The organism is Tautonia sp. JC769 (assembly GCF_040717455.1).
GTDB lineage: Bacteria > Planctomycetota > Planctomycetia > Isosphaerales > Isosphaeraceae > Tautonia.
The window spans coordinates 115,045-172,259 of record NZ_JBFEFH010000010.1; the positions used below are offsets into that span (position 1 = coordinate 115,045).

At 70.5% G+C, this 57,215-nt stretch carries 46 protein-coding genes (2 of these 46 only partly in view); 28 read left to right on the plus strand and 18 right to left on the minus strand.

The genetic code is table 11. The features are described from left to right. A protein-coding gene (locus tag AB1L88_RS12400) for an ATP-dependent helicase (RefSeq protein WP_367096977.1) crosses the window boundary here: on the minus strand, window positions 1–412 show its beginning. Its footprint begins 1,616 nt before the window's first position; only the first 412 of its 2,028 coding nucleotides appear in the window; the start codon lies at window positions 410–412; its stop codon lies off the left edge, out of view. Between the two features lie 308 nt (window positions 413–720). On the opposite strand from AB1L88_RS12400, the gene AB1L88_RS12405 reads away from it, so the two are divergent. The 4 genes from AB1L88_RS12405 to AB1L88_RS12420 all read left to right on the plus strand — a co-directional run bounded on the left by AB1L88_RS12405 (window position 721) and on the right by AB1L88_RS12420 (window position 5,383). Continuing rightward, window positions 721–1,488 carry a creatininase family protein gene (locus tag AB1L88_RS12405; RefSeq protein WP_367096978.1) on the plus strand — a complete coding sequence of 256 codons (768 nt, stop codon included), beginning with the start codon at window positions 721–723 and terminating at the stop codon, window positions 1,486–1,488. Between the two features lie 289 nt (window positions 1,489–1,777). Further along, a complete protein-coding gene (locus AB1L88_RS12410; RefSeq protein ID WP_367096979.1) occupies window positions 1,778–2,719 on the plus strand; it encodes a copper-binding protein in 942 nt (313 codons plus the stop codon). A 657-nt stretch (window positions 2,720–3,376) separates the two neighbouring features. Beyond that, entirely contained in the window at window positions 3,377–3,727 is a 351-nt protein-coding gene (locus AB1L88_RS12415; RefSeq protein ID WP_152053928.1) for a metalloregulator ArsR/SmtB family transcription factor, read from the plus strand. 324 nt (window positions 3,728–4,051) lie between these two features. Continuing rightward, window positions 4,052–5,383 carry an FHA domain-containing protein gene (locus AB1L88_RS12420; RefSeq protein ID WP_367096980.1) on the plus strand — a complete coding sequence of 444 codons (1,332 nt, stop codon included), beginning with the start codon at window positions 4,052–4,054 and terminating at the stop codon, window positions 5,381–5,383. 148 nt (window positions 5,384–5,531) lie between these two features. Here the strand turns inward: AB1L88_RS12420 and AB1L88_RS12425 are convergent, their stop codons facing one another. Then, the gene (locus tag AB1L88_RS12425; protein ID WP_367097057.1) at window positions 5,532–7,049 is read right to left on the minus strand and encodes a c-type cytochrome domain-containing protein; all 1,518 of its coding nucleotides are present in this window, start codon (window positions 7,047–7,049) and stop codon (window positions 5,532–5,534) included. A gap of 2 nt (window positions 7,050–7,051) precedes the next feature. Continuing rightward, entirely contained in the window at window positions 7,052–9,412 is a 2,361-nt protein-coding gene (locus AB1L88_RS12430) for a hypothetical protein (RefSeq protein WP_367096981.1), read from the minus strand. A gap of 450 nt (window positions 9,413–9,862) precedes the next feature. On the opposite strand from AB1L88_RS12430, the gene AB1L88_RS12435 reads away from it, so the two are divergent. The 6 genes from AB1L88_RS12435 (at window position 9,863) to AB1L88_RS12460 (ending at window position 16,999) form a co-directional block, all read left to right on the plus strand. Continuing rightward, window positions 9,863–11,143 (plus strand): hypothetical protein, encoded by a 1,281-nt coding sequence (locus AB1L88_RS12435; RefSeq protein WP_367096982.1) that lies wholly within the window; start codon window positions 9,863–9,865, stop codon window positions 11,141–11,143. Between the two features lie 70 nt (window positions 11,144–11,213). Beyond that, on the plus strand, window positions 11,214–12,302 hold the full coding sequence (locus AB1L88_RS12440; protein ID WP_367096983.1) for an ABC transporter ATP-binding protein: 1,089 nt from the start codon (window positions 11,214–11,216) through the stop codon (window positions 12,300–12,302). After that, window positions 12,299–13,687: an ABC transporter permease gene (locus tag AB1L88_RS12445; RefSeq protein ID WP_367096984.1), complete on the plus strand. Its 1,389-nt coding sequence runs from the start codon at window positions 12,299–12,301 to the stop codon at window positions 13,685–13,687. The genes AB1L88_RS12440 and AB1L88_RS12445 overlap by 4 nt, the downstream gene beginning before the upstream one ends. A 456-nt stretch (window positions 13,688–14,143) precedes the next feature. After that, window positions 14,144–14,878, plus strand: coding sequence for a hypothetical protein (locus AB1L88_RS12450; protein ID WP_367096985.1), 735 nt, complete (start codon window positions 14,144–14,146; stop codon window positions 14,876–14,878). 171 nt (window positions 14,879–15,049) lie between these two features. Continuing rightward, window positions 15,050–15,397: a hypothetical protein gene (locus AB1L88_RS12455; RefSeq protein WP_367096986.1), complete on the plus strand. Its 348-nt coding sequence runs from the start codon at window positions 15,050–15,052 to the stop codon at window positions 15,395–15,397. Between the two features lie 237 nt (window positions 15,398–15,634). After that, window positions 15,635–16,999: an acyltransferase gene (locus tag AB1L88_RS12460; RefSeq protein WP_367096987.1), complete on the plus strand. Its 1,365-nt coding sequence runs from the start codon at window positions 15,635–15,637 to the stop codon at window positions 16,997–16,999. 38 nt (window positions 17,000–17,037) lie between these two features. Here the strand turns inward: AB1L88_RS12460 and AB1L88_RS12465 are convergent, their stop codons facing one another. The 5 genes from AB1L88_RS12465 to AB1L88_RS12485 all read right to left on the minus strand — a co-directional run bounded on the left by AB1L88_RS12465 (window position 17,038) and on the right by AB1L88_RS12485 (window position 24,117). Continuing rightward, on the minus strand, window positions 17,038–19,425 hold the full coding sequence (locus tag AB1L88_RS12465) for an FdhF/YdeP family oxidoreductase (protein ID WP_367096988.1): 2,388 nt from the start codon (window positions 19,423–19,425) through the stop codon (window positions 17,038–17,040). 43 nt (window positions 19,426–19,468) lie between these two features. Next, window positions 19,469–20,386, minus strand: coding sequence for a formate dehydrogenase accessory sulfurtransferase FdhD (locus tag AB1L88_RS12470; protein ID WP_367096989.1), 918 nt, complete (start codon window positions 20,384–20,386; stop codon window positions 19,469–19,471). A gap of 212 nt (window positions 20,387–20,598) precedes the next feature. Then, on the minus strand, window positions 20,599–21,768 hold the full coding sequence (locus AB1L88_RS12475; protein ID WP_367096990.1) for a zinc-dependent alcohol dehydrogenase: 1,170 nt from the start codon (window positions 21,766–21,768) through the stop codon (window positions 20,599–20,601). Window positions 21,769–21,999: 231 nt separating this feature from the next. Continuing rightward, window positions 22,000–22,782, minus strand: a complete 783-nt coding sequence (locus AB1L88_RS12480; protein ID WP_367096991.1) for an SRPBCC family protein — start codon at window positions 22,780–22,782, stop codon at window positions 22,000–22,002. A gap of 213 nt (window positions 22,783–22,995) precedes the next feature. Beyond that, the gene (locus tag AB1L88_RS12485; protein ID WP_367096992.1) at window positions 22,996–24,117 is read right to left on the minus strand and encodes a hypothetical protein; all 1,122 of its coding nucleotides are present in this window, start codon (window positions 24,115–24,117) and stop codon (window positions 22,996–22,998) included. Window positions 24,118–24,372: 255 nt separating this feature from the next. Between AB1L88_RS12485 and AB1L88_RS12490 the strand changes: the two genes are divergently transcribed. The 8 genes from AB1L88_RS12490 to AB1L88_RS12525 all read left to right on the plus strand — a co-directional run bounded on the left by AB1L88_RS12490 (window position 24,373) and on the right by AB1L88_RS12525 (window position 34,370). After that, complete coding sequence (locus AB1L88_RS12490) at window positions 24,373–24,936, plus strand: hypothetical protein (protein ID WP_367096993.1); 564 nt, start codon at window positions 24,373–24,375, stop codon at window positions 24,934–24,936. 344 nt (window positions 24,937–25,280) lie between these two features. Beyond that, the gene (locus tag AB1L88_RS12495; RefSeq protein WP_367096994.1) at window positions 25,281–27,164 is read left to right on the plus strand and encodes a TIGR00341 family protein; all 1,884 of its coding nucleotides are present in this window, start codon (window positions 25,281–25,283) and stop codon (window positions 27,162–27,164) included. Window positions 27,165–27,250: 86 nt separating this feature from the next. Beyond that, the gene (locus tag AB1L88_RS12500) at window positions 27,251–27,901 is read left to right on the plus strand and encodes a hypothetical protein (RefSeq protein WP_367096995.1); all 651 of its coding nucleotides are present in this window, start codon (window positions 27,251–27,253) and stop codon (window positions 27,899–27,901) included. A 191-nt stretch (window positions 27,902–28,092) separates the two neighbouring features. Next, entirely contained in the window at window positions 28,093–29,034 is a 942-nt protein-coding gene (locus AB1L88_RS12505) for a metallophosphoesterase (RefSeq protein WP_367096996.1), read from the plus strand. A gap of 297 nt (window positions 29,035–29,331) precedes the next feature. Beyond that, entirely contained in the window at window positions 29,332–30,693 is a 1,362-nt protein-coding gene (locus AB1L88_RS12510; protein ID WP_367096997.1) for a Gfo/Idh/MocA family oxidoreductase, read from the plus strand. Between the two features lie 209 nt (window positions 30,694–30,902). Beyond that, entirely contained in the window at window positions 30,903–31,325 is a 423-nt protein-coding gene (locus AB1L88_RS12515; RefSeq protein ID WP_367096998.1) for an endonuclease domain-containing protein, read from the plus strand. A 167-nt stretch (window positions 31,326–31,492) separates the two neighbouring features. Beyond that, window positions 31,493–32,860 (plus strand): Gfo/Idh/MocA family oxidoreductase, encoded by a 1,368-nt coding sequence (locus tag AB1L88_RS12520; protein WP_367096999.1) that lies wholly within the window; start codon window positions 31,493–31,495, stop codon window positions 32,858–32,860. Between the two features lie 235 nt (window positions 32,861–33,095). Beyond that, a complete protein-coding gene (locus AB1L88_RS12525; RefSeq protein WP_367097000.1) occupies window positions 33,096–34,370 on the plus strand; it encodes a PQQ-dependent sugar dehydrogenase in 1,275 nt (424 codons plus the stop codon). Here the strand turns inward: AB1L88_RS12525 and AB1L88_RS12530 are convergent. Both AB1L88_RS12530 and AB1L88_RS12535 read right to left on the minus strand, forming a co-directional pair. Continuing rightward, window positions 34,319–36,115 (minus strand): potassium/proton antiporter, encoded by a 1,797-nt coding sequence (locus AB1L88_RS12530; RefSeq protein ID WP_367097001.1) that lies wholly within the window; start codon window positions 36,113–36,115, stop codon window positions 34,319–34,321. The genes AB1L88_RS12525 and AB1L88_RS12530 overlap by 52 nt on opposite strands. 363 nt (window positions 36,116–36,478) lie before the next feature. Next, entirely contained in the window at window positions 36,479–37,579 is a 1,101-nt protein-coding gene (locus AB1L88_RS12535; RefSeq protein WP_367097002.1) for a M48 family metallopeptidase, read from the minus strand. A gap of 248 nt (window positions 37,580–37,827) precedes the next feature. On the opposite strand from AB1L88_RS12535, the gene AB1L88_RS12540 reads away from it, so the two are divergent. From AB1L88_RS12540 to AB1L88_RS12555, 4 genes are all read left to right on the plus strand, one after another. Beyond that, the gene (locus AB1L88_RS12540) at window positions 37,828–38,232 is read left to right on the plus strand and encodes a BlaI/MecI/CopY family transcriptional regulator (protein ID WP_367097003.1); all 405 of its coding nucleotides are present in this window, start codon (window positions 37,828–37,830) and stop codon (window positions 38,230–38,232) included. A 143-nt stretch (window positions 38,233–38,375) separates the two neighbouring features. After that, the gene (locus tag AB1L88_RS12545) at window positions 38,376–38,606 is read left to right on the plus strand and encodes a hypothetical protein (RefSeq protein ID WP_367097004.1); all 231 of its coding nucleotides are present in this window, start codon (window positions 38,376–38,378) and stop codon (window positions 38,604–38,606) included. Between the two features lie 358 nt (window positions 38,607–38,964). Beyond that, on the plus strand, window positions 38,965–39,993 hold the full coding sequence (locus tag AB1L88_RS12550) for a hypothetical protein (RefSeq protein ID WP_367097005.1): 1,029 nt from the start codon (window positions 38,965–38,967) through the stop codon (window positions 39,991–39,993). A 103-nt stretch (window positions 39,994–40,096) separates the two neighbouring features. Further along, window positions 40,097–40,687 (plus strand): hypothetical protein, encoded by a 591-nt coding sequence (locus tag AB1L88_RS12555; RefSeq protein ID WP_367097006.1) that lies wholly within the window; start codon window positions 40,097–40,099, stop codon window positions 40,685–40,687. 13 nt (window positions 40,688–40,700) lie between these two features. Here AB1L88_RS12555 and AB1L88_RS12560 read toward each other — a convergent pair whose 3' ends face one another. The 7 genes from AB1L88_RS12560 to AB1L88_RS12590 all read right to left on the minus strand — a co-directional run bounded on the left by AB1L88_RS12560 (window position 40,701) and on the right by AB1L88_RS12590 (window position 50,298). Then, window positions 40,701–41,693: a M28 family peptidase gene (locus AB1L88_RS12560; RefSeq protein WP_367097007.1), complete on the minus strand. Its 993-nt coding sequence runs from the start codon at window positions 41,691–41,693 to the stop codon at window positions 40,701–40,703. Further along, window positions 41,693–42,433 (minus strand): hypothetical protein, encoded by a 741-nt coding sequence (locus tag AB1L88_RS12565; protein WP_367097008.1) that lies wholly within the window; start codon window positions 42,431–42,433, stop codon window positions 41,693–41,695. Before AB1L88_RS12565 ends, AB1L88_RS12560 begins: the two co-directional genes overlap by 1 nt. A gap of 305 nt (window positions 42,434–42,738) precedes the next feature. Continuing rightward, on the minus strand, window positions 42,739–45,687 hold the full coding sequence (locus AB1L88_RS12570) for an FAD-linked oxidase C-terminal domain-containing protein (RefSeq protein ID WP_367097009.1): 2,949 nt from the start codon (window positions 45,685–45,687) through the stop codon (window positions 42,739–42,741). 287 nt (window positions 45,688–45,974) lie between these two features. Continuing rightward, entirely contained in the window at window positions 45,975–46,286 is a 312-nt protein-coding gene (locus AB1L88_RS12575; protein ID WP_367097010.1) for a hypothetical protein, read from the minus strand. Window positions 46,287–46,289: 3 nt separating this feature from the next. After that, complete coding sequence (locus AB1L88_RS12580) at window positions 46,290–47,366, minus strand: FAD binding domain-containing protein (RefSeq protein WP_367097011.1); 1,077 nt, start codon at window positions 47,364–47,366, stop codon at window positions 46,290–46,292. Between the two features lie 109 nt (window positions 47,367–47,475). Further along, a complete protein-coding gene (locus tag AB1L88_RS12585; RefSeq protein ID WP_367097012.1) occupies window positions 47,476–49,635 on the minus strand; it encodes a xanthine dehydrogenase family protein molybdopterin-binding subunit in 2,160 nt (719 codons plus the stop codon). 3 nt (window positions 49,636–49,638) lie between these two features. Then, window positions 49,639–50,298 (minus strand): (2Fe-2S)-binding protein, encoded by a 660-nt coding sequence (locus tag AB1L88_RS12590; RefSeq protein ID WP_367097013.1) that lies wholly within the window; start codon window positions 50,296–50,298, stop codon window positions 49,639–49,641. 311 nt (window positions 50,299–50,609) lie between these two features. On the opposite strand from AB1L88_RS12590, the gene thiO reads away from it, so the two are divergent. The 6 genes from thiO to AB1L88_RS12620 all read left to right on the plus strand — a co-directional run bounded on the left by thiO (window position 50,610) and on the right by AB1L88_RS12620 (window position 56,973). After that, window positions 50,610–51,764, plus strand: a complete 1,155-nt coding sequence (gene thiO, locus AB1L88_RS12595) for a glycine oxidase ThiO (protein WP_367097014.1) — start codon at window positions 50,610–50,612, stop codon at window positions 51,762–51,764. A 92-nt stretch (window positions 51,765–51,856) separates the two neighbouring features. After that, window positions 51,857–52,189 (plus strand): hypothetical protein, encoded by a 333-nt coding sequence (locus AB1L88_RS12600; RefSeq protein WP_367097015.1) that lies wholly within the window; start codon window positions 51,857–51,859, stop codon window positions 52,187–52,189. A gap of 347 nt (window positions 52,190–52,536) precedes the next feature. After that, complete coding sequence (locus tag AB1L88_RS12605; RefSeq protein ID WP_367097016.1) at window positions 52,537–52,980, plus strand: hypothetical protein; 444 nt, start codon at window positions 52,537–52,539, stop codon at window positions 52,978–52,980. A gap of 82 nt (window positions 52,981–53,062) precedes the next feature. Further along, window positions 53,063–54,004 carry a DUF1559 domain-containing protein gene (locus AB1L88_RS12610; RefSeq protein WP_367097017.1) on the plus strand — a complete coding sequence of 314 codons (942 nt, stop codon included), beginning with the start codon at window positions 53,063–53,065 and terminating at the stop codon, window positions 54,002–54,004. Window positions 54,005–54,064: 60 nt separating this feature from the next. Next, window positions 54,065–55,147: a tetratricopeptide repeat protein gene (locus AB1L88_RS12615; protein WP_367097018.1), complete on the plus strand. Its 1,083-nt coding sequence runs from the start codon at window positions 54,065–54,067 to the stop codon at window positions 55,145–55,147. 35 nt (window positions 55,148–55,182) lie between these two features. Beyond that, on the plus strand, window positions 55,183–56,973 hold the full coding sequence (locus tag AB1L88_RS12620) for a CRTAC1 family protein (protein WP_367097019.1): 1,791 nt from the start codon (window positions 55,183–55,185) through the stop codon (window positions 56,971–56,973). A gap of 15 nt (window positions 56,974–56,988) precedes the next feature. Here AB1L88_RS12620 and AB1L88_RS12625 read toward each other — a convergent pair whose 3' ends face one another. Further along, on the minus strand, window positions 56,989–57,215 hold the 3' portion of the coding sequence (locus tag AB1L88_RS12625; RefSeq protein WP_367097020.1) for an FKBP-type peptidyl-prolyl cis-trans isomerase. 445 nt of this gene lie beyond the right edge of the window; 227 of the gene's 672 nt are visible here — the last part of the coding sequence; its start codon lies beyond the right edge, outside the window — the gene reads right to left on this strand; the stop codon is at window positions 56,989–56,991.

The following is a 57,215-nucleotide window of genomic DNA, read 5'->3' on the forward strand; positions in this document are numbered from 1 at the left end:
CCAGCTTGATCAGGTCGCGCTGGTCCTCGCCGTCGAGGATCGTGAAGTTCGGGTCGTAACCGACCACCCGCGCCGCTTTCCTTAAAATGCGGTTGCCGATGTGATGAAACGTCCCCGCCCAGACCTTCACCGCCTTCGGCCCGATCAGCCCTTCGAGCCGGGCCACCATCTCCCGGGCCGCCCTCCGGGTGAACGTCACCAGCAGGATCGACTCCGCGGGCACCCCCCGGGCGATCAGGTACGCCACCCGGTAGGTGATCACCCGCGTCTTGCCCGACCCCGGCCCGGCCAGGATCAGGTTGTAGCCGTCCGGGGCCATCGCCGCGGCCCGCTGCTGCTCGTTCAGTTCCCGTTCGAGGCTCGCCCGGAGTCGATCGCTGCCCGGCTTTTGTAAGCGGATTTTTCGGGTCATGAAGATACCTCGATCGGTGCCGACTCCGGCGGCGTCCCGGCCCCCCACTCGCCCCTGGCATCGCCTCGTGCGACCCGTTTCGAGGGCCGGGCACCGGTCGTCGCACGATCGATTGTAGGGACTCGACGCGCAAAATGGGACAGGCGCGCCTGGCGATCCCCGGGCTCCCCGCCCGGCCGACCCCCGCCATCCTGCATCGCGGCCCGATCCACCTTACAATGGACCGCCGGTCCCACCAGGCCCGACGGCCGATCCCTCCGCCGCGATCGGCCCCCCGCCCTCTCCCCCAACCGGAGATCAATGCCCCCATGACCCGCTGGAACCTGGCCGAACTGAATTACCAGGACATCAAGGACGGGCCCCCGTTCGAGGTCGCCGTCCTGCCGCTCGGCGCGACCGAGCCGCACAACCTGCACCTGCCCTACGGCACCGACACGTTCCAGGTCGAGGTCATCGGCCGCCTCGCCTGCCGCCGCGCCGCCGATCAAGGCGCGCGGGTCGCCCTGCTCCCGGCCCTGCCCTACGGGACCGAGACCAACCAGATGCACTTCCCGATGGCCATGAACCTCAACCCGTCCACCCTGGCCCGGGTCGTCGGCGACCTGGTCGACTCGCTGGCGACGCACGGCGTGCGCAAGTGCGTCCTGCTCAACGGCCACGGCGGCAACGATTTGAAGTGGTATTTGCGCGAATCGTTCGGGAAGTCGCCGGTCCACCTGTTCCTCTGCAACTGGTATCAGGTCGCCGCCGATCGCTACGGCGAGATCTTCGAAGACGCCGGCGATCATGCCGGGGAACTCGAGACCAGCATGGGGCTGGCCCACTTCCCCGACCTCGTCCACCTGGACCAGGCCGACGACGGCGCGATGGCCGCCACCCGGTTCGAGGCCGTCAACCGCGGCTGGGTCGGCATCACCCGCCCGTGGCACCTGCTGACCACCAACACCGGCGCCGGCAACCCCCATCCCGCCACCGCCGAGAAGGGCAAGGCCGTCACCGAGATCGTCGTCGATCGCCTCGCCGGATTCCTCGCCGAACTCTCGGCAGCCCCGATCGATGGGCAATTCCCCTACTGAAGCGCCCCGGAACCCCCCCTCCTTTTCCCCGAGCGTCCCGCGGGATCGCGAGGGGCGGCAGAGGGGGGATCGCTCGCCCGGCCGGATCCCCTCGCCATTGCCCACAACCAGCCATGCACCGAACCCCTCGCGCGGCCGGGGCGCCGCGATCGCCGTCGCGTGGGCGACATCGCATCATCACAGATGAACACAGCTCGGAGTCCCCTCGAACCTGGATTCTCGGCCCCCGGATCGATTACGCTGAATCCGTGTCTGTGTGGAATCCACGCCTCGACGAGCCTCGCCCGACATGCCCCGCCCCCTGCTTGCCCCGATCGCGTCGCGCCTCCTGGCCCTCGCCTGCCTGCCCGCCGCCGTCGGCTGCGGGAAACCGGCCCCCGAAGCGGCCCCTCGGACCCAGACCACGGCCCCTCGGACGAAAACGTTCGAGTTTGAGGGCGTGGTTCGGGCCGTCGATGCCGACCAGGGGGTCGTGGGCATCGCGCACGAGGATATCCCCGGTCTGATGCCGCCGATGCTCATGGACTTCCGCCTGGAAGACCGGACGCTCCTGGACGACGTGATCGCCGACGACGAGGTCCGCGGCCTGCTCGAAGTCGATTACGACGCGCAGGGCGAGATCACCCGGCTCGAACTCGTCGACCTGGTCGTCACCCGCCCCGCCCCCCCGCGCCCCCCCGGCGGCGAACCGCTCGCCCCCGCGTCGCCGCCCCCCACGCTCGAGCCCGGCCAGGTCGTGCCCGACCTGGTCGTGACGACCCAGCGGGGAGAGCGCCTCAGCCTCTCCGACCTGGAGGGGAATGTGGTCGTCTTGACGTTTATTTTTACCCGATGCCCTCAGCCCGAGTTCTGCCCGCTGCTCGATCGGAAGTTCGGCGAGCTGGCGAGGCGGATCGCCCGGTCCCCCGACCGGGCCGATCGGGTGCGGCTGCTCTCCGTCAGCTTCGACCCGGAATACGACACGCCCGAGGTCCTGGCCGGGCACGCCCGAAGGGTCGGGGCCGAGCCCCCCCTCTGGACCTTCGCCGTGGCCGAGCACGAGGCGCTCCGGGCGGTCGCCGCCCCGCTGGGCCTGACCTACGCCCCCATGACCGACCAGATCGTGCACAGCCTGAGCACCGCGATCATCGCCCCCGACGGCACCCTCGCCCGCCTCGAACTCGGCAACGCCTGGACCCCCGAGGAGCTGTATGGCCACGTCCGTCAGGTGCTCGACGCCGAGCACCCGTGAGCCTCCCGCCCCTCCCCTCCCCTGCCCGCCAGCCCGGCCATCCCGCCATCCTTGCGCCCGCGACGGGCCCCGCGGCACGCATGCGCCAATGACCCGCCATGCGCTTATTCTGGCTTGCCCCCACGCCATCGCGGGCGTCCGGCCGTCGCGACCCTCGTGAACATTTCGGCACGCGACGGGCCCCCTCTGACGCGCAAACGAACAGGATGCGCCGGGGATCGATGATTCCATCTTACATAACATATGAAACGTTTCATCGACGCCGCGGTCACGGGGCCCGCCCCCCGCGAGTATGGCTAAAAATCCTCGCAAACCCGCAATTCTCAAATCGTTTCGGGTAACGCCTTGCAAAACAAGCACGAGTCGATATACTCCTGCCAACAGCGCGTGGCGATGGCCGCCGAGAACGCGCCGCCCTCACACCTTCGACCCTGACCCGACACGCCGGCCCCGTCGAGGGCACCACCCTCGGCGACTCCCAGCCTCACCGAGAGGTTGTTCGAAGTGTGATCTGATGTTGTTTCTTGACGAACGGGTGATATAATCGTCAATGTACGTACCTCGTTTGTGAGAATCGCCTCGTTCGTTCACCACCACTCGGCTCTGCATGCGTTTTCCGGCGACGGCAGAGTCCATCTCCCCTGGAGGATCCTCACCATGGCCGCGACCAAGACGGCGACCCGGCCCGCAACCCGGTCCGCAACGGCTTCGAAGAAGAGCCAGAAGGAAGCCGATCTGCGGGCGCAGCAGGCCCGCCGCGCATCGGTGCTGCTCAAGCACGTCAGCGACCCGACCCGGCTCCAGGTCATCCTGATCCTGTCCGAAGGGGAGCGCCACGTCGGCGCCCTCTGCGAGCAGCTCAGCCAGAGCCAGCCGGCCGTGAGCCACCACCTCGCCCTGCTCCGCCACGGCGGCATCATCGCCCCGCGCCGCCAGGGCAAGAACAACTTCTACAGCCTCACCGAGACGGGCGAATCCCTCGCCACGGTCGTCAAAGGCCTGATCTGAGCTGACCTAAACCGGCCTGCCCCGGGCGGATCCGACCCGCCCGCCCGCGATCCCGGCCCGCCCGGCTCGGAGTGGCTGATCCCCTCCGAGCCGGCCCCCGATCTCCGACTCCCCGCGAGCAGTCGTCCCCTCTGCCCGCCCTGCCCCATCCCCCCGCCATCTCCCCCCGTCTTCCGGGCGATCGCGCCGCCGAAGCCTCGCCCGCGGCCTTACAATTCGGAAATTCCGCCGGTTCTCGGCCTATTGCCCAAGACGCAAGCCAGGCCGATGTGAGAGAATGGCGCGGGTTTCCTCCGGTCGTCTGTGGATCCGAGGCGCGACACCGTGACGCAACGAGGTCTTGATCGCTTCTGGGAGGCCATCGGGTCGGCCCCCCCCTTCCGTCTCCTGGTCTGGCATCGGAGCCGGCACGGACCGATCGAGCATTGCCTGCCCCGCCCCTTCGCGCTCATCGGCCGGACCTCGCCGGCCGACCTGGTCCTCGACCATCCCCAGATCAGCCGCCGACACGCCTTCGTGCAGGTCATCGGCCGTCGAGCCTACTGCCTCGACCTGGGGAGCCGCTCCGCGCTCGCCTGGAACGGGCGGCCCCGGCGGTCGGGATGGATCGAGCCGGGACAGTTCGTCGAGATCGGCCCCTTCCGCATCGGCCTGCCCGTCCCCGCGACCGCCAGCCCGCGTCCGGGCCCGACAGACGCCCCCCTTCCCTCCCCCTCGCCCGACCTCCGCGTCCTGCTCGAGCCGAGCGGGCAGGGAAGCCCCGCGCATCGCCCCGTCGTCATCGACCGCGTCTTCACCCTCATCGGCCGGGCCCCCGAGTGCGACCTCAGGCTCAGCGACCTGAGCATCTCTCGCTATCATTGCCTGCTGATCCGACTCGGCCGCGAGCTCTGGGTCGTCGACCTGCTCGGCCGAGGCGGGGTGGAGGTCGACTCCCGCCCCGTCCCCTGGGCGATCCTGGACGACGCCTCCTCGCTCCGCCTCGGCCGCGACCTCTTCACCGTCCGGCTGGTCCCCTCCTCCCCCCGTTCCCCCGCCGACCGGCTGGGCCTGCCCTACACTCCCCCCAATCCCTCCGATCGCCCCGGCCTCGCCGGGAATCCCGCGGCGGGGCCCGTCGATCTCCCGGCCCTGATCGAGCGGCCGTCCCTCCCCGCGCCGATGAACTTCTCCCCTCCCGTGGCCCTCGAAGACCCCCAGCAGGCCGAGCTGAGCCGCCTGGCCGAGTCGATGATCGCCCCCGTGATCGACCAGTTCACCGCGATGCAGCAGCATCTGTTCGATCAATATCATCAGTCGATGATGGAGATGATGGCCGTCTTCGCGCGGCTCCATCACGAGCAACAGGGGCTGGTCGATCGCGAGTTGCGGAAGATTCGCCGCCTGACGCGAGAGGTCCGCGCCCTGCGCCGAGAGCTGGACCAGCATCGCGAAACCGCCGCCGCCGCCCCGCAACACACGCCCCCCCAATCCCCCGGCAGCCACGAACCGATCACCCCTGCCCGGCGAGGCGAGCCCTCAGGGACCCCCGAAGACTACCGAGCGGCCCAGGCCCGGATCATCGCCCGCATGACCGAGCTGCAGCAGGAGCGCCAGGGGCGCTGGCAGCGCCTGCTCGGGCGCCTGGGATCGGGCAGCGTGGAGCAGGACCGCTGACCCCCCTCCTGGTCGCGGTCCATCCCGACACGGCACACGCCCGTCCCCAGAATCGAATCACGCCCCGCCCCGGATCGCGCGGCCATTGCCGGCTCCGGGGCGGGGCGTCTTGAAACTGCTCAGGGCCGCGCGGGCGGGATCGTGGCGCTCAGTCGGCGTCGGCCTGCGCGGCGACGGCCTCACCCTGGTGGCCGGGGACGGCGACGATCGTGGTCCGAAGGGTCCCATCCTCGGTATTCCAGACCTTCACGTCTCCATCCCAGCTCCCCGAGGCCAGCGACGAGCCATCGGGCGAAACCGCCAGGCGATAGACCCAGTCATCGTGCCCTTGCAAGGTCTGCAAGACCGCGCCGTCGGCCGGGTTGTACACGCGGACGGTCGCATCGGAGCCTGCCGCGGCCAGCTTCTGCCCGTCGGCATACAGGACCAGGTCGAAGACCGGGCCGCCGAACCCGCCGAAGTCGCGGACCTGCTTGGCGTCCTCGTCCGGGTTCCAGAGGCGGACCCGCTTGTCGCCTCCGCCGCTCATCACCATCGTGCCGTCGGCCGCGAAGGCGACGGTATAGACCGGCTCGCCGTGGCCGGGGAAGGTGACGAGCGACTCGTACGCCTCGGCGTCGAACAGCTTGCTCGTCTTGTCCCGGCTGGCGGTGGCCAGGCGCTTGCCGTCGGGGCTGAAGGCGATGTCGAGCACCCAGTCGGCGTGATCCTCGACCTCGGCCAGGCGCTCGCCCGACGCGACGTCGAAGACCCGGATCGCCCGGTCGGCCCCGCCGAAGGCCACCCGAGCCCCGTCGGGGCTGAAGTCGACGCAGAAGACCGCGTCGTCCGACTCGACCAGGAGCCTCGGATCGCTCAGCGTGCCGTCCTCGCCGACGGCCCAGAGCGTCGCCTCGCCCGACTGCCCGGGGCTCCCCGAGGCGGCGGCCAGGTGCTTCCCGTCGGGGCTGAAGGCCACGTCGTACACCCGCTCGGCCACCCCCCGGCTCCGGTTGGCCAGCGAGGCATCGGCAAGGGCATAGGTGTTCAGTTCGTGATAGCCGGAGGTCATCACGGCATCACCCGCCGGGGTGAACGTCAGGGCCGTGATCGGCATCGGGTACGGGTAGGCGTCGGGGATGACGACTTCCCGGGCCTTGCTGACCAGGGCGACCCAGTCGGCCTCCGGATCCTCGCCGTCGTACTCGGCCCCCTCGGCGACCCATCGCTCGATGATCATCCGCTTTTCTTCGGCGATCGGCTCCCCGTCCCAGGGCATCAGGGGGACGCCGTCGGGGCGGATCAGCTCGACGAAGTAACTCAGGTCCGGGTCGCCCGGTTCCAGCATGATCCCCTCGCCCATCGCCCCGCCCTTGGCCAGGGAGGCGAAGGTCGTCAGGTCGTACCGGCTCTCGGCCTTCTTCGGGTTGTGGCAGCCGACGCAGCTTTCGACCAGGATCGGGGCCACGTCCTTCAGGAAGCTGACGCGAGGCGTCTCGGCGGCCTCGCCCTCGGCCGGAACTGGCGCCTCCGGTTGTACGGGCTCGTCCTGGGCTCGGGCCGAGGGAGGCGCGACCATCGCCGAGGCGAGGGCCATCGCGCCGATCAGGTGCAGTCGGATCAACAAGGCGTCGTCCTCCGGGCGATTGGTCCAACGATTCGCATGGAAACGGCTCAAAATGTTCATGCTCACGACCCCTCTCCCGCCGCCACCACGGTCACGGCCAGGGGGCTGGTCAAGGGCGGAGCGTCCGCGTCTCCCACCTTGAAGGCGGCCGAGGCCCGGGCGTTCCCCATCCCGGCCGCCGCGTCGGCCGCGGCCGACAGCTTCAGGGTAAATGTGGTCGCGTCGCCGGCCACCGTCACCGGATCGGCGGTGACTCCGGCGGGCAGGTCGGCCAGCGAGATGGTCACCTCCTGGGTGAACGGGGCCTTGCGGGTCAACGTGCCCGCCACCTCGACCGACTCCCCCGCCTTGATCTCGACGGCGGGCACCGCCAGGCCCAGTTCACCCGGCGGCACCACGTTGACCGTCACGGCCGGGACGGCGAACACCCGGTCCACGTCGGCCACCTTCCCCTTGGCGTTGAAGGCGATCATCGCCGGGCCGATCGGGGCGTCGGGAGCGGCATTGACGGTAATCGCCCCCGAGGTCGCCCCCTCGGCCAGCGTCGCGTTCGGCGCGGTGATCCCGGTCGGGCCGGGCAGGGCCTCGACCTCCAGGGCCGCGTTCACCCCCTCGTCGCGGGCGACGGTCAAGGGGACCTCGGCCCCGAACCCCCGGGCGACCTCGATCGGCTCGGCCGGCGACCCCACCGTGATCGGCGTCGGCAAGGCGTGGGCGACGGCCAGCCCCTGCTGCGGCCGGACGTTGGTCGGGAACCCGCCGAGCGAGGCGAACGTCACCATCGTGTCGGCCGGGACCTCGACCGGGCCGCCCGGCCCCTCGGCCGTCCCGACCACGCGGAGCATGACCGACGGGATCTCGACCTCGGCACCGGCGAGCAACGTGATCACCCCGTTCGCCTGCCCGGCCGGCACGACCCCCGATCGCACCGTCACCCCTTCGGGCACGTTCGAGATCGCCAGCGTCACCGGGCCGTCGAACCCCCGCCGCACGACATTCACGAGCACGTTCGCCGCCCCCCCCCGGGGGACGCTCACCTGCGCCGCCCGCAGCTCGACCTCGAATTTCGGCTCGACCGGCTCGACGATCAGGCGATACGGGTGGCCGACCCCTCCCCGGCTGCTCAGATCCCGCACCACCAGGGTCACCTCGGTCACCCCTTCCGGCGCGTCGAACTCGGCCGAGGGGTCGGGGGCGTTCATCGACGGGGCGTTCGGCTGCCCCTTGCCGGTCAGCTCGATGGTCGTGTCGTCCCCCTGGGCGATCTGATTCCCGTCCGGCCCGAGCACCCGCAAGACGCCGTCGATGGCCGACCCCAGCAGGGCCGCCTCGACCCGGGCCCGGTACTTCGTCCCCGGCCGGACGACGACCACGTAGCGGTCCTCGTCCCCTTCCAGCTCCAACCGGCCGTTGACCACGACCGGGGGAGCCACCCGCATGGGGGCGGCGTCCGGGTCGCTCGGCTCGCGCAATTCGGGCAAGCGGCCGACGACCAGGGGGGCCGGGATCTCCACGTCGAACGGCCCGTCCAGCCCGACCATCGCGGCCGGGATCCGGGGGCGGACGCTCATGTCTCCTTCGGGCAGATCGAGCGACACCGCGGCAATCGCCGGCTCGGCCAGGGTCCCCCCGCGAAGCTCCAGGCCGACCGTCTCGCCCCGCCTCCCGCCGAGCGGGAACAGCTCGTCCGCCACCGGCACGGCGCCGATCAGCAGGCGATACGACGCCCGGTTCGACCCCCGGAACTGCGAGTCGGACAGCTCGACCAGGTAATCCCCGTCCTCGGGCAGCTCGACGACCAGCCTCGCATCGGTCAGGAGGCCGGGCGAGTCGTCGTCGGAGGCCACATAACTGCCCGAGGCCGTCGTCAGCCGGACGGTCGGATCAAGACCCGAGCCGATCCGGGCGGCCCGGGCGTCGATGACGATCCGGTCCCCCTTGCGGCCGGGGAACCGGATGATATCCACATCATTCCCATCGGCCTTGCCGTCGACCACCGTCGGCACGGCGACGGCCTGCGCCTGCTCGATCGTGTTGTTCGGCTCCTGCTCGGCCACCTGCGGCAACTGGCCGACCGAGATCAGGAACGGGTTCGAGATGCCGTCGTCCGTCCGGACCCGGACCGGATAGGCCCCCACCGGCGTGTCGGCCGGCACGGTCAGGCGGAGCCGCCAGTTGGCCGCGTCGGACGCCTGCCCCTCGGGGGCGGCCACCACCTCGGCCTCGAACGGCGCGACCAGCCGGGGATTCCCTTGCAGGTTCCCCCCCGCGATCGTCACCAGGCCGGCGACCCCGCGCTGCAATCCCGCGGGGACGATGTCGGTGATCGACGGCGCATCGGCCGAGGCCGGGGTCGTCGCCATCCCGATTGCAAGGGCCGCCGCCAGCATCGGCGGGGCGAGGGCCATCGAGGGGCGGATCATGGCGGGCCTCCTTGGGAGATCGTCGCGGGGCGTGAGTCGGGCGAGGCAGGTCGAAATCGCATCGGCGGGAGCGTCCCGATCGCCGCCTCCTTCGGCCGTCCGCGATCGATCCGCTGGGACTGACCACCGTCTCACGGTGTTCAATCCTTGTCAAGCGTGCAGACGACCCTCGCCCCGAGGGATCTCCTCCCGATGGGCCGATGCCCCTCGACACGCCCCGTCCCCTGCGAACTCCACCGCGTCCGCCCCCTGCGTCCTGCCGGAGAACTCGTGTTGTGGCTTTTTCCCAACAAGACTAAAGTGCCCTGCCTCCCGCCCCCGGGTCGCCCGGCCTCGATTCCGAGGCCGTCCGCGGCCCGACCGGTTCGAGCTTTGAGGAACCGGGCCACGGTCGCCCCCTTTGTTTTTCCCTGTGGCGGCATGCGTCGTTCGAAGGTCTGGAGCGAACTCATGCGTGTTTGGCCCTTGATCGCCGCGCTCTCTCTGGCTGCAACCGGGTGCGCGGGACTCGATCTGTCCGGGTTCGACGACGAACACCTGGCCCGCCTCGCCGAGAACTCCGCGGGGCGTGCCCCCGCCTCTCATCCCATCGGGCAAGCCGCCCCGGACCCGACACCCCAGCCCGCCGGATCCGCCGACCCGGTCGAGCCCTCCCCCCGGCTCTTCTCCCCGCTGCCGCCCCCCGAGCCGGTCGCGCCGCTGCCGCCCCCCGAGCCCCCTCGCCCCATCGAGCCGGCGACGCCCGCCGGGCCTTCTCCCCTCATCGAAGTGCCCAGGCCCGCCGCCAATCCCCGGCCGATCGCTCCCCCCAGGCCGACCGAACCTGCCGAGCCGATCCCGTCTCCCGAACCGGCCGAGCCGATCCCGTCTCCCGGGCCGGCCGAGCCGATCCCGTCTCCCGAACCGGCCGAGCCGATCCCGTCTCCCGAGCCGGCCGCACCGATCGCGCCTCCCGGGCCGGCCGACACCGACCAGGCCGCGACCCCGGCCGGACCGCTCGAACCCCGTCCGGCCGAGGAACCGCCGGCCGATCCCGAGCCGGCCGATCCCGAGCCGGCCGATCCCGCTCCCCAGCCCCCGGCCACAATCCTCGCCTCACAGGCGACCCCCATCGCCCCCGCCGAGCCGCGCGAGCTGGCCCTCTTCGATCAGGTCGCCGGCGAGGTGGAAGCCATCGCCCGGGCCGACGCCCCCACGCCCCTCGCCCCCCCCGAGCCGGCCGAGCCGCAAGGGACGGTCATCGCCACCGTCGGCCCGCACGCGATCACCCTCCCCGAGCTGACCGAGGCCATCAAGGACCGGATCGCCCGCCTCCCCGGCCGCAAGCGGCCGACCCGCCGCCTGGTCATCAGCATGGTCCAGGCGGAGATGGAGGCGCGCATCCTCGAATCACTCGTCCTGCAGCAGGCCCGCGTCCTCCTCGACGCGCCGGGCGAGCTGGACGACCTCCGCGACGCGATCGCCCGCCAGTGGTCGACCGCCGAGCTGCCCCGCATCCTCGACCGCGAAGGCTTCCCCAGTGCCGAGGCCTTCGACGCCCGCCTGCGGGGCGAGGGCCAGTGCCTCGACGACCTCCGGTCCGCCTACACCACCCGCACCCTCGCCCGCGAACTGATGCGCCGCGAGGGCCGGACCGACCCGAACATCGACGCCTACCTCAACGACCTGCGCTCGCGGTTCCCGATCCAGTCCGACCTGGCCCAGGCCCGCCGGGCGCTGGCCCGCAACTGACGCCCTCCCCTGGTATTCTCCCCAGGCTCGACTCTCTCCGATCGCCCTTGCCCGAGGAACGGATTCCACGATGGCAGGATCGACCGCCGGCCCCGCCCCCGACCTGAGCGACATCCTCCGCCGACGGCCCAGCGGCCCGTCGCGGCGGCCGGCCCCGGCCCCCTCCCCGTCGGCCCTCGCCGACCCCCGCCCGCCCTCCCCGCCGCCGCGCCGAGCCGCCCGGCCGGTCCTCGAAGCCTGCGACCTCATCAAGCGCTTCGGCCCGATCACGGCCGTCGACGGCGTCTCCTTCCACGTCGATCGGGGCGAGGCCGTCGCCCTGCTCGGCCCCAACGGCGCGGGCAAGACGACCACCATCTCCATGATCTCCGGCCTGCTCCGCCCCGACGAGGGCTGCGTCCGCTTCAACGGCCAGCCGATCCGGGGCGAGACCGACCCGATCAAGCGCACCCTCGGCCTCGTCCCCCAGGAACTGGCCCTGGTCGAGGAACTCTCGGCCCGCGAGAACCTCCGCTTCTTCGGGGCGCTCCAGGGGCTCGGCGGCACGCGGCTCCGGCAGGCGATGGCCGACGGCCTCGAACTGGTCGGCCTGGCCGATCGGGCCGGCTCCCTCGTGCGGACCTACAGCGGCGGCATGAAGCGGCGGCTCAACCTGGCCGTCGCCCTCCTGCACGACCCCCAGGTCATCCTCCTCGACGAGCCGACCGTCGGCGTCGACCCCCAGAGCCGCAACGCCATCTTCGAGGGGCTGGAACGGCTCAAGGCCCGGGGGAAGGCCCTCATCTATACAACGCACTACATGGAGGAGGCCGAGCGGCTCTGCGACCGCATCGTCATCGTCGACCGCGGCCGGGTGATCGCCGACGGCCGGGTCAAGGACCTCTCCGCCCTGCTCGACCGCCACGCCCGGCTCCGCATCGAGCTGAGCAACCCCGGCCCGGGCGACTGGCTCGACCGCCTCGCCGACCTCCCCGGCGTCGTCCAGGCCCGGCTGGAAGACCACGAGCTGATCCTTGATGTGAACGACCTGAAGATCTCCGCCGCGATCCTGCAAACCCTCGACGCCCTCGGCCTGGTCGTGACCCACCTCGAAAGCGACCGGGCCGACCTCTCGACCATCTTCCTCAGCCTGACCGGGAGGGCGCTGCGCGACTCATGAACGCCCGACCGCTCCTGGCCCTGGTCGTGAAGGATCTCCGCGTCTTCGCGGCCGACCGCTACGCCCTGACCCTCTCGTTCGTCGCCCCGATCGCCCTGGCCAGCTTCATGGCCCTCATCTTCGGCGGCGCCGGCTCCTCGCCGCAGAGCAAGATCGCCATCCGGGTGACCGACGAGGACGACTCCCCCATCTCCCGCCGGATCGTCCTCGGCGCCCAGGACGACCCGGCCCTCGACGCCATCGAGAGCCCCCTCGACGCCTCCCGCGAGGCCGTCCGCAAGGGGGACGCGGCCCTCTCGGTCGTCATCCCCAGGGGCTTCGGCGAGGCCTCGGCCGACGCCCTCTACGGCGACGCCGCCCCCCCGGCGCTCGTCTTCCTGCACGACCCGATGAGCCAGTCCGAGATCAACCTCGCCCGCGGCCTCCTCACGCGCGTCGTCCTCGAAGCCGTCACCGCCGAGGCCATGCCCGACGGCGGCAATGACGACCTGCTCGATCTCCTCGACGACGAACTGATCGCATCGGACGCCCCCGCGACCGACGAGGCCCTCGAACGCGCCGAGTTCCTCTCCCTCTTCCCCGGCCAGGACGATTGGTGGCAATCCCCCGACCCCGAGGCCGAGGCCGCCCGCCTCGAACTGGTCGACGCCTTCCCCGCGCTGGCCGATTGGTTCGAATCCGAGCCGGTCGCGTTCGAGCCGGTCGAGGAGTCTCGCCAGGGATTGACCCTCCCCTTCAAGACCGAGGAGACGTCGATCGCCCCCCGAGGCGCCGCCGGCGAGCAGGCGGCCCTGGCCGCCCATGCGTTCGCGGGCATGGTCGTGCAGTTCGTCCTCTTCTCGGCCGTCGAGTGGGGCGTCGTCCTGCTCCAGGAACGCCGGCGTGGCATGTGGAAACGCCTGCGGGCGGCCCCGATCTCCCGATCGACCTTGATGCTGAGCAAGGTGCTCAGTTGTGCCATCGTCTCGCTCGTCATCACCCTGGTCGTCTTCACCGCCGGGGCCTTGCTGTTCGGCTACCGCCTGGAAGGGGACGTGCTCGGCTTCGTCGCCCTGGCGGTGGCCTTCGCGGTCATGGCCTCGGCCTTCGGCCTGACGGTCGCCACGCTCGGCCGGTCGCCCCAGGGGGCACGCTCGGTCGCCTTGCTCGGCGTCCTGGTGATGGTCATGCTCGGCGGCTGCTGGATCCCGAGCTTCCTCTTCCCGGAGTGGATCCAGGCGTTCACCCCCGCCATCCCGACCCGATGGGCCATCGACGGCTTCGACGGCGTCTTCACCCGCGGCTTCTCCTTCGGCGAGACCCTCCCGATGATCTCCGCGCTCGGCTTCTTCGGCCTCGGCTTCGCCGGCTGGGCCCTGCTCGCCTTCCGCTGGAACGAGCCGTGACCGCGTTCCCTCCCCCTCCGCCCGTCACCATCCGACCGAGGTCGATTCCCGGCCGCATGTCGAGGTCGTCGTCCCCCCGAACGGCCTCCTTCCACCCTCGCCCGGTCGAGGGCCGACCTTCCGTCCCCCTCGCCCCGCTCGCGGGGAGAGGGCCGGGGTGAGGGGTCCCCGGCCGGATCACAATGCCTGGCCGACGCGGGAAACCGCTCTATCCGAACCGGATCAACTGTGGTAGAGATGCCCCTTCATCTCGCGGGTGGCGCCCGTCGGCCGCCTTCCGGCCGACACTGTGAACTGACGAACACATCTCGATCCGCCCCGGACTCGCCCCCGTTCCCCATCCTTTGGGACGCGGCAGAGCCGGCCGCGATCGTTCCCCGAATCGACCGGCCCGAACCGACCGCCCCCGGTCGCCCCGGGCCGACGCCTCGCACCCCCTCAAAGGAGGCCCGAGCGATGGACCGCCGCCGACGCCGCTTCGTCCCCGGTTCCGAGGGCCTGGAACGCCGCCAGTTGCTCAGCACGGTCGAGGTGGTCAACGCCGCCGCGCCGGTCGTCTCGACCGCCGAGGCCGGCCAGGCCGCCAACCGCCCCCAGGGCCCCCGCGCCCGGGCCGAGGCGCAGGCCCTCGCCCAGGAGCAGGCGATGCAGGAATCGCGCGAGGAGGTGATCCAGATGCGCCTGCAACGCATCGAACGCCTGCCGAACTTCCTGCAATTGCTCGACCCGAACCGCGAGCTGCCCACCGAGGCCATCGCCGCGATCCAGGTCGAGCTGGTCGGCCTCGTCGGGCAGCTCCGCCCCCCCGCCGAGCCGATCGCCGAGGGGTTCATCGACCAGCTCCGCAACGCGATCGCGCAAAGCTCGGTCAAGCCGGAGACGGTCGCGTCGATGAACTACGCCACCAACCGCCTGCTCGCCTCGGCCGGCGCGTCGGAGCGGACGATCACCGTCATCACCGACGGCCTGACCGCCCTGGCCCGGTCGGCCTCCGGCTCGAACCGCCCGGTCCCGGTCATGACCAACGACTATGCCCTGGTCGTCCAGACGGCCATGGGGGTCGGCCGGCCGATCTCGCGGGCCGAGCTGCTCGGGCTGCAATCGCCGCTCGCGCCGGGTGTCCCACAGTCGGCCGCGCTCCGGCCGTCCGGCCCCCCCATCGGCGGGGCCGCCGGCAACAGCCTGATCTGACCGGGCCGGGACGCCCCCCCGGGGGGCGTGCCCCTCGCCTTCGGCACAGCGATTGCTCACTTGCTCTCTCCAGTGGTTCACAGTCGGATTAGAGAGAGAGAGAGAGAGACAGGACCGGCGATCGGGCCGCTCGCCCCGAGCGGCCCGAGGCCATCCTCAAAGGAGAGCAGCATGTTCATTCGATCGAAATTCGCGCCCCTGGCCGCCTTCTCCGCCCTCATCCCCCTGGTGATCGCCGGTTGCGAGGGCTCCGACGCCGAACGCGCCGTCGAGAACGTCGCCGGCGTCGAGGAAGGGTCCGCCACCCGCACGGCCGACATCGACGAGAAGACCTACAAGGTCGAGGAAGTCAAGCGCATCCGAGATGCCGAGACCGGCGAGCTCGTGGGCGAGGAAGTCAGCACCACCGACGTCACCGTCCAGGAAGAGGTCACGGTGCGTCGCGAGGTCGAGGTCGACGAAGGGGCGACCAGCACCGAGACCGAGGGCTACGTGCCCGACGCCCTGAGCGACCAGTAATCACTCACCCCCGAAGGGGCATGGCGGGCCGCCCTCGCTCCGCGTGTTCGGGCCCGCCCCCCCTTTCCCGCCTTCAATCGGTCCCCGGGCAAGACCTCCCGCCCCGATCGACGCGCCGAGGCCTCGCGCCCCCGCTCGCCGCCTCGACCGCGACGACACCCGGTTCCCCGGCCTCCGAAAATCCGATAGGCTCGCAATCGGTCCCGCACCGCCCACGACCGGCCGGAAGGAGACGCGATGGCGATGCCGAGCAGCCCCGACCGCCAGGGGCCTCGCCCCCGGGAGGCGACCCCTCCCGGCTCCGAGGCCGGCTGGGCCGCCCGACGCGTCTACTTCCCCGAGTTGGATGGCCTCCGGGCGCTGGCCATCGCCCTCGTCTACGTCTTCCACGACCGCAGCCTCGACCTGCTCGGGCTGATCGCGCGGACCGTCGGCCTGATCGTCTCGATCACGCTGGATCTCCCGCTGCAATGGCTCGGCCTGGGCTCGGTCGGCTTCCGCGTCCCGTCGCTCGTCGGCACCCTGCGCGACAACGGCTGGATCGGCGTCCAGCTCTTCTTCGTGCTCAGCGGATACCTCATCGCCACCCTCCTGCTCCGCGAGCAAGAGCGCCACGGCCGGGTCGATCTCCGCGCCTTCTGGATCCGCCGCATCCTCCGGATCTGGCCCCTGTATTACCTGCTCGTCCTCATCTGCTGGGGCCTGATGCCCCTGGTCCGGACCTGGGTCGGGCTCGGCCCCCGCATGTGGAGCCCCGAGGCCCTGGCGCAGCTCCCCTCCTTCCTGCTCTTCCTGGGCAACTGGTCGATGGGGTTCCAGGGTCCGGTGCCGGCGGATTCGGCCGGGGTCCTCTGGAGCATCTGCGTCGAGGAGCAATTCTACCTGGTCGTCCCCCTGCTGATCGCCTGGCTCGGGCCGAGGAGCCGCGGGCTGACGGTGCTCGGGCTGATGCTCGCGGCCATCGTCGCCCGATACGCCCTGGCCACGTCGGAGGCCAATCCCCTCCTGCTCCGCTTCAACACCATTGTTCATCTCGATACGCTGCTCGCCGGGGTCGCGCTCGCCCTCGTCTCGCACCGCCTCCCGCACCTCGGCCGGGCCGGGCCCTGGATCGGACGCGCCGTGGTGGTGCTCGGCGTCGTCGTCCTGCTGACGGTCCCCCTGGCCCGGGGAGGCCCCCGGAGCCAGGCGTTGGATTACATTTTGATCTGGGCCTGGGCCGTCGCGCTGGTCGCCTGGGCCGCCTCGGCCCGCGACCCCTGGACGGCCATCCTGCGCCGGCCGACGCTCGTCCGGCTCGGCAGGATCAGCTTCGGACTCTACCTGTTCCACGAGATCGCGCTGGGGATCGCCGGATGGCTCGGGTTCGCCCTGAGATCGGTCCCCGACGTCGGCGCCCTGATGGCCCTGGCCGCCCCGGCCCTGACCGTCGGCCTTGCCACCCTCTCCTATTACGCCCTCGAACGCCCCTTCCTCCGCCTGAAAGACCGCTGGACCCGCGTCCCCTCCCGGCCGATCGACCCGCCGAAACCGCCACACCCGACACGCACCCCGGGAGACGACACGGAAACGGGAGAAACCCCGCGTCTCCCGGACAACTGAATCTTCACCGGGTTTTCAAAGAGCGACCTTTTGATCCGTCAATCGGCTGACGGCGCCACGGTGATGACGATCGATTTCGAGGTCGGCGTGTTGCTGATCTCGGCCGTGCTGTCAATCGGCACCAGGACGTTGGCCTCGGGGAAGTAGGCCGCCGCGCAGCCCCGGGGGATGTCGTACGGGATGGCCCGGAAATGCCGGGCGACCCGCGTGCGGCCCTGCGCATCGATGCCGGTCAGGTCGACGCTCTGCTGGGGTTCAAGGCCACGATCGTGCATGTCTTCCCGATTCAGGAAGACGACCCGGCGCTCGTTGCGGATCCCCCGGTAGCGATCGTCTCGGCTGTAGACGGTCGTGTTGAACTGATCATGACTGCGAATGGTCATCAGGAGCAACTGCCCCGGCTCGGGCTCGATGCCGGTCACGGGGGATGGTGTGAAGTGGGCCTTGCCGTCCCGGGTCGGGAACCGGCGATCGCGGACCGGGTGCTCCAGGGCGAAGCCGCCGGGGTGGCGGACCCGCTCGTTGTAATTGTCGAAGCCGGGGACGACGCGCTCGATGGCGTCCCGGATGCGGTCGTAGTCCTCGACCAGCCACTCCCAGGGGACCGTCGATCGCTCCCTGAGCGTCGCGCGGGCCAGGCGGGCGATCATGACCGGCTCGCTCAGCAGGTGCGGCGAGGCCGGGGAGAATCCGCCGTGCGACGGGTGGACGATCCCCATCGAGTTCTCGACGGTCACGAACTGCTCGGCCCCGCCCTGCGCGTCGCGCTCGCTCCGGCCGAGGCACGGCAGGATCAACGCGGTGTGGCCGGTGACGAGGTGCGAGCGGTTCAGCTTGGTCGAGACCTGCGCCGTCAGGCGGCAGCGGCGCAGGGCCTCGGCCGTGAAGTGGGTGTCGGGGCTGGCCGAGAGGAAGTTGCCGCCGAGGCCGAAGAAGACCCGGGCCTTCCCCTCGTGCATGGCCCGGATCGACTGCACCACGTCGAAGCCGTGGTGCCGGGGCGGGTCGAAGTTGAAGGCCGCGCCGAGGCGGTCGAGCCAGCGGTCGGGCATCCGTTCCCAGATGCCCATGGTCCGGTCCCCCTGCACATTGCTGTGCCCGCGGACCGGACAGACCCCCGCGCCGGGCTTGCCGAGCGCCCCGCGCAGGAGCAGGACGTTGACGATCTCCTGGATCGTCGCCACCGAGTTCTTGTGCTGGGTCAGGCCCATCGCCCAGCAGCAGATGATCCGGTCCGTCTCGGCCAGGCGGCGGGCGAGGGCCTCGATCGCCTCGCGGTCGATCCCGCTCAGGCGGACGATCTCGGCCCAGGTCGTCTGCCCGACGACCTCGCGGTAGGCGTCGAACCCGGAGGTATGCTCGTCGATGAACACGCGGTCGATGGCGTCGCCGCGCTCGTGGAGCATCTCGTCGAAGAGGGCCTTGGCCAGGCCTCGGAACAATGCCTGGTCGCCATTGATCTTGACTTGCAGATAGGTGTCGGCCAGCGTCGTGGCGAAGCCGAGCATCCCGCGGACCTGCTGCGGGTGGGCGAAGGCGAGCAGCCCGGCCTCCTTCAGGGGGTTGATGGCCACGAGCTTCGCCCCGTGCTCGACCGCGTTCTGCAGGGTCGTGAGCATCCTCGGGTGGTTCGTGCCGGGATTCTGGCCGACGAGGAGGATGATGTCGGCCTTGGCGAAGTCATCAAGATGAACCGACCCCTTGCCCACGCCGAGGGTCATGCCGAGGGCCGCGCCGCTCGACTCGTGGCAGAGGTTCGAGCAATCGGGGAGGTTGTTCGTGCCGAACTGGCGGACGAACAACTGATAGAGGAATGCCGCCTCGTTGCTGGTCCGGCCCGAGGTGTAGAAGACGGCCTCGTCGGGCGAGGCCAGGGCGTTCAGTTCGTCGGCGACGAGGCGGAAGGCGTCGTCCCAGGCGATCGGCTCGTAGTGGGTCGCCCCGGGGCGGAGGACCATCGGCTCGGCAAGGCGTCCCTGGGCGTCGAGCCAGTCGTCGCCGTGCGCGGCCAGGTCGGCCACGGAGTGCCGGGCGAAGAAGGCGCGGTCGACGCGCTTCGTGGTGGTCTCGGCGGCGACGGCCTTGGCGCCGTTCTCGCAGAACTCGAAGCTGGTCCGCTCGCCCGGCTCGGGGTCGGGCCAGGCGCAGCTCGGGCAGTCGAAGCCGCCGTCCTGGTTGACGTGGGTGAGGATGTTCAGGCCGCGGACGAGCCCCGCCTCGCGCGTGACCTTCTTCATGGCGTGGTAGACGGCCTCGGGGCCGGCGGCCTTGTGCTCGGCCTTCTTCAGGTGCAGCCCGGAGAAGGCGGTCGGCGGCTCGTCGCTCGGGTGGCCGTGCCCGTCGTCGAACGGGTCGGCCGGGCGCGGCGTCGGCTCGGAGGTCGTCGGGGGCAGCTTCGGCGAGGTGTCGCGCGAGTCGGGCGCCATGGGGAGGGCCTCCGCGGGGTCGCAGGCACAACAAGGAGCGGGGTCAAGGGGCCGGGTCGGCGGCCGGGGCCGGGGCGTCGGCCTCGACCGGGACCCGGACCCGCCACGGGGCGCTGTAGACGTTGAACCGACGGGGGCCGACGAAGCCGCAGAGGGTCAGGCCGAACGCCTCGGCCACCTCGACCGCCAGGCTCGACGGGGCGCCGACGGCGGCGACGATCGGCAAGGCGGCGGTGACGGCCTTCTGGACAATCTCGAATCCGGCCCGGCCGCTCACGAGCAGGATGGCCGGCTCGGCGTCGGGATGGGGGCCGTCGAGGGTCCCCAACGCCCGGGCGCCGATGAGCTTGTCCACCGTGTTGTGGCGGCCGATGTCCTCACGGGCGGCGATCAGGGAGCCATCGGGGTCGAACAGGGCGGCGGCGTGCAGGCCGCCGGTCTCGACGAAGCCGCGCTGGTGGTCGCGGAGCAAGGCGGGCAGGCCGTGGATCGTCTCGGCCTCGATGACCGGGCCGTGGCCCGGGTTCGGCCGGCAGCCGTCGAGGTTCAGGGCGCGGAGGGTGGCGGTCCCGCAGACGCCGCAACTGGAGTTGGTCAGGACGTTCCGGGCGAAGCGGTCGAGGTCGACCTCGATGCCCGGCTTCAGGTCGACCCGGATGATCCGGTCGAGCGACCGGCCGGCGTCCTCGGGCTCCTCGCGGGCGACCTCGTCGATGGCGTCGGCCGAGGGGATGACCCGCTCATTGAGCAGGAAGCCGACGGCCAGCTCGGGGTCGTGGCCGGGGGTCCGCATGGTGATCCCGATCGTCCGCACCGCGCGGCGGCCGCTCGGTCCGAAGCCGAGCCGGATCTCCATCGGCTCCTCGGCGGCGAGGCGATCCCAGACGATCTCCGCCCCGCGGCCATCGCCATCGGCCCGGACTCGCTGCACTCGGGATCGCACGGACTCGGGACCGGGCATGGACACCGGCCCTCCCAGCGGGCAGGGGGATCGAAGGCAGAGTGAGGCGATCTCAGCATCTGCTTGCTGCTCTATCATACCCGCCGGAGGGCCGGGCTCAACGGGCCGATCCTCGGAAGCAACGCCCGGAGATGAAGTCGGGTACGGCTCGGGATGCCCGGGGACCCCTCTCCCGGCTCGCTCGCGGGGAGAGGGGGCCGGGGCGGCTCGGGTCAGGGGGTCATGACCACCTTGACGCACTCGTCCGGCTGGTAGCGGAAGGTGGCGTAGGCGTCGGGGGCCTGGGAGAGGGGGACGCGGTGGGTGATGAGGAAGGTGGTGTCGATCTCACCCTTCTCGACCCGGTCGAGCAGGGGCTTGAGGTAGCGGTGGACGTGGGTCTGGCCCATCTTCAGGGTCAGCCCTTTGTTGAAGGCGGCGCCGAAGGGGACCTTGTCGAGCAGGCCGCCGTAGACGCCGGGGATCGAGACGGTCCCCCCCTTGCGGCAGGCGACGATCGCCTGGCGGAGCACCCGGGCGCGGTCGGTGGCCAGATACAGGGAGGTCTTGGCGTAGTCGAGCAGGGCGTCGACGCTGTGGCCGTGGGCCTCGAGGCCGACGGCGTCGATGCAGACATCCGGCCCCCGGCCGCCGGTGGTGTCCTTGAGGTACCAGAAGAGGTCGACGTCCTCGTAGTTGACGGCCTCGGCGCCGCAGTGGTCGCGGGCCATCTGGAGGCGGCGGTCGTAGTGGTCGATGGCGATGACGCGCTCGGCCCCGAGCAAGAAGGCGCTCTTGATGGCGAAGAGGCCGACCGGGCCGCATCCCCAGACGGCGACGGTGTCGCCGGGCTTGATGCCGGCCTGCTCGGCGGCCATGTAGCCGGTCGGGAAGATGTCGGTCAGGAACAGGACCTGTTCGTCGGTGAGGGACTCGGGGACCTTCATCGGGCCGACGTCGGCATAGGGGACGCGGACGTACTCGGCCTGGCCGCCGGCGTAGCCGCCCATCATGTGCGAGTAGCCGAAGATGCCGGCCGGGGCGTGACCGTAGGCCATTTCGGTCAGCTCGGCGTTCGGGTTCGAGTTGTCGCAGAGGGCGAACAGGTCGCTCTTGCAGAAGTAGCAGTTGCCGCAGGCGATCGGGAAGGGGACGACGGCCCGGTCGCCGACCTTCAGGTTCTTGACCTTCGGGCCGACGGCGACGACCTCTCCCATGAACTCGTGGCCGAGGATGTCGCCGGGGGCCATCGTCGGGATGTAGCCGTCGTACAGGTGCAGATCGGACCCGCAGATGGCGGTGGAGGTGACCCGGAGGATCGCGTCGCTTGGGTTGAGGATGGTCGGATCGGGCACGTTGACCACCCGGACGTCCTGCTTGCCGTACCAGCACAGTGCCTTCATCGGGGAGAGCCTCGTGGGGGATGGGGGGAATCGTTCGGGTCGGGTCGGGTCGGGTCGGCCATCAACACGGGCGGCCCTGATGGCTTGCCGATCGGGGGGGCGGGGCGTCGGGCGATTCGGAGGGGCAGGCTGCGGCCTCGTGCGGCTGCGCCGCCCCGGTCGGCGAAGCGACCGGGGCCACCCGGGCGAGGATCGGGGGAGGGGCGTCGGGGCGGCCCCTCCCCCGGTCGATCAGCCGGGGGTCGGCCGGCCCGAGGGCTGGCCGCGGACGGTGGAAATCTCGCCGACCTCCATCAGCTGCTTCAGGCGTCGGAGGTTCTCCCGGGTGACGGTCGAGGGGTCGTAGCCGATCAGTTTGGCGGCGTGGGCGGCGAGCTTGCCGCCGGGGGGGTCGAACTTCTGGTTGACGCGGACCTCGGTCCCTCGGCCGCCGGTGCCGGGGGCGAAGTGGACGGAGCCGGCCGTGGCCACCTGGGCGCCGGGCAAGGACCGCCAGGCGATCAGGCGGCCCGGCTCGTCGTTGTGGATCTCGGCGTCCCACTCCAGGCGGACCCCGAGCGGCCCCTCGACGACCCAGTGGGAGTGGATGCCGTCGGCCGAGGTGACGGAGACGACCTCGCTCATGAAGGTGGAGAGGTTGGCGTGGTCTCGCCAGTAGGTGTAGATCTCCTCGGCGGGCCGGTTGATGAGGATCGCCTCCTCGACCCGGACGCCGTGCTGGGCGGCGACGCTGCTGGAGGCCCCCGGCTCGGGGTCGGAGGTGTCGACGCCCAATGCCTGGTAGAGCGAGCAGTGGCCGGTCGTCCCCCGGTAGAGCAAGGCGCCGCCGAGTCCGGCGGTGATCAGGCCCTTCAGGCCCCCCCTGGCCAGGCCGAGGACGATCAGGGCCCCGCCGCCGACCTGCGAGGCGATGCGCTCGGTCTCGCCGACGTTGACCGGGGCCTGGCCGTGTCGGGCCTGTTCGGAAACGCGGGAGGCGGCCTGGGCCTGCCGGATCGAGTGTGCCGAAGCCATGACGAGGGTGCTCCTGTGGATGCCCCTGGGTCAACCAGGCGGCAGGACCGCGAGAATCGGACGTCAATAGACGGAGCGAGAAGGGAGCAACTGCGATGCCGTCATGGGGCGTGGCACGCGGAGGGGGGCCCGGGGCGCACGACGAGCGGGGCTCGCCGGGCGGAGGGCGAGGCGGCGGGTCGGGGCGGCGGCGACGCGGTCGGGGCGAGGGGGTCAGGGTGCCGGGGAGTCGCCCCGGCCGGGGCCCTGGGGGGTCCTGGACGGTTCGCGGAACCACTCGGAGGCGGTGCGGTCGGGCGCGGTGCGCCCGTCGGTGCGCCCCTCGGTGCGCCGGTCGGGGGCGGCGGAGGGGGCGGAGGGGGCGTTGCGGAGTTCGTTGGCCGATTGGGGGTTACGGCGATCCTCGGGCGAGGATTCGGGGCCGGGAGGGGGTTCGTTTCGGGATTCGGGGGGAGCGGGGACGTAGGCGGGGCGGTCGGCGTGCTGCGATCGAGAGGCGTCCATGATCTTCGCCTCGCGGGCATGGGCCTTGGAGCGTTCGGCGCGGAGGCGGTCGAGCGCGTGCAGCGACTTGTGGAAGTCGCGGAAGGCCTCGCGGCGGTAGCGCTGGCGGAGCTGGCCGTCCTTGCTCGTATCGACCATCGAGGCGGTCTCGACGGCGGCGGCCTCGGGGGCGTCGATGTCGTCCCAGACGATCGGGCGGAGGGTTTCGAGCCGGGCGATCGTGTCGTCGAGCAGGGCGCGGAGCTGGTCGAGGGCCGAGGGGTTGCTGGGGGTCTCGGTCGCGGGCTGGAAGAGTTTGGGGAAGGAAGCGGCGGTCAGCCACCAGACGAGGCCGGCGGGGCTGGTGCGGTCGCTCGGAGGCGAGGGCTCGTGCCCGAGCAGGTTCATGGCGAGGAGCAGGTCCTGGGCGGTCCAGGGTGCGGGAGTATTGAGCCGGGCGCGGAGGTGTCGCCAGTGGCGGAGCATCCAGTCGATGCCGAAGGCGGTCTCGTGCAGGTCGGCGACGACGGCTTCCGGTTCACGTTTCAAGTCCTGGGCGCGGCGGCGGACGGCGTGTTGCTTGCGCTCGCGCCAGTCGCGGAGGGCCTGTTGCCGGCCGGGCTTGAGGCGGCGTTCCTCGGCCTCGACGCAGCGGAGGTAGCGGACGTATTCGATGGCGGCGGAGGCGACGAGGGCCTCCTCGGGGGGCGTCTCGGGCATGGACTTGGAGGTCCAGCTCGCGACGATGACTTCCATGCGCTCGCGCTCCTCGGCGTCGAGGGGGCGTTTGGCCGTGAGGCCGTGGGTGGTGGCGTTGGCGGAGGGGTCGGACGGGAGGGGGTGCGGGTCCATGGGGGGTGGCCTCGGTTTCGGATCGACTCGACGGGGTGTGAGCCCTGGGAGCGGGACGCGGAGGGACTCGTGACGCCGGGGGCGACGCCCGGGGAGCGAGGACGCGAGACGAACCCTCATTCGATATCATCGAGACGGAACGGAGGCTTAAGCACGTTTTCCGGAAAAAATGGCCGGCGAACCGATGAGGATGGATCGCGAGGCGTCCCGGTGGCGGGGCGGCGGGCTTCCACGCGACGAGGGGGAGGAGGGCCGATGGGCGACATGCAGGAGGTGCGGTCGTTGCTGGAGCAGGCGGGATTGGCCTGCCCGACGATCCCCGAATCGCTGGCGGCGCGATTGACGAAGCGGCGTCACTGCTGCTACTCCACGCGGGATCTGCCGAAGATCCCGTACCTCGTTCGGTTCTATGTCGACGAGACCGATGGCCCCGAGGAGTACGCCGTGCTGAGCCACGACGGGTACGGGGTGAACACGCATGCGACCCAGTATTACCTCGTGACGGTCCCGCTCAGGATGTTCCTGCACCTGAGATGGGGAGGGTTTTACATGAATGCCGAGGAGGAGGCCCTGAAGATCCGGACGTGCTTCGGGCTGGCCGACGCGATCGTGAGGGAGGCGCTCTCGGCCTCGGCCTCGACGGGCAAATTCGCCGGGGGAGGGCGGCTGACCATCGTCGGCGCGGACACCTACGGCAGTTCCTGGTCGGCCCCGGGGCGGGCCGACCAGCGGTTCGAGGCGGGGAGCGAAGGGGTGGTGACGGCCCTGACCGATGCCCTGGCCTGGCTGGGCGAGCCCCCGGCGGGGCCGGGGCCGTGACGGGGACGAGGCGGCGCGATCGGGAGGCCGGGCCGAGCGCGGGGCGGGTCGCCATTCCTTGCCGGCGAGGAGGGCGCGGAGGGGCCCCGCGTTGCGAGGGGGCGATCGCCCTGGTGGCTTGTGCCGGGTCGGGACAGGGGGTACGTTGCCGGTCGGTCGGCCGGAGGGGGCGGGCAAGACGGCGGCGAGGTCGGGCGCAGAAGGCCCGGCGGGGGGTGGCGGCCGGCGATCGGTGCGCCCTCCGGAGGGGGCCGATGGGGGTTCTCCGGGGCCTGCCGCCCGGAGGGTCGGGGCCCGATCGCGCGGGGGACGGGTCGTTTCCGGACAGTCGTGGGACGAGACGCATGTCGATTCGATTGCTGTTTGATCCTGCCGAGGAGTCGGCGGTCCGCGGGGAGATCGTGCCCTTGTTCGGGGGCGAGGCGGTGGAGGCGATCCCGTACCCGACGGCCGAGTTGCCGGGCGCGGAGGCCGGGACTCGGGTGGTGGCGTATCTCGGGGACGAGGCGCTGGCGCCCCTGGTCGGGGAGGCGTTGGGGCGTGGGTGGCGGCTGGGGGTCTTGCCGCATCCGAGAGCGGTCCGGGCCCGGGCGGGCCTCGGCATCGCCTCGACGATGGAGGAGGCGGTGGACGCCCTGCGGGGGGGCGACGACGAGGAGGACGACCTGGCGATCGACGTCCTGTTCTGCAACGACCGGGTGGTGTTCCAGGATGTGGTGATCGGTCATGCCCTGACCCTGGCGCCGGGGAGCACGCCGATCCGGACGCCGGTCGGGCGGCTCCGGCACTTCGCGGGGGTGGTGCGCAACCTGACGGCCCTGAGGCTGCAGCCGATGCGGCTGAGGACCGAGAATGAGAACGAGATCGACACGGCCTCGCTGGGGATCGTGGTCGTCGAGCAGGGGAGGAGCTCGCTGCTGGCGAGGCGGATCGTGGATGCGACGAGCGACAACGACGGGATGCTCTACGCGATGGTGCTGGCCCCCCGGAGCCTGTTGCAGCTGCTGAGGTTCCTGCTCGCGTCGGCGGTGATGGGCCGGTGGGGGGGGACGCGGCTCCCGCCGTTCGTGGGGTTGGTCCGGACGTCGTCGCTGGAGGTGAACAGCCCGAGGCCGCTGGAGCTGGCGCACGACGGCGTGCTGCTGAACGCGAAGCGGGTGGAGCTGAGGGTCGCGCCGAGGGCGCTGCGGCTGATCGCCGGGCATGGGCTGGAGCTGGAACCGGGGTGCCCGGAGTCGAAGGAGCGGTTCCAGGTGCAGGCGCTGCCGGTGGGCGAGGCGAAGGGGGCCCTGGTGTCGAAGCCGCTGCCGTGGCTGAATCACGCCAGCACGGAGGAATTCAAGGATCTGTACTCGCTCTTGCGCGAGAATGCGCGCTGCTCGCCGTCGTACCTGACCCTGATGGTGCTCTCGACGTTGCTGGCGACGCTGGGGTTGTACGGCAACTCGGCGCCGGTGATCATCGGGGCGATGATCCTGGCGCCGCTGATGGCGCCGATCATCGCGATGGCGATGGGGCTGGTGCGGCAGGACCTGCGCTTGATCGGCAAGAGCAGCGGGACGCTGCTGACCGGCCTGGCGCTGGCGCTCGGGTTCGCGATGGTGGCGACCTGGTTCACACCGCTCGGGGTGGTGACGGACGAGATCGGATCTCGGCTGCGGCCGACGTTGCTGGATCTGGGGGTGGCGGTGCTCTCGGGGATCGCCGGGGCCTACGCGCATGCCCGGGAGGAGGTGGCGAGGAGCCTGGCCGGGGTGGCGATCGCCGTGGCCCTGGTGCCGCCGCTGGCGGTGGCGGGGATCGGGATCGGCTGGGCCGACTGGTCGGTCTTCGGCGGGGCGAGCCTGCTGTTCCTGACGAACCTGACGGGGATCATCCTGGCCAGCGGGGCGACGTTCCTGTGGCTCGGGTTCGCGCCGTTCCGGAGGGCGCGGAGCGGGCTCCTGCTGGAGCTGGTGCTGGTGCTGGCGGTGAGCGTGCCGCTGGCGTTCAGCTTCGGCCGGATGGTGGAGGAGCATCGGATCATCCGGGAGCTGGACGGCTGGGAGGTCGGTTCCGTCGCCGTGCGGGGCGTGGACGTCCGGCCCGGCGACCCGCTGCAGATCGGGGTGACGCTGGTGAGCCGGTCGGCCCTGGACGACGCGGACCTGGACCGGGTGAAGCGGGCGATCGAGGAGCGGATCGGCCAGGAGGTCGAGCTGGTGATGACCGTGGCCATCATGCGATGAGGCGGGTTCGATCATCCGCGGTGGGGGCAGGCAGGGCGAGGCATCGCCTGCCGGGCGACTGACCGATGAGGGGGGAGGGTGAGCCGATGGGGATTGGGAGGAGGGAATTCCTCAAGTTCGTCGCCACGGCGCTCGGCGGGCTGGCCATCGAGCCTGGCCGGGAGATCGCCGTCAACGGCGATTATTACGTCAACACGAGGCTCGGCCTCGGGTTCGTGAAGCCCGGGGGCTGGACGCTCGACGTGTTCCGGGATTTCGCGGCGAAGCATGAGGGGCAGGTCGTCCAGAACCTGCCGGCCGGCGTCGACGAGGAGGAGTTCCGGCGCGACCAGGCCGCGACGATGGTCGCGACCATCAGCAAGTACGGCGACGCGGTGCGCGCGTTCGGCCCCTCGATCACCGTGTTCAAGAACCGGGAGGACTATCCGAGTTCCATGCCCGGGAGCCTGGAGGCGCTCGCTCGGGGCGGGATCGAGGGGTGGGGGAACCTCTTGAGGGAGTACGAGGTGCTCGAGGCGCCGAGCCGGGGCGAGGTCTCGCGGTGTGCCTGCGTGCGCTTCAAGGCCCGTTGGCTGTTCGAACACCGCGACATCGAGCCGGTCGTGGTCGAGGATGAGACGTTGTTGATCGACCAGGGGTCGCTGCTGTACACGATTCATCTGTACGATTCGCCCGAGGCGGGGGAGACCGCCCCCGAGGAGTTTGCACGGTTCCTGGAAGGCCTGCATCTGGCGTGAGGCCGCGCCGACGGCCGCCGCGTTCATGGAGATTTCATGGGCGAGGGACCGGGACAAAAGGTAAGATCGAGCCGCGAATTGAGTCCGGTATCGCGGTTTCCATGATCCTTTCTGCAGGACCAATGATGTTCAATCGATTCTTTCGGAAGGGCGAGCAATTGCCTTTACATGACGGGATGACCCGGCGCGGGATGTTGCGGGCGACGGCCGGGGCGGCGGGCGGGGCCCTGGTGCTGGGGTCGGCGGCGGGGGCGGAGCCGGTCGCGCCGGAAGGCCGGCGGGTGCTGAGGCTGGCGCACCTGACCGACGTGCACATCACCGGGCAGCGGGACGCGCCGGAGGGGTTCGCGAAGTGCCTGGAGCACGTGCAGGGGCTGGACGATGCGCCGGAGATGATCTTGTTCGGCGGCGACTGTATCATGGACGCCTTCGCGCAGGACCGGGAGACGGCGGAGAAGCAGTGGGCGTTGTGGCATCGGGGGTTGGAACAGGACTGCTCGCTGCCGTTCGAGTCGTGCATCGGCAATCACGACATCTGGGGCTGGAAGGGGGGCGGCTTCGAGCCGTCGACCGACGGGAGTTGCGCGGGGAAGCGGTCGGCGGTGGAGGAGCTGCGGCTGCCGGGGCGGTATCGGTCGTTCGAGAAGGCGGGATGGAAGTTCGTCGTGCTCGACAGCACCCACCCCGGGGCCGAGCCGGGGAGCTATACGGCGAAGATCGACGACGAGCAATATGATTGGCTGGCGAAGGAGCTGGAGGCAACCCCGGCCGAGACGCCGATTTTGGTGCTCTCGCACATCCCGATTTTGGCGGCCTGCGCGTTCCTCGACGGGGAGAACGAGACCTCGGGCAACTGGCAGGTGCCGGGGGCCTGGATGCACATCGACGCCCGGAAGCTGACGGCCCTGTTCCACGAGCGGGGGAACGTGCGGGCCTGTTTGAGCGGTCACATGCACATGGAAGATCGCGTGGATTACCTCGGCACGTCGTACTACTGCAACGGCGCCGTGTGCGGCGGGTGGTGGGACGGGAAGTACCACCAGTTCGGCCCGGCGTACGCGGTGGTGGATCTGTACGACGACGGATCGACCGAGTGCCAGATGGTCCCCTATGGATGGGATGCGAAGGGGTGAGGGAGGCGGTGGGGAGGGGAATCGCGTGCAGAGTCGCGGAGACGCGGAGGAGAGGGAGAGAGGGGGGAGTTTGGTCCGCTCCGGGACCGGGCTTCTCCGGGCCTCTGCGGCCCTGCGCGGGGTTTTCGCCCCCGGCCCGGCCTGTGATCGCCGGAGCGCCCCGGGGTTGGCCGACGCTGGCGGGGCGCGCGGCGGGCCGTTAGGATCGAGGCGATCGCAACCGCTCGGCCGGGGATCTCACGTCCGCCGGCCGTGCCGATCGGGTCACTCGAACCAACCAGAACGGGGAAGAGGCCGATGACCTCCAAGCAAGGGCTGTCGCGTCGGGGTTTCGTGGGGTCGATGGGCGTCGCGGCGGGCGCGGCGACGTTCGGGATCAGGACGTCGGGGGCAAGCCCGGCGCAGGACCGGGTGAGGCTGGGCCTGATCGGCGCCGGGAGCCGGGGGAACCAGTTGCTCAGCGAGTTCCTGAAGCGCGAGCAGGTGCAGTTCGTCGCCGTGGCCGACGTGGACGACACCCACGCGAACGAGACGGCCGAGCGGATTCATCGGGAGAAGGGGGGCGAGCGGCCGGAGTCGATGCGCGACTACCGCACGATGCTCGACCGGGACGACCTGGACGCGGTGGTGATCGCCACGCCGGATCACTGGCACGCGCACCCGACGATCCACGCCTGCCAGGCGGGGAAGGATGTGTATGTCGAGAAGCCCCTGGCTCATAACGTGCTTGAAGGCCGGGCGATGGTCAAGGCGGCGCGGAAGTACGAGCGGGTCGTCGGCGTGGGCACGCAGCAGCGGTCGAGCGAGAACTTCCGCAAGGCGGTCGAGGCGATCCGGGAGGGGAAGATCGGCCGGGTGCACTGGATCCAGACCTGGAACTTCGAGAACATCAGCCCGTTCGGCATGGGGGTGACCCCGGACAGCGAGCCGCCGTCGCACGTCGATTACGACGCCTGGCTCGGGCCGGCGCCGTCGAGGCCGTTCAACATCAACCGCTTCCATTTGCTCTTCCGCTGGTTCTTCGACTATGCCGGCGGGATGATGAGCGACTGGGGTGTGCACTTGAATGATATTGCGCTGTGGGCCCTCGACCAGAAGGGCCCGACGACGGTGAACACGACCGGCGGCATCTGGACGGTGAAGGACGACCGCGACACGCCGGACACGATGCAGGTGGTGTACGAGTTCCCCGGCGATTGCGTGTTGACGTACTCGATGCGCAAGGGGAACGGCTACCCGATGAACGGGCACGGCTACGGGATCTTGTTCTGCGGGACCGACGGCACGTTGTTCATCGACCGATCGGGGCATGAGATCTTCCCCGATCGGATGGCCGAGCCGTACGGGATCAAGCTGATCAAGGGGGAAGTGCCCACGCGGACGATCCCGACCCAGGCCGAAAACTTCAAGGCCCAGGACGACGGCCTGCCCGACCACGTGACCGACTGGCTCGATTGCCTGAAGACCCGGGGGCGGCCGACCTGCGATGTGGAGGTCACGCACTGGTCGACGAACACGACGCACCTGGGGAACATCTCGTACCTGCTCGGCCGCAAGCTGACGTGGGACTCCGAGACCGAGACCTTCCCCGGCGACGACGAGGCCAACCGGTTGCTCTCGCGGCCGTACCGGACGGGGTATGAGCTGCCGGAGGTGTGAGCGAGGCGGGTTGTCTCTGCCCCCCTCTCCCCCGAGTCGGGGGAGAGGGCCGGGGTGAGGGGGCCAGTGTCAGGATGCAGGGCTTTGCGAGCCGGACGAAGGCCCCCTCACCCGGCCTGCGGCCACCCTCTCCCCCGTAAACGGGGGCGAGGGTTAAGAACGAGAGATGTGTCTGTTATTTACAATCGTCGCGAGGAGCGAAGGGAGCAATGAGTCGGCCCGATGACGTGGGACGTCGGACCTCGGAGGCTCGGGCCACTCGGGCGCGGCGGCTTCGTCGGGAGATGACGGTCCCGGAACGGGTCCTCTGGTATCTGCTTCGGGACAGGAGGCTGGCCAGGCTGAAGTTTCGACGACAACACCCCATTGGCCGGTACTTCGTGGATTTTTATTGCGCGGCCTTTCAGCTTGTGATTGAGGTCGACGGCCGAAGCCATGATGATCGGGGGGAGTATGATGCTCGAAGGCAACACGACCTCGAACGCCGGGGGCTGAAGGTGCTTCGCGTGAGCAATGACGAAATCCTGGATGATCCGGAGTCGATTATCCTGGGGATTCTCGGGGTCGTCGAAACGGATCGCGAAGGCTCACGCGTTCGGCCAGAGAAACAGCAACGATCTCTTGAAAGATGATTCTTGAGCGAAAGTCTACTCAAGAAGATCACGCGTGATGATCTGAAGGGGGACCCCTCACCCGGCCTTCGGCCACCCTCTCCCCGCGTGCGGGGAGAGGGAAAGAGAGGAACCGTACCGGCAATCGAGCGAGACGAACAACGCATTGACCACAGGGAGTACAGACAATGGCGCACCGTCTTGACCGCAGGCAGTTTTTCCGATCGACGTCGGCCGCGGCGGCCGGGTTCCTGATCCTGAGCAAGGACGACAGGGTGGCGTTCGGGAGGTCGCCGAACGAGCGGGTGGCGATCGCGTGTATCGGGGTCGGGGGGAAGGGGAGGAGCGACACGGACCACGCGGCGAGCTGCGGGCAGGTGGTGGCGCTGTGCGATATCGACGATCAAAGGCTGACGCAGAAGGCGGAGCAGTACCCGGACGCGAGGACGTTCCATGACTTCCGGGAGTTGCTGGAGACGCTCGACGACCGGGTGGACGCGGTGGTGGTGAGCACGGCCGATCACACGCACGCGGTGATCGCGATGGCGGCGATGAAGCGGGGGAAGCATGTCTATTGCCAGAAGCCGCTGGCGCACTCGCCGTTCGAGGCGAGGATGATGATGGAGGCGGCGCGGCGCTACGGCGTGGCGACGCAGATGGGCAATCAGGGGACGGCGTCGGACGGGTTCCGGACGGGGGTGGAGCTGATCCGGTCGGGGGCGATCGGGCCGGTGGAGGAGGTGCACGTCTGGACGAATCGGCCGTTCAAGTACTGGAAGCAGGCGCCGGACATCGTGGCGAGGCCGACCGAGACGCCGCCGATCCCGGATCACGTGAAGTGGGATCTGTTCCTCGGCCCCGCGCCGGAGCGGCCGTATCACCCTGTCTATCACCCGCACGACTGGCGCGGCTGGTGGGACTTCGGCACGGGGTCGCTGGGGGACATGGCCTGTCACACGGCGAACCTACCGTTCATGGGGTTGAACCTGGGGTATCCGACGCGGGTCTCGGCCGAGAGCGGGGAGATCAATCCGGAGACGTACCCGGCGTGGGCGACGATCACGTATGAGTTCCCGGCGCGGGGCGACCTGCCGCCGGTGAAACTGACCTGGTACGAGGGGGCGAAGGACGGCGAGCGGAACCTGCCGGACTCGGCGTTGTTCCAGGGCCGGGAGGCGGTGGATAGCGGCTCGCTCCTGATCGGCGAGCGGGGGTCGATGTACTCGCCGAGCGACTACGGGATGGAACAGGTCTTGTTGCCGGCCGATCGCTTCTCGGGATTCTCGGCGCCGGAGCAGACGCTGGAGCGGCTCGGCGGCGAGGACGAGCGGGACCTGAACGCCAAGCGGGAGTGGGTCCGGGCGATCGAGGGGGGGCCGGCGCCGCTCGGGAACTTCGATTACGCGGCGGTCTTGACCGAGTCGATGCTGCTGGGGAATGTCGCGGTGCGGCTGGGCAAGGCGATCGATTACGACGCGAAGTCGATGGCCGTGGCGGGCGTGCCGGAGGCGGCGGCGCTCATCAAGCCGCCGTACCGGCAAGGGTGGTCGCTCTGAGCCGCCCGAGCTCGGCCTCGACGTCGCAAGGCGCGGGGGCGAACGGGTGCCCCTCGGGCGATGGTTTTGTATAGAATGACGTAGCACACGACGGGCCGATCGGGGGCATGGTGGAATGCTCGCGATCGGTCCCTCGCCATCCCGGCGGCTTCGCCTGGAAGCGCGGCCGGTTTGTCTGACACATCCCGCCTCCTCCGCCCGACGTGTCTCGACCCTCACCCCGGAGATCGACTGCATGCCCCTTGCGACGAGCCCCCTGCCCCGCCTGGGCCTGGCCTTCGGGCTGGCGATGAGCCTCGCTGCCATCGACGCCCGACCCGCCTCGGCCATCGAGCCCCAGGCAGACGACAGCTTGCCGGAACTGTACACCGAGGTCGCCTTCCCGAACCTGAAGTTCGACCGGCCGGTCGTGCTGGCCTATCCGGACGACGAGAACAACCTGCTGTTCGTCGTCGAGCAGCACAACGCCCAGATTTACTCGTTCCCGAACGATTTGCAGACGGACGACAAGCAACTGTTCCTCGACCTGCCGCAGGCGATCAGCAAGGACAACGAGGAGGGGTTGCTCGGCCTGGCGTTTCATCCGAAGTATGCCGAGAACGGGCAGTTTTATGTCTATTATTCGGCCACGAACCCGAGACGGTCGGTCGTCTCGCGGTTCAATGTCTCGAAGGACGACCCGCGCAAGGCGGACCCGAACAGCGAGCAGGTGATCTGGGTGTCGGCCGATCAGCCGTACGGCAACCACAACGGCGGCTGCATCGAGTTCGGCCCGGATGGTTATTTGTACATTTCACTCGGCGACGGCGGAGCGGCCGACGATCCCCTGAGCACCGGCCAGAACCCGACCGACTGGTTCGGCTCGCTCCTTCGGATCGACGTGGACAATCCCGAAGGCGGCAAGGCTTATGGGATTCCGGCCGACAACCCGGCCAAGCGCGACCCGAAGTTCGCCCACTGGGCGCCGGAGGTCTACGCGATCGGGATCCGGAATATCTGGAAGTTCACGTTCGACCGGGAGACCGGCGACTTGTGGGCCGGGGACGTCGGCCAGAACAAGTGGGAGGAAGTGATCAAGGTCGAGAACGCCGGCAACTACGGATGGAACGTCTACGAAGGGTTCCACCCGTTCAAGATCCGGGGGAACCGGGTCGAGCGGTCGTCGCCGATCCTGCCGCCGATCGTCGAGTATCCGCACCCGGACGTCCCGGCCGCGCAGCGCCGCGGGCGCGACGACACGGGCAAGAGCATCACCGGCGGCTACGTGTACCGGGGCAGTCGGATCCCGGAGCTGCAAGGGGTTTATGTGTACGGCGACTTCGAGACGTTCCGGATCTGGGGCGTGACGGTCGACGAGCAGGACGAGGTGGTCGCCACCGGCGAGCTGATCGACGTGGACTCCCCTCGTCAAGCGAAGATCAACATCGCCGCGTTCGGCGAGGACCGAGACGGCGAGCTCTACATCCTCGGGTTCGACGGGCGGATCCACCACCTCGTCCCGCGCCGCTGAGGCGGGGTGAAGGTGGGGGGCGATTCGGGATCGACGGGGACGATGACCATGCCGACCCCGTCGATCCGGCCCGAGTCGTCCAGCTCTCGGATGCGGAGGGCGATCGGCCCGAAGGGGATGAGCGCCCCGACCTCCGGTTTCTTCGGGCCGAGTCGCTCGAGGATGACCTGTTCGAGCGTGGCCTCGGGCGGGGCGTGGAGGCTGAAGCCGTAGCATCCCTCCAGCTCGCCGACGTGGGTGGCGGCGCGGATGGGGAATTCGACGTCGCGCGGCAGGGCCTCGCCCGGGTTGCCCTGGGCGAAGACGCGGTCGACGAGCGGCCGGGTCCCGGAGCCGAGGACGACGATGACGTGGTCGCCCGGCAGGACGCGGGTGCTCCCCTTGGGCGGGATGACGCGATCGCCCCGGGCGATCAGGGCGATGACGGCCCCCTCGGGCAGGGCCAGCTCGCGGACCATCTTGCCGGCGGCCCGGGAGTCGAGGTTGAGGTAATAGTCGACGATGTCGCCGTCGACGTGCCGGAGCGAGCTGAGTTCGAGCGTCACCGGCGCGGAGGGCTCGGGGGGCCGTTGCAGCCCGAGTTTCCGGGCCAGGATCGGCAGGGTCCAGCCCTGGAACAATGCCGAGATCAGGACGACGAAGAAGACGACGTCGAAGATGCGGTCGGCATTGGCGATCTGGAAGAGGAAGGGGAAGGTGGCGAGGGTGATCGGCACGGCCCCCTTCAGGCCCCCCCAGGAGAGGAAGACCAGTTCTCTCCAGGCGAAGCGGAAGGGCAGGAGTGTCAGGACGACGGCCACGGGCCGGGCCACGAAGACGAGGGCCGCCGCCAGGAGCAAGCCCTGAGGGGCCACCTCGATCAGGCGGCTCGGGAAGCTCAAGAGCCCCAGCACCACGAACATGACGATCTGGGCGAGCCAGGCCCCGGCGTCGTGGAAGAGGAAGATGCCGCGCTTGAACACGAGCCGGCTGTTGCCCAGCACGATGCCGGCCAGGTAGACCGCCAGGAAGCCGCTGCCGCCGAGCGCCACGGCCAGGCCATAGGCGAGCATGCCGACGGCCGTCGCCAGGACCGGATACAGGCCGGCCGATTCGAGCCGGATGCGGTTGATGAGCCAGACTCCCAGGAACCCCGCGCCGAGGCCGATGGCCGTGCCGCCGATGGCCTGGGTCGCGAAGAGGCCGAGCAGTTCCGGGCCGATCGGCAGCTCGCCCCGGATGACGCGAATCAGGCCGATCGTGAGGAAAATGGCCATCGGGTCGTTCGACCCGCTCTCGACCTCCAGGGTCGATGACAGGCGGCCCGGCAGCCGGATGCCCCCCGATCGCAGGACGGCGAAGACGGCCGCCGCGTCGGTCGAGCCGACGATGCTGCCCAGCAGCATGCCGTCGATCAGCTTCAGGCCGAGCACCCAGGCCGCCGCGGCCCCCATGATGGCCGACGTGAGCACGACCCCGACGGTCGCCAGGGCCGCCGCCGGTTTCCAGGCGGTACGGAAGGCCGAGAGCGGGGTGCTCAGGCCGCCATCGAAGAGGATGATCGTCAGGGCGAGCGTACCGATCCCATAGGCCAGCTCGTAACTGTCGAAGTTGATCCGGCCGATCCCCTCCGACCCGGCCAGCATCCCCAGGATCAAGAACAGGACGAGCACCGGGATGCCCGCCCGCGCCGAGAACTTGCTCGACGCGATGCCGAGCAGCACCAGGATGCCCGAGATCAGGATCAAGGCTTCCGCGGGAAACATGCGGGACGACTCTCCGGTTTTCTTCGATGACGAGCAAGACGACGATGCGATGCAGCGGGTCGAAAGCCCCCCTCACCCGGCCTGGCGGCCACCCGCTTCCCCGCAGGCGGGGGCGAGGGTCGGCGTTTGCCCCCTCTCCCCGCGGGCGGGGAGAGGGCCGGGGTGAGGGGTCCCCGGCATGGGCGCAGGGCCCTGCGATCCGGACTCGGCCCCCCTCACCCGGCCTGCGGCCACTCGCTCTCGGGGGAGCGGGAGCGGGGGCGAGGGTTGAGCGTCCAGACGGTCCTGCTCGTCGGGGCGCCACCCGGGCGGTCCAATAGCTTACCCATTCGGCGATCGGCGGGCGATCGCAACCGGGGGGGGTTAGCTGCCGGAGCGATGGAAGACCGAGGGGGCCGTGGAGAAGGTGACGCCGAAGAGCCGGTTGTGGAGCATCTGCTCCAGGATCGTCGGGTCGCCGAGCAGGGTCTCGGCGGGGGAGAGGTCCGGCTCGGAGACGGGGCGAGCCGGGTAGGCATGGACGATCGCCAGGCGGTCGATTAACGGGGGGTGGGCCGCGTCGGCCCGGGACGGGGGATCGCTCAGGACCCGGTGTCGCATGGCGGTGAGCAAGGGGTCGGGCAATCGCTGCCAGAAGGCGCGGAACGAGGCGTAGAGGTTGGGATGGCCGGGGGCGTCGGGATCGTAGTGTTCGAGCAGCTCGCGGAAGATCGGCTGCACGAGGGCGACCTTGACCAGGGCCGAGGCGGTGGCGGGCCCGCCGGCGACCCCGGCGGCGAAGCGGTCGGCGCGGGCCTCCTGGCCCTGGGCGATCGGCGCGAGCAGGTGGGAGCCGACGGCGAAGCAGCCGCGCGCCCAGCCCCGGAGCGGGCTGCGGGACGGCCGCCTTGCCTGGTCGAGGGAGCGGCCGAGGGCCTCGACGAAGCGGGCCGACCGGGCGGCGTGGGTCGCGTCGCCCCGGGCGAGGTGGGCCATCTCGTGCGCGAGGACGGCCCGCAGCTCGACCCGATTGAGGACCGAGAGCAAGGGCAGGCCGATGAGCAGGGCCCGCCCGCGTCGTCCCCAGGCGGTCGCGCCGCAGCAGGGCAAATAGGCCAGGCGGATCTGGCCCGGGGGCCTCGCCCCGGCGCGCCGGGCCAGGGCGGCGACCTCGTCGAACAGCTCGGGGGCGTCGGTCCGGCCGAGGACCGGGCCGTGGTCGCCGTCGGGGTCGGCCACCTCGGCCGTCGGGCGGACGCCGCCGAGGGTCGCCAGCACGTCGGCCCAGCAGGAGACGCGGTCGTCGAGCCAGCCGCCGACGACCGGCACGAAGCCGCCGAGGGCGATCAGGCCGGCCGCTCCCAGGGTGTTGCCGAGCGGAAAGGCGCGCTCGACGGCCTCGAGGGCCAGCCCCCGCAGGCGCAAGCCCAGGCCCCCGATCGTTGCGTCCCGGCCCGGGTCGCCCCCGTCGACGGCTCGGCTCACCCGCGCTCCTCCGCTCGACCGTGCTTGACAGATGTCCGATTCACGGTTGACCTTGTGCGACAAGTGTCTTAGGATACGAAGGCCGGGGAACGCGGGTCAACCCCGGACCGCATCCACCCACCTGACCGCCCCGCGCGATCGTCCCGCCCGAGGGGACTCCCCCCGCGCCGCCGAGGCCCGTGTGTTTGGGAATTGAGATCACCCCGCATCCTTGACCCGAACTGAACCTTGTGGAAGGTCCCCGAGCAATGGCCAAGCGCCCCCCCACCATCCCCGACTCGGAGCTGGACGTCCTGCGAATCCTCTGGGACCGCGGCCGGGCGACGGTCCGCGAGGTGCTCGACGCCTCGAAGGCCGCCGGGCGGCAGTGGACCTATGCGACCGTCGCCACCCTGCTCGACCGCCTGGAGCAGAAGGGGATGGTCGGCAGCGACCGCCGCGAGTTGGCATTCGTGTATACCCCCAAGATCGCCGCGCAGGACGTGCGACGCAAGCGGGTCGAGAACCTGGTGGACAAGCTCTACCAGGGGGAGCCGGGCCTGCTCGTGCTGCACCTGCTCCAGCAGCACCGGCTGGCCCCCGAGCACGCCGACCAGATTCGCGCCTTGCTGGAACAGGACGAGCCGGGCGACCAGGGGCCGGATCGGGGTTGATGCGGTCGCGGGCCGGTTCGGTTGTTTCGGTCCGGTCCGGACGGTTCCCCCTGCCCGTTCGTGGCTCGGTCGGCGATCGTCCTGCCCTGCCCTGCTCCGTCCTGCCCTGGTCCGTACAATGAGTCAATGAGGAAGGGTGTGTGATGCCCGGCACCGACGGATCGAACGCGAGAGATCCGTGGCTGGCGGCCCTGGTGCTGGCCGCGCTGGCGCTTTCGGGGGCGTTCGGGGCGATGCGGGCCTCGAGGCCGTCGAACGGGACGTGCCCGGCGCCGGGGATCGCGGGGGGCGGCGTCCGATCGAGCGGCGCGCCGATTGCTCCGCTGGAGTCGTCGTCGATCCCAGGCGACCGTGTCCGGCCGTCCGTTCGTTGAGGAGTTCCGCGGGGCGGTCCGACCGATCGGACGCCCGGATCGGAGCCGGGCCCGGTTCCGAACGCGAGGCCCCCTCCCCCGAAGCGCGGGAGAGGGTGGCGGGACCGTTCGGTCGGCGGATCGGGCGGAGGCTCGACCGGGGCGGGACCGGGCGGATCGGAGCGGGCATCCGATGCTCGTGCCCCCCGACCGCAGGGGCCGGGGCTTCCGTCGCGGGGCGAGTTCGGGGATCATGGGTCGATCGGACCAACGCGGAGCGCGGGCGGCAGGGGAGCTGTGCCGCGTGCGCGAGACGGATCGACCCGAAGCACAAGGACCGGCCGAGCGAACCCCGGCCTGTCGGACGAACCGGGGCATCATGGCGATCGTCATTTGCCAGTGCGGGACGTGGTTGAAGGCCCCCGAGCCGGGGTCGGGGGGGACGGGCCGGTGCCCGAAGTGCGGCCGGGTGATCAACCCCGACGGGAGCGTCGGGAGCGATCCGGCCCCGGATCTGGTCGCCGGGCGGTCGAGGTTCCGGTTCCGGGCCCGCCGCCCTGCCCCGGTGTACCCGCGCAGGGGGCAGCCGATCGGGCTGGGAGAGGTGCTGAGCTTCCCCCTGCGCGACGGGCCGGGGCTGGTGTTGCTGGTCCTCTTCCCGCCGTTCCTGACGATCATGTCGGTGCCGGCCTTCGACATCGTGATGTTCTTCCGGGAGGGGCCGAGGGGGGGGTTCAACCCGCTGGCCCTGCTGCTCATCCCGTTCTCGCTGCCCTTGATCATCAGCTTCTCGTTCACGGGCGGGTATCTTTTGCTCTACTTCGCCCGGGTCTTGACCGATGGGGCGATGGGCAGGACCGACCACCCGAGGTTCCCGATGTGGGACCGGCACACGATCCTGGAAGGGCTGGGGCGATGGCTCTGGGCGGGGATCATGGGGCTGGGGGTGGGGTCGATCCCGGTCTTGCTGTACGCGAAGCTGCGCGGCGAGTTCGGTCCGCTCGACTGGGTGGCGGTGGTGGTGCTGATCGGCCTGGCGGCCGGTTACGTGCAGATGGGCCTGGCCGCGGCGATCCTGCACGACAACCTGGCCCTGGCGCACCCGATGGCGATCGCCCGGGCCATCCGGATCATCGGCCGAGAATATCTGCCCCTGTGGCTCTTGACCGCCTTTGCGCTGTTGCTGGCGGTAGTGGTCTGGCGGCTGGTGATGTTCCACGCGCCGAGCTTGACGGCGGCGGCTTTGGGATTGTGGGGGCTCTGGATGCTCCTGCTCTATGAGGGGATGGTCATCACCCACCTGCTCGGGCGGATCTGCTTCCGGAACGCGATCGGCCTGGGATGGTTCCGGAGGGAGCCGACCTGGAGCTCCTGGGATCGCTCGGGGCGGATTTATTCGAATTCGTGAGGGCGAGGGGCCGCGAGCGGAATGCGGATTGCTCATCCGCCCGGATGAACATCCTTCCGCCCGACGATTGGTGAGTGTCCCAACGCTCCCGGAGCGTCTCGCAATGCCACGGAAATCGGAAAAATACACCAGGCCCCGGCTCCGAGAGGACCTGAAGGACTCGATCAAGCAGTCGGACAAGGGGGGCAAGCCGGGCCAGTGGTCGGCCCGCAAGAGCCAGCTTTTAGTGCAGAAGTACGAGGCCGAGGGGGGCGGCTACACGACCGATCGCAAGGACGAGGCCGCGACCTCGCTCGAACGCTGGACCGACCAGGACTGGCAGACGATCGACGGCGAGGCCGACGCCCGCGAGAAGGGTCGGACCAGGCGATACCTCCCGCGCAAGGTCTGGGAGGCGCTCAGCGACGAGGAGAAGCGGGAGGCCGAGCGTACGAAGACCACCCAGAGCATGAAGGGGAGGCGGCGGGTCCCCTGGACGGACGCGATTAAGCGGGCCTTCGACCGTCTGGAGCAAGACGGATCGAAGACGGCCGCCTCGTCGGAGGGCTCGGCGTCCACTGCCTCCCGATCCCAGGACGGGCCGACGAAGCAGGAACTCTACCAAAAGGCTGGCGAACTGGAGATATCCGGCCGCTCGCGGATGACCAAGGCGGAGCTTCAGCAGGCGATCGACCGGGAAAGCAAGGGCTCGTGACCCGCCGGGCGGGTCACGGGGACGGCCGGGCGTCGTCGACCGGCGCCCCGGCCGTCTTCGGGCCGATTTCGAACGCGGGGTCGGCCGCCTCTCGGATCAGGGCCAGCGCGGCGGCGGTGGCGGAGGAGCAGTAAGAGGCGTCGACCTTGTCGGGAGTGTCGGCCTCGTGGTGGTAGAAGTCGGCCGCGTCGGCGCCGTCGAAGAGGCCGACGCAGACGACGCCATTGGCCTCGAAGGGCATGTAATCGCTGCCGTAGAGGACGCCGGGGACGGGTTCGAGGCCGTTGGCCGCGACGTGCGCCTTGAGCCGATCGGCCCACGCGAGCGAGGGGGCGTCGTTGCTCGGGGAGCGGAGTCCGGGGTCGTGCTCGACGATCAGGGCGCGGCGGGCCTCGTCCATGGGGTGGCCGATCATGTCGAGGTTGATCATCAGGGTGATCGGAATGCCCTCATCGCGGCACGTTTTCGCATAGGAGCGTGAGCCGAGGAGCCCCTGTTCCTCGCCGCTGAAGGCGACGAGGCGGACCGATCGGCCGGGGGGGTCGACGGCCAGGAGTCGGGCCAGCTCCAGGAGGGCGGCGGTGCCGGAGGCGTTGTCGTTCGCGCCGGGAGCCGGGCCGCGGGAGTCGGCGAATTGGGCGTTGCGGGAATCGTAATGGGCGCCGACGAGGACGAATTCGTCGGGGCGTTGGCGTCCTCGGATCGTCGCCACGACGTTGTGGCGGGTGCGGGGGCCGATCGGGAAGTCGTGCAAGGACACCTCGTCGCACCCGGCCTCTCGGAACCGCTCGGCGAGCCAGTCGGCGGCGCGGGGGTTGGCGTCGGACAGGGTGTGCCGCGTGCCGAACCCGACGAGGGCGTTGACGTCGGCCATCAGGCGGTCGGGAGCGACGGACGCGGGGGGAGCATCGGCCAGGGCCGGCGCGGCGGGCCAGCCGCCTCGGCCGAGGAGCCCGGCCAGGACGAGGAGGGCGAGCCTGGCCCGCGATGGCGCGGGGCGGAGCATCAGTCCGCGGCCCGGTCGCGGCCGGGACGCCCGCGCGATCGTCCGTAGCAGAAGAGGCCGAGCGCGGCCCCGCAGGCGGCCAGGGCCAGGGTCGAGGGTTCGGGGACGGCGACGACGCCGACCAGCGAGCCGGGATCGGCCATGACGCTGAACTGGGCGAGTCGGCCTTCGCCGCCGGTGGTCCGGATCGTGAAGGAGTTGCCGGTCACGTTGAAGGCGAAGCGATCGAGGGACTCGAATCGGTTCAGCGCGGACGTCTCGCCGAGGAGGCCCGTGACGGGCCCCTGGTCATCGACCAGGAGATCGAAGGAGAACGGGCTCGCGGGAGAGCCGGCCGGGCGGATGAAGCTCAGCCCGGTCAGGGTCAGGAGCGTCTCCGACTGGAAGCTGAGCGATTCCCCCGCATGCAGCGAGCCGCTGCTCCCGCCCCGGACGCCCACGCCCGAGTGGCTGAGGTGCAGCCGCTGGGGGTTGATGACGTTGCCGGTGCCGAGGTTGACGCCCCCGGCCGCGGAGACGAGGAGCGTGATCCCGTCGAGCGTGACCTGCTGGCCGGAGAGGAGATTCCCCGAGGCGTCGGGGGTGAGGCCGTGATTCGGCGAGAAGAACGCCGAATTGCCCTCGCCCTTGTCGGCGAAGGTCAGGTGCGTGACGACGCCGGCGTGGGCAGACCCCGCGAGCGCGAGCACGAGCGGCAGCAAAAGGAGCACGAGGGGCTTGGAGGGCGGTCTTCGATTCATGGTCCTTCTCGACTCGCACCCGTCGGGAGGCGACTCAGCGACCCTGGCCGGGGTTGGGGTCGCGCAACGTCCACGTCGGTCGCCGAGTTGGGATCGGTGCCATGGTCATCGCGCGTCGAACGCGACGACGCGGCACAATCCGCGAAGTTATCCTATCAGGCATGCGACTTTTCGCAATGGCTTCGAACGAAAACGGTGATTTTCTTCAACAGACGAGCCTATCCTCGCACTTTGATCAAAGATCCGAATGCGACCGCCGCGTTCACGAGAGAAAAACGACGCCGAACGTTGATGGGGACGGGGAGTTAGGGACGTTGACCGCGATCGAGCTGATCGGCGATCAGCTCGATCGGATGGAAGGCGTCGATGCCGGCGAGGCCGTGGACCTGGCTGCGGCAGGAGAAGCCGGGGGCGGCGAGGAGGGCGTCGGGGTCGTCGCGGGCGGCGGGCAGGAGGACGCGTTCGGCCAGGGCGACGCTGACGTCGTAATGGCCGCGTTCGTAGCCGAACGACCCGGCCATGCCGCAGCAGCCGGAATCGAGGGGCTTGACCTCGAGATCGGGGATGCGACGCAGCGCGGCGACGGTGTCGGCGGTGCCGACGAGGGCCTTCTGCTGGCAGTGGCCGTGGAGCAGGACGCGGGACGCTCGGGGGCGGAGCGGGAGGTCGGGCACGCGGTCGGGGTCGGCGAGGAAGCGGTCGATCATCATCGAGGCATCGGCAACCGTATGGGCATCGGGGCCGAGGCGGAAGTCGCGGTACTCGTCGGCGAGGGTGAGCAGGCAGGAAGGTTCGCAGCCGACGATGGGGACACCTTGCCGGGCCGCGCCGATGAGCTTCGCCACGTTCTGTTCGGCCCAGCCGCGGGCGAGGCCGAGCAGGCCCTTCGAGATGGCCGGTCGGCCGCAGCAGACGAGCCCGGCGAGTTCGACGGCGTAGCCGCTCGCCTCCAGGACGCGGACGGCGGCGCGGCCGATGGAGGGCTGATTGTAGGTGGTGAAGCAGTCGTCGAGGAGGATGACGCGGCCCCGGGAGCCGGCGCGGGGGTCGGGCTGGTGGCGGCGGAACCAGCGGCGGAGATGGTCGCGCTCGAAGGAAGGGGCGACCCGGCGGCGGTCGAACCCGGCGACCTTTTCCAAGAGCCAGCGCACGGAGGAGCGTTCGCGCATCCAGTTCGAGAAGGGGGCGGTGGCCGATCCCATCGCATTGAGGCGGTGGATCTGGGAGACCAGGAGCGAGCCGATCGGCACGGCCCGGGATCGGTACTTCTGGTGGAGGTACTCTGCCTTGAGCTTGGACATGTCGACGTTTGACGGGCACTCGGTCTTGCATGCCTTGCACTGGAGGCAGAGGTCGAGGGCCCGGTCGAGGTCGACGCTGGCGAGCCCCTCGGCGGGCAGGGTGCCGGCCATGACGAGGCGGAGGAGGTTGGCGCGGCCGCGGGTGGAGTGGTCCTCGTCCCGGGTGACCATGTAGCTCGGGCACATGGTGCCGGTGCCGGTCTTGCGGCAGGCGCCGACGCCGGAACACATCTCGACGGCCCGGGCGAAGCCCCCCTGCCCCGAGAAGTCGAAGCCGGTGGCGAGCGGCTCGCGGTCGGCGTGGTACGAGGGGCCGAGGCGGAGGTCGGTGCCGGGGTCGGGCTCGGCGACGACCTTGCCGGGGTTCATGAGGTTTTTGGGGTCGAAGGCGTCCTTGACGGTGCGGAAGGCGCCGTAGATTTCCTCGCCGAAGAGTTTGCGGTTCCATCGGCTGCGGGCGAGGCCGTCGCCGTGCTCGCCGCTCATGGCGCCGCCGAATTCGAGGACGAGATCGGAGACCTCGGCGGCGATCGAGCGCAGTTTCTCGACCTCGCTCGGGTCTTTCACATTCAAGATGGGTCGGATGTGCAAGCAACCGACGTCGGCATGCCCATAGCAGGAGGCGACGGTGCCGTGCCGGGCGACGAGGTCGTGGAAGCGTCGGTAGAACTCGGGGAGCTTCTCGACCGAGACGGCCGTGTCTTCGACGAAGGCGACGGGCTTGGCGTCGCCGACCATGCCCATCAGCAGCGAGAGGCCGGCCTTGCGGACCTTCCAGAAGTCGTCCTTGGCGGCGTCGGCCAGGGTGGTGCGGTGGCCGAGCAGGCCGGGGGCGCCGTCGACGCGGCGGAGGAGGTCGTGGGCCTTCGCGGCGAGTTCGTCGGGGGTGTCGGCGTAATACTGGGCGGCGAGGACGGCTTCGGGGCGGCCGGAGGCGAAGGAGAGGCTCTTGGCGTACTCGGGGTTGCGGCCGGCGAGGTCGAGGATGGCGCGGTCGACCATCTCGATGGCGACCGGCTCGGTCTCGAGCATCGGGAGGAGGCGGTCGAGGGCGTGGGGGATAGTGGCGAAGGAAAGCACTACCAGACCTTGATGTTTTGGCGCGGGCACGAGTTTGAGTTCGGCCCCGGTGACGACGGCGAGGGTGCCCTCGGAGCCGACGACGAGCTTGGCGAGGTTGAAGGCCCAGGGGTCGTCGGGGGCCTCGGGGGCCCGGATCGGCAGGCCGGGGACGAACTCGTCGAGATTGTAGCCGCTGACGCGCCGGAGGATGGGGGGGAAGTGGCGGGCGATGGCGGCCTGGTGGTCCTTGACCACGTCGCGGACGTCGCGGTGGATGCGGCCGACGATGCCGTCGAGGCGGCAACGCTCGGCCAGTTGCTCGGGCGAGCAAGGGCCGAGGGTGGTGCGGGTGCCGTCGGAGAGGACGACGTCGAGCGACCGGATGGAGTCGACGGTCTTGCCGAAGCGGAGGGAGCGGGCCCCGGCGGAGTTGTTGCCGATCATGCCGCCGAGGGTGGCGCGGTCGGTCGTGGAGACGTCGGGGCCGAACATCAGGCCGAGGGGCTTTAACTCGGCATTCAAGCGGTCGAGCACGACGCCGGGCTGGACGGAGACGGTCATGCGGTCGCGGTCGACGGTGCCGATGCGGGTGAGATACTTCGACGTATCGAGAATGATGGCGGTGCCGATGGTCTGGCCCGAGAGGCTGGTCGCGCCGCCCCGGGGGACGACGGGAACGCCTTCCTCGGCGGCGATGCGGACGGTGGCGGCCACGTCGTCGACCGTGCGGGGGACGACGACGCCGACGGGCATGATCTGGTAGAGGCTGGCGTCGGTGGCGTAGAGGCCGCGACTGCCGGAATCGAAGCGGACCTCGGCGCGGGTGGCGTCGATCAGGCGGTCGCGGAGGCGGTTGACGACGCGGGGAGGCGGCGGGGCGGTGCTGGGCATCGGCGATCTCGGCAATTCGTCCCTGGACTTCGGGCGATCCCTCGGCGAGCGTTATTGTAGGCTCCGGCGGAGGTGGTCGCCAGGCCGGGTGGGGGGGAGGATGGAGAGGGGACCGCGCGCAGAGACGGGGAGACGCGGAGAAGAGAGGGGGAGGAGGAGGGAGGGGGTCAGGTGATGCGGAGGTGAGGCGTGGCGGGTGGTCCGGGTTCTAATAAGGAAGGACGAAGGGCCGCCGGACCACTCGGGGGAGGGGTCGGGCGGCCCGGGATGATGAGGGGACGGGGGGCTCAGAGGGCCTCGTAGCAGGACCGGGAAGGGTCGCAGCAGAGGTCTTTCTGGGCGAGGTCGTCGTCGGGCCCGAAGGCCTTGTGGGTGGACAGGCACCAGTAGATGGTGTTGTCGTAGTCGCCGTGCGACTCGGCGGGGCCGTCGGTGTAGACGTACATCCCCTTGCTCCGGAGCTTGCGGCACGGGGGGCCGACCATCTGGTACTCCGGAGGCGGGGGCGGCGGCTCGGGGGCGGGGGCCGGTTCGGGGGCGACCGCGGGCTCGGGGCCCGCGGCCGGATCGGGGTCCGGCCTGGGCTTCATCGATCGCACGGGTCAGGCCTCCATCTTGGACCAGTACTCGTCCCCGGCGGCCCGCAGCAGGGCGCGCTTGACGACGGTCTTGACGAGGGGGACCTTGTAGGCGTTCTTCGAGAGGGGCTGGGCCCCCTCGGTGGCGGCCTGGCCGGCGGCCTCGGCCGAGTCCTTGGTCAGATCCTTGCCGGCGATGGCGGCCTCGGCCCCCTTGGGCCGGTAGGGGACCGGGGCGACGCCGCCGAGGACGATGGTCGGCTCGCTGCCGTCCTCGGGGATGCAGACGCCGGCCATGACGATCGGCCAGTCGTGCGAGAGCTTCTGGCGGATCTCGTAGAAGGCGTTCTTGCCCTTCGGCTCGGGCACGAGGATGCGGGTGACGACCTCGTCGGTCGAGAGGGTCAGCTCGCGGTCGCCTTCCTCCTTCGGGACCTGGTAGAGGTCCATGACGGGGATGGTGCGGGTACCGTCCGGGCCGACGATCTCGGCCTCGGCCCCCAGGGCGATCAGCGCCGGGGCGAGGTTCGACGCGGTGACGAACAGGGCGTCGCCGTCGGTCATGAAGATGGCGTGGTAGCGGTTGTCGCCGAGGCGGACGAGGTGGCCGTCCTCGGGCTGGCCGACGAGGTCGATGTTATAGGGGGCGAATTCCCCCTCGAGCTCGCGGACGAGCTTCTCCCCGGCGTCCTCGTCGCGCCGGCCGCCGAGCAGGCCGAAGCCGGACCGGTAGTACCAGCAGCGCGGGCGCTGGAGCAGGTTGCCGGCCACGGTCGCCATGTTGCGGATCTGGGGGGTGGCGATGGAGCGGGCGGCCTGCTTGATGGCCGGGTACTTCTCGGCGATCGTCTCGTCTTCGAGCAAGTCGGCCAGGGTGGTGCCGGCGCCGATGACGAGCGTGCCGTCCTCGGTCCGGATGCCGCGGAAGGAGTCGTCCTCGATGTCCTTGAGGTACACGACCCGACCGGGGCTGGAAATATAATCCTTCATGCGGCAGAGCAAGTCGGTGCCGCCGGAAAGACCCTCGCTGGACTCGGCGCCGGCCAGGGCCTGAACGGCCTGCTCGACGCTGGTCGGGCTGGCGTATTCAAAGGCTTTCATGGGTTCTGATTGCTCCTCGGGATGATCGGATCGGCCGGGGCGGCGGGTGGGGAACCACGGCGAGTGATCGCCGCGGCTCCGGCGTCCGCCGCCCGTCTGGGATCGCGGATCAGGCCTTGGCCAGGGCGTTGAGGATGTTCATGGGGGTCATGGGGAAGTGGGGGACGCGGGTGCCGAGGGCGTTGGCCACGGCGTTGCCGATGGCGGCGGCGGTGGCGATCGTCGGCGGCTCGCCGACGCCGATCACGCCCCGCTTGCGCATCTGCTCGTTGTCGAAGGGGATGATGTCGATCTCGGGGATGTCGCTGGCCCCGGCGAGCTTGTACAGCTCCATGTCGGGGTTCAGGCAGAGCCCGGTCGAGGGGTCCATGACCAGTTCTTCGAACAGGCCGTAGTTCAATCCCATGATCACGCCGCCGTAGACCTGGCTCTTCCAGGTCATGATGTTCAGGATCAGGCCGGTGTCCTGGACGGCGACGATCTTGTTGAGCTTGACGACGCCGGTCTCGGTGTCGACGGTCAGGTCGACGAACTGGCAGCCGCCGACGCCCTGGGCGGTGAGGCCCTCGGAGAAGTTGCCGGTGACGTTGATCGGCATGGTGCCGAGCTTCCGGCAGGCGTCCTTCCAGGGGACTTCACGCTCCCCCTTGACGAGGATGACCCCTTCGCCGACGGACAGGTCGCCCGGCTCGGCGTCGAGGGCGCCGGCGATCCGCTTGAAGAGCTGGTCGCGGGCCTCGAGGGCGGCGTTGTAGGCCGGCGGGGCCATCGACGGGGTCGTGGTCGACCCGCCGGAGGCCTGGCCGGGGGGGAACTGCGAGTTGCCGATGTTGGAGTTGATGTCGGTCGTCTGCAGGCCGAGCACCTCGGCGACGATCTGGGCCAGGATGGTCCGGCAGGCGGTGCCGATGTCCTGGGTGGCGCTGCGGAGCTCGACGGAGCCGTCGGGGTTGATGATGCAGGTGACCTGCTTGTCGTCCCGGCCGCCGCCGCCCCACTGGTGCAGGGCCATGCCGAAGCCGCGCTTCAGGGGGCCTTCGGCCTTGGCGTTGTCGGCGCGGGACTTGCGCTGATCCCAGCCGATGGCCTCGGCCCCGAGCTTGATCTGCTCGCGGTAGATCTCGGTGCGGTTGAGGGCTTCGCCGGACCCGCTGGGGACGGTGTCCTGCTCGGCGAGGCTGTTGAGGCGCATCTGGAGGGGGTCGATGCCGAGGGTCTCGGCCAGGTCGTCGATGGCCGATTCCATCATGGCGCACCCCTGGGGGTGGCCGGGGGCCCGCATGGCCCGGGCGTTGCCGCCGTTGACGCGGACGTCGGTGTGCTGGCGGCGGCTGTTGGGCACCTCGTAGACGTAGGGCAAGGGGAAGGCGGCCCCCCGGGAGATGCCGCCGGTGCCGGCGGTCTCGGCGACCATGGCGGTGAGCTTGCCGTCCTTGTCGGCGGCGAGGGTGATCTTGGCCGAGGCGCTGGGCCGGTTGCCGGCGGTCAGGTGCTCCTGGATGCGGTCGAGGAACAGCCAGACGGGCTTGCCGGTCTTCTTGGCCAGCTCTCCGGCGGCGACGCCCCAGGTGTCGGCCCCGAACTTGGCGCCGAAGCCGCCGCCCATGACGGGGGTGAGCACGGTGACGTCGGTGGCGGGGACGTTGAACGCGCCGGCCATCTCCGATTCGACGCCGTCGACGTTCTGGGTGCTGGCCCAGACGGTCATCCTGGCGTCGCCGTCCCAGCGGACGACCTGCCCGTGGGTCTCGAGGCAGACGTGGGTGATGACCGGGATCGAGTACTCCCCTTCGATCCGGGCGGCGGCCTCTTCGAGGGCGGCGTCGGGGTCGCCGTCTTCCTGGGCGCGGCCGGCCTGGGTGTTGCCGCGGGGGGTGAGCTGCGGGGCGCCTTCGGCGAGGGCCTGGGCCTCGGTGACGGCGTGGGGCAGGACCTCGAACTCGATGGCGATGGCGCGGCAGCCGTCGCGGGCGATCTCCTCGCTCTCGGCGGCGACGGCGGCGATCTCCTCGCCGTGGTAGCGGACGGTCGCCCCTTCGTTGGCGATCAGGTAGACCCCTTTGACGCCGGGGATGGCCTCGGCCTTCGACGTGTCGATCTTGAGGATCTTCGCGTGGGCGTGGGGGCTATGCAGGACGACGGCAAAAAGGACGCCGTCGGGCCGCTCGTCGGACGGGTACTTGGCGCGCCCGGAGGCCTTGGCCAGGCCGTCGAGCCGGGGGACGCCTTCGCCGATGAGACGCGGGTTGTCGGGCCACAGTGCTGCCATGACTCAGGCCCCTCCTTTCTTCATCGCCTTGGCGGCGTCGAGGGCCGCCTGGAAGACGCCGATGTAGGTGCCGCATCGGCAGATGTTCCCGTCGAGCCCCTGCTTGATGTCGTCGAGCGTCGGCTCCTGGCCGGGGTTCTTCTCGAGCCAGGCCTGGCAGGCGGTGACGAACCCGGGGGTGCAGTAGCCGCACATCAGGGCGTCGTTCTTGAGGAACGACTGGGGGACGCTCCCCTCGTCGGTCTCGAAGCTCTCGAGCGTGCGGACCTCGTGGTCGGCGCAGGAGATGGCCAGGGTCGTGCAGGAGTACACGGCGTCCCCGTCGAGGATGACCGTGCAGGCGCCGCAGCTGGCCCGGTCGCAGACGCGCTTCGGGCCGGTGACGTTCATGCGGTTGCGGAGCGTGTCCAGCAGGGTCGAGCGGGGCTCGATGGTGACGCTCATCGCCTCGCCATTGACCTTCAGCTCGATCGGGCAGGTGCCGGAGTAGATCGCCACGCCGTCGGTCTCGGAGACGTCGGCGCGGGCCTCGTGCATCGCCGTCTCGGCCGAGGTGGCCATCACGGCGCCGGCGGCGGCCAGGCTCGAGCCGCGCAGGAAGTCGCGGCGGCTGTGGCCCGGTCGCGGCAAGTCGGCCGGTGCCTTGTGGTCTTCTGGTGGCATCGAGGGGGACCTCCCTGGGATCGAGAACGTGTCGCGGATGATGCCGACACGCGCGGTCCGCGATATGAGAATCGGGCGGGGAACCGCGCAGGATGCACTATCGTCGGCTCGTCGGCCGCCGGTCAAGAGTCGGCCGCCCGAAATGACGCGCGGTTTTTCCCGAATCGGCCCCGATGTGCCCGGCCGGTCGGGGTCGGGATGGGGCGTCTCCGGGGACGCGACGGCACCCCGCGGGACTGGTTGAGGCGGGGGGGCGGATCGGCGCGGGCGGGCGGGGTCTGGTAGAATCGGCGGCCTCGTAAGGAGGACCGATGCCGGAGCTTGAGCGTGCGGACGTTGTGGTCGTCGGCGGCGGCGTGGTGGGGCTGTCGATCGCCTTTGTGCTGGCCGCCGAGGGGATGCGCCCGGTCGTGCTCGACCGTCGCGAGCTGGGCAAGGAGGCGAGCTGGGCCGGCGCCGGGATCATCGCCCCCGGCTCGGACAAGCCGCACCCGTTGCCGATGGCCCGGTTGCGGACCCGGAGCGCAGAGCTGTACCCGGAGTGGTCGGGTCGGCTCCGCGAGCTGACCGGCATCGACAACGGCTATCGGCGCTGCGGGGCGGTCGACGTGGCATTTGATGCCAAGCAAGAAAACGACCTGAAGGCCGCCGCCGGGCGCTGGCGGTCGGAGGGGATCGCCTTCGAGCGGCTGGAGCCGGGCGACTTCGCCCGGGTCGAGCCGCACCTCAGCCCCGAGATCCGGGTGGCCTACTTCGTGCCCGACCGGGCCCAGGTGCGGAACCCGAGGCACCTGAAGGCGCTGGCGACGGCCTGCGAGCGGCTCGGCGGGCGGCTGCGCCCGGGGGTCCCCTGCACCGGGTTCGAGGCGTCGGGCGGGAAGGTGGTGGCGGTGCGGACGCCCGAGGGGAGAATCGCGTGCGGGTCGGCGGTCGTCTCGGCCGGGGCGTGGACCGAGGGGCTGCTCGGCCGGATGGGGATGCAGGTGCCGACCCCGCCGATCAAAGGGGAGATCGTCCTGCTGAACAGCCATGTCCCGGTCTTGCGTCGGATCGTCGAGCTGGAGGACCGCTATCTCGTCCCGAGGGACGACGGCCGGGTGCTCGTGGGGGCGACCGAGGAGGCGGCGGGCTTCGACACGAGGCCGACCGCCTCGGCCACGCGCGGGCTGATCGACCTGGCGATCCGGCTCTGCCCGGTGCTGGCCGACGCCTCGGTCGAGATGACCTGGGCGGGGCTCCGGCCGGGGAGCATGGACACGAGGCCGATCATCGGGTCGGCCCCGGGGGTCGAGAACCTGTTCATCGCCACCGGGCACCGCCGGGCGGGCCTGCAGCTCTCGCCGAGCACGGCCGAGCTGGTGGCCGACCTGATCCTCGGCCGGTCGCCCTCGATCGACGTGGACGACTTCCGGGCCGATCGGCCGGCGTCGTCGTCCCCCGCCCCTCCCGACGCCTTCCGGTCCTGAGGCGGTCGGCCGCGCGGCGATCGGCGGACGGCGGTTCGCGCGTCGTTGTGAAGCGGCAGGCGTTTCCATCTCTGAATACGATTGGCGTGACGATGCACCACAAAGGCTACGACATCATTTATGCCGACCCCGGGACCCTGGACGAGGTGCGCTGCCGGGTCTGCGGGGCCGTCTGCGACGCGAGGCGGGACGTGCCCACCGCCGCCGGCTTCGCCGAGTCGCTCGCCGGATCGAAGCGGAGGCGAGACGTGTTCACCTGCCCCCACGCGGCGACCGAGTGGCACGTGCTGGCGTTGAAACTCGTCCAGGAGATCGAGCGTACGCCGAGCAAGCGCCTGGCCGAGCTGATGCGGCTCGACCTGCGCGACCTGCTCTCGGACCACGTGCCCGACGACGCGACGCACGCCCCCGAGTGGCTCGGCTGACCCGGTCGGGTTCGCCTGCCGGGGGCCGGGATCCCGGCCCGAGGAGGGGCACGCACACACGCAATCAACAATTTCGTATTTGTGAAGAATTTGCTTGACAATCGTTTGTGACTGGCGGACGCTTGGCACCGAGGTCGTGAAGACGTGAACGTCTCGACGAATCGCACGAGCAAGTGAACGATTCGGGGATTGATCCGAGCACGCGAGGCGGTTGGAGGTTGCGGGGGAGAGACTGGCCCGTTGACGGATCCCGGGGCCGGGTGGCCCGGGGCCGAGCCGGGGCGGGAGGCTTGCGCGCCCGCCCGCCCACTCTCCCATCCCGACACGAGTCAAGGAATACGCAAACCATGCGATCAGCGATCGGAGCCCTGGCCCTGATGGTCGTGGCCGGGTGCGGTGGCGGCGACGGCGTGGGCGTCTCGGGGGTGGTGACGTTCCAGGGTCAGCCGGTCGAGGACGGGATGATCCAGTTCCTCGGCAACGACCCCGCGGCGGAGGGGCGATCGGCCGGCGCGCCGATCGTGGACGGCAAGTACGCGATCGCCCGCAACGGCGGGCCGCCCCCGGGTTCGTACCGGGTGGAGGTGACGGCGTATCAGGAGGTCCGCGAGCAGACGGCCGAGGAGATGGGCGGGGCGATGTTCGGCCGCGACCCGAGCGAGCTGGGGATCGCCCCCGAGGCGCTCATGGTGCGCGAGAACGTCATCCCCGAGCAGTACAACACCAAGAGCACGCTGACGGTGACCATCCCCTCGCAGCGCAATTTCCAGTACGACGTCGAGATTCCCTGACGGGACCGGTTGTGCCACGGCCGTCGCCGTCGGACGCGGTCGTGGGAGAGGTTTCCCCTGTCCAATCCAGGAGAGGTTTCCTATGCGTCATCGTCGTCAACGCGACGCGTTCACCCTGATCGAGCTGCTGGTGGTCATCGCGATCATCGGCGTCCTGATCGCCCTGTTGCTGCCGGCCGTGCAATCGGCGAGGGAGGCGGCGCGGCGGGCCCAGTGCGTCAATAACATGAAGCAGATCGGCATCGCCCTTCATAATTATCACGACGCGCTCGGATCGTTTCCGATGGGCACGATCATCAATGCCCCCGGCTGGCCGAACCTGCCGAGCCTGCGGACCCCCTGGTCGTTCCACATCCTCCGGTTCCTGGAGGAGGGGAACCTGGGCAACGCCCTGAACTTCGAGGTGGGCATCGCCGGGCCGAACTGGGAAGGGTCGAATGCGAACATGAGCCTGATCGCCACCCGGGTCTCCACCTACAATTGCCCGTCGGACACCCAGGAGGTCTTCCTGGCCGACTGGCGGCCGAAGTACAACTACGGCCCGAACTGGGGGAACACGAACCTCGGCCAGCTCAACGTGGGCGACCCCACGACCGACGGCATCCGCTACCTCCGCGCCCCGTTCACCGTCAACCGCGTGGCCGGGATGCGCGACTTCCGGGACGGCACGAGCAACACGATCCTCGTCTCCGAACTGATCCAGGCGTCCGAGCTGCGGGACATGCGTTCCGAGTGGTGGAACGACACCGACTGCAACTTCATGACCCGGACCCCGCCGAACACGACGATCCCCGACTTCATGCCCGCCTGGTGCGAGAGCCGGCCGGGCAACAACGAGCCCTGCGTCGTCGGCGGCGGCTGGAACGACCTGTACATGGCCAGCCGGAGCCGTCACCCCGGCGGCGTGAACACGCTTTACGGCGATGGTTCGGTCCGGTTCACCAAGAACACGGTCGCCCTGCCCATCTGGCGAGCCTTGGGAAGCATGAGCGGCGGCGAGGTGATCAGCGCCGACCAGTTCTAATGGGCATGGATCGCCGCATCGCGTGTCTTCGTGATTGATCCTCCGGTCGGAGCCTTCCCGTTGCTTCGGCATGCCGCGACGACCCTCGGGGGCGGGGCACCGCCCCCGAGGCGCTCCAACTCGAAAGGGCTGGTGCTCCGGGCACTGGCGTGGGCGGTGCTGGCGTTCGTCGCCGTCGCGGGGCTGGCCGGCTGGGGGATCTCCCGATCGCGGCCGTACCGGATCTGGTCGGCCGATCGGGCGCTGAACGGTGGGAGACCTGAGCTGGCGATCGCGCGGCTCGGACCCTGGAAGACCTCGGACGACGTGCAGGCGGTGGCGATCGTCGCCCGGGCACAGATCGCTCGGGGAAACCCCGAGTCGGCCCTGCGGTTGCTCGACGCCAGGCTCGGGCATCGGGTCGAGCCGGAGTGGTTGCGGCTGCTCGGCGAGACGGCCCTGGGCGTCGGTGCGATGGACCGCGCCTTCGAGGCCTTCGAGGCGCTCGACGCCCGGCAGCCGGGCCACCCGCCGACCCTCGCCCGGCTGGCCGAGCTGTCCGAATCGCTGCGAGGCCCGAGCGAGGCCGCTCGGCGTTACCGGGAGCTGGAACGCCTGGAACCGGGCAACCCCGAGTGGCCGAAGCGTCGCGGGCGGCTCCTGCTCGGTACCGACCGCTACGCCGCGGCGGCCGAGGCGTTGCGGTCGGCCCTGGAGCGGGACGCGGGGGATCATGAAGCCCGCCTCTGGCTGGCCGAGGCGCTGTATCTCTCCGGCGACCCGGCCGCCAGCCTCGAACACCTGGAGATCTGCAGGAGGGCCGGGGGGGGCGGGGACGACCGGGTCGAGATCGCCCGGGCCGAGTGCCTGCGGGCCCTCGGCCGGGCCGATGAGGCGGTCGAGGTGCTCGATCGTGTGCTCGACGGCTCCCCGAAGGACGCCGACGCCCTTCGCCTGCGGGCCGAACTGGCGATGGAACGCGGGGCGATCGACCGGGCCGCCGCCCTGCTCGACCGGGCGGTCGCCGAGGCCCCGGGCGACTGGCGCATTCATTACCAACTGTCGATGGTCATGGCCCGCCTGGGACGCCCCGAAGACGCTCGCCACCATGCCGATCGGATGGCCGAGGAGCGGGATCGGGCCCGGGTCTCGCCCGCCCCGTGACGGCCGGGGGGACGCTTGAGGAGTTGAGCACGTTGATGCGCATCCGAAGGGTCTCGCGTCGAGTCGGGTTCGGCCTGGGGTCGGTCGGGGCGTTGGCCCTTATCGCCGTCACGCTCTGGAGTCGGTCGGGCGAGCGGGCCGGGCCGGAGGGGGTCGCGGGGCCGGCCCCGGACGCGGCCGGCGGCGAGATGCCCTTGGCCTCGGCGCGGGAGTCGCACGGCCTGGCCTTCACGGAGGTCGCGGGGACGGGCGTTGACGCGATTTATCGGAATGGTGAGGAGGCGGGGGCGCTGGCGATCCTGGAATCGCTCGGCGGCGGGGTGGCCGTCTTCGATTTCGACCGCGACGGCCGGCCCGACCTGTTCTTCCCGGGGGGGGGCCGGATCGTCCCCTCGGCCGGGGGCCTGACGGTCGAAGGGCTGCCGGGGCGGCTGTACCGGAATCTCGGGGGCTGGCGCTTCGACGACGTGACCGAGGCGGCCGGGCTGGGCGACGCCTCGCGCTATACGCACGGGTGCGCGGCGGGGGACTTCGACAACGATGGATTCCCCGATCTGCTCGTCACCTCGTACCAAGGGGTTTCCCTCTACCGCAACGCGGGGGGGGCGTTCGTCGACGTGACCGAGGCGGCCGGCCTGACCGAGCCGGGCTGGGCGACCTCGGCCGCCTGGCTCGACGCCGACGGGGACGGACTGCTCGACCTGTACGTGGCGAGGTACGTCGACTGGTCGCCCGAGCGGGCCCCGGAGTGCCGCTATCATGCGTCGGGGGAGCTCGATATCTGTTCGCCCTCGGTCTTCGACCCCCTGCGCGACCTGCTCTATCGGAACCGGGGGGACGGCACCTTCGAGGAGATCGGCCGGGGGGCCGGGCTGGAGAACGGCGGCAAGGGCCTGGGCGTGGTGGCGGCCGACCTCGACGGCGACCGGGCGATCGACCTGTACGTCGCCAACGACACGACGCCGAATTTCCTCTATCGGAACCGGGGGGACGGCACGTTCGAGGAGATCGGCCAGCTCTCGGGCGCGGCCCTCAGCGCCGAGGGGCTGGCGACCGGCAGCATGGGGGTGGCGGTCGGCGACCTCGACGGCGACGGCGATCTCGACCTCTGGGTGACGAACTACGAGGGGGAGATCAACGAGTTCTACCGGAACGACGGCGCGATGCAGTTCGTCCCGGTCGGGCTGGCCTCGGGCCTGGGGGCCGTCAGCAGGCCGCTGGTCGGCTGGGGGACCGTGCTGATTGACGGCGACGGCGACAGGGCGGACGAGGTCGTCGTGGCCAACGGCCACCTGATGCACCGCCTGCCCGGCACGCCCCGGCCGCAGCCCTCGATGTGCTTCCGGCGCGAGCCGGACGCGGGGCGATTCGAGCGGCTGGGGTTCGGGCCGGGGTCGTGGTTCGCCCGCGATCACGACGCACGCGGGGTGGCCTCGGGGGACCTCGACGGCGACGGCGACCCCGACCTGGTCGTCGTCGCCCAGAACGCGCCGGCCAGCCTGCTCCGCAACGATCATGCGGGGCCGTCGCGGTATCTGCGGCTCCGCCTCGAAGGGACGCGGAGCAACCGCTCGGCCATCGGCGCGACGGTGGTCGTCTCGGCCGGCCCGCGGTCGCGTTGCGTGCCGATCGCGGGGGGGGGCAGCTACCTGTCTCAGAATGATGAGCAACTGCGGATCGGCCTCGGGTCGGCGACGGCCGCCGACCGGGTCGAGGTGCGCTGGCCGAGCGGTCAGACCGACCGCTTCGAGGATCTGGAGGCCGGTCCCGCCTGGCTTTTGCGCGAAGGGGAACCGGCCCGCCTGGATCCGATCGGGGCGGAATGATCGGGCGAGCGGTGATCAGCCGTTGGGGTCGGCCTCGTCGGCGGGTTCGGCTCCGGCTTCACCCTCAGAGATAGCTTCGGCGGCGGGGTCGGCCTCGTTTGGGTCGGGGGCGATCTCCAGGAGCTCGACCTCGTAGATGATGGTCGAGTTCGGCGGGATGGAGGGGAGCTCGTCGGCCTGCATCGCGCCGTCGAGCGAGTGCTCCTTGCCGGGGGCGTATTCGCCGAACGTGCCGAGCGCCC

What these genes read in the sequence shown, in the direction of transcription:
- AB1L88_RS12525 (WP_367097000.1), top strand. Translation starts at nt 33,096, where the DNA reads ATGCCCCTTGCGACGAGCCCCCTGCCCCGCCTGGGCCTGGCCTTCGGG.
- AB1L88_RS12510 (WP_367096997.1), top strand. Translation starts at nt 29,332, where the DNA reads ATGACCTCCAAGCAAGGGCTGTCGCGTCGGGGTTTCGTGGGGTCGATG.
- AB1L88_RS12515 (WP_367096998.1), top strand. Translation starts at nt 30,903, where the DNA reads ATGAGTCGGCCCGATGACGTGGGACGTCGGACCTCGGAGGCTCGGGCC.
- AB1L88_RS12425 (WP_367097057.1), bottom strand. Translation starts at nt 7,049, where the DNA reads ATGAACATTTTGAGCCGTTTCCATGCGAATCGTTGGACCAATCGCCCG.
- AB1L88_RS12600 (WP_367097015.1), top strand. Translation starts at nt 51,857, where the DNA reads ATGCACCACAAAGGCTACGACATCATTTATGCCGACCCCGGGACCCTG.
- AB1L88_RS12485 (WP_367096992.1), bottom strand. Translation starts at nt 24,117, where the DNA reads ATGGACCCGCACCCCCTCCCGTCCGACCCCTCCGCCAACGCCACCACC.
- AB1L88_RS12475 (WP_367096990.1), bottom strand. Translation starts at nt 21,768, where the DNA reads ATGAAGGCACTGTGCTGGTACGGCAAGCAGGACGTCCGGGTGGTCAAC.
- AB1L88_RS12440 (WP_367096983.1), top strand. Translation starts at nt 11,214, where the DNA reads ATGGCAGGATCGACCGCCGGCCCCGCCCCCGACCTGAGCGACATCCTC.
- AB1L88_RS12570 (WP_367097009.1), bottom strand. Translation starts at nt 45,687, where the DNA reads ATGCCCAGCACCGCCCCGCCGCCTCCCCGCGTCGTCAACCGCCTCCGC.
- AB1L88_RS12470 (WP_367096989.1), bottom strand. Translation starts at nt 20,386, where the DNA reads ATGCCCGGTCCCGAGTCCGTGCGATCCCGAGTGCAGCGAGTCCGGGCC.
- AB1L88_RS12530 (WP_367097001.1), bottom strand. Translation starts at nt 36,115, where the DNA reads ATGTTTCCCGCGGAAGCCTTGATCCTGATCTCGGGCATCCTGGTGCTG.
- AB1L88_RS12565 (WP_367097008.1), bottom strand. Translation starts at nt 42,433, where the DNA reads ATGAATCGAAGACCGCCCTCCAAGCCCCTCGTGCTCCTTTTGCTGCCG.
- AB1L88_RS12550 (WP_367097005.1), top strand. Translation starts at nt 38,965, where the DNA reads ATGGCGATCGTCATTTGCCAGTGCGGGACGTGGTTGAAGGCCCCCGAG.
- AB1L88_RS12480 (WP_367096991.1), bottom strand. Translation starts at nt 22,782, where the DNA reads ATGGCTTCGGCACACTCGATCCGGCAGGCCCAGGCCGCCTCCCGCGTT.
- AB1L88_RS12405 (WP_367096978.1), top strand. Translation starts at nt 721, where the DNA reads ATGACCCGCTGGAACCTGGCCGAACTGAATTACCAGGACATCAAGGAC.
- AB1L88_RS12545 (WP_367097004.1), top strand. Translation starts at nt 38,376, where the DNA reads ATGCCCGGCACCGACGGATCGAACGCGAGAGATCCGTGGCTGGCGGCC.
- AB1L88_RS12585 (WP_367097012.1), bottom strand. Translation starts at nt 49,635, where the DNA reads ATGGCAGCACTGTGGCCCGACAACCCGCGTCTCATCGGCGAAGGCGTC.
- AB1L88_RS12590 (WP_367097013.1), bottom strand. Translation starts at nt 50,298, where the DNA reads ATGCCACCAGAAGACCACAAGGCACCGGCCGACTTGCCGCGACCGGGC.
- AB1L88_RS12505 (WP_367096996.1), top strand. Translation starts at nt 28,093, where the DNA reads ATGTTGCGGGCGACGGCCGGGGCGGCGGGCGGGGCCCTGGTGCTGGGG.
- AB1L88_RS12435 (WP_367096982.1), top strand. Translation starts at nt 9,863, where the DNA reads ATGCGTGTTTGGCCCTTGATCGCCGCGCTCTCTCTGGCTGCAACCGGG.
- AB1L88_RS12490 (WP_367096993.1), top strand. Translation starts at nt 24,373, where the DNA reads ATGGGCGACATGCAGGAGGTGCGGTCGTTGCTGGAGCAGGCGGGATTG.
- AB1L88_RS12455 (WP_367096986.1), top strand. Translation starts at nt 15,050, where the DNA reads ATGTTCATTCGATCGAAATTCGCGCCCCTGGCCGCCTTCTCCGCCCTC.
- AB1L88_RS12415 (WP_152053928.1), top strand. Translation starts at nt 3,377, where the DNA reads ATGGCCGCGACCAAGACGGCGACCCGGCCCGCAACCCGGTCCGCAACG.
- AB1L88_RS12520 (WP_367096999.1), top strand. Translation starts at nt 31,493, where the DNA reads ATGGCGCACCGTCTTGACCGCAGGCAGTTTTTCCGATCGACGTCGGCC.
- thiO (WP_367097014.1), top strand. Translation starts at nt 50,610, where the DNA reads ATGCCGGAGCTTGAGCGTGCGGACGTTGTGGTCGTCGGCGGCGGCGTG.
- AB1L88_RS12500 (WP_367096995.1), top strand. Translation starts at nt 27,251, where the DNA reads ATGGGGATTGGGAGGAGGGAATTCCTCAAGTTCGTCGCCACGGCGCTC.
- AB1L88_RS12610 (WP_367097017.1), top strand. Translation starts at nt 53,063, where the DNA reads ATGCGTCATCGTCGTCAACGCGACGCGTTCACCCTGATCGAGCTGCTG.
- AB1L88_RS12410 (WP_367096979.1), top strand. Translation starts at nt 1,778, where the DNA reads ATGCCCCGCCCCCTGCTTGCCCCGATCGCGTCGCGCCTCCTGGCCCTC.
- AB1L88_RS12495 (WP_367096994.1), top strand. Translation starts at nt 25,281, where the DNA reads ATGTCGATTCGATTGCTGTTTGATCCTGCCGAGGAGTCGGCGGTCCGC.
- AB1L88_RS12460 (WP_367096987.1), top strand. Translation starts at nt 15,635, where the DNA reads ATGGCGATGCCGAGCAGCCCCGACCGCCAGGGGCCTCGCCCCCGGGAG.
- AB1L88_RS12605 (WP_367097016.1), top strand. Translation starts at nt 52,537, where the DNA reads ATGCGATCAGCGATCGGAGCCCTGGCCCTGATGGTCGTGGCCGGGTGC.
- AB1L88_RS12555 (WP_367097006.1), top strand. Translation starts at nt 40,097, where the DNA reads ATGCCACGGAAATCGGAAAAATACACCAGGCCCCGGCTCCGAGAGGAC.
- AB1L88_RS12540 (WP_367097003.1), top strand. Translation starts at nt 37,828, where the DNA reads ATGGCCAAGCGCCCCCCCACCATCCCCGACTCGGAGCTGGACGTCCTG.
- AB1L88_RS12580 (WP_367097011.1), bottom strand. Translation starts at nt 47,366, where the DNA reads ATGAAAGCCTTTGAATACGCCAGCCCGACCAGCGTCGAGCAGGCCGTT.
- AB1L88_RS12465 (WP_367096988.1), bottom strand. Translation starts at nt 19,425, where the DNA reads ATGGCGCCCGACTCGCGCGACACCTCGCCGAAGCTGCCCCCGACGACC.
- AB1L88_RS12450 (WP_367096985.1), top strand. Translation starts at nt 14,144, where the DNA reads ATGGACCGCCGCCGACGCCGCTTCGTCCCCGGTTCCGAGGGCCTGGAA.
- AB1L88_RS12430 (WP_367096981.1), bottom strand. Translation starts at nt 9,412, where the DNA reads ATGATCCGCCCCTCGATGGCCCTCGCCCCGCCGATGCTGGCGGCGGCC.
- AB1L88_RS12560 (WP_367097007.1), bottom strand. Translation starts at nt 41,693, where the DNA reads ATGCTCCGCCCCGCGCCATCGCGGGCCAGGCTCGCCCTCCTCGTCCTG.
- AB1L88_RS12445 (WP_367096984.1), top strand. Translation starts at nt 12,299, where the DNA reads ATGAACGCCCGACCGCTCCTGGCCCTGGTCGTGAAGGATCTCCGCGTC.
- AB1L88_RS12620 (WP_367097019.1), top strand. Translation starts at nt 55,183, where the DNA reads ATGCGCATCCGAAGGGTCTCGCGTCGAGTCGGGTTCGGCCTGGGGTCG.